The organism is Alteromonas sp. CH_MED4-4, from assembly GCF_037029575.1.
GTDB classification, from domain to species: domain Bacteria; phylum Pseudomonadota; class Gammaproteobacteria; order Enterobacterales; family Alteromonadaceae; genus Alteromonas; species Alteromonas macleodii.
The window spans coordinates 1-57,671 of the sequence record NZ_JAYMEU010000008.1 but is presented as its reverse complement, the minus strand read 5'-3'; the positions used below and the strand labels follow the sequence as shown (position 1 = coordinate 57,671).

The window sequence follows — 57,671 nt, the reverse complement described above, 5'->3', positions numbered from 1 at the left end:
AGCGTACAGATGGAGAAAATTGAAATTGCGCTAATAGTCCGTCGTTCTCATATTCTGTCGCAAAAATTAGTTTGTCTTCTATAACCCAGCTGTCATGGAATTGTGAGAAGCCATAAGCATTTTCGTTTATGTTGTCGTATGCATCATAGAAAAGCTGGTTGCGAATTTCCCAATTATCCGTGTAGTAAATGGTGTCGAAGTAGAGCGTTATGGCTTCGTTACCAAGTTGGTCATCAGGTGCTACCAAAGTTTGGCTACCACTTAAGGTCGTGGTACCTGGGTTTTGTAATGCCATTAAAGGATCGAAAAAGTCGCCTGTAACCGAATCTAATGGGACAGCTGGCGTGAAAATAAACGGTGAAATCAAGTCGGCGACTTCAGCATATTCTTCGTGACTGATTTGACCGTCGCCGTCCGTATCTAATGGTTGAGCCGTACCTGTAATATAGGTTCCGTCGTCAATTAACTCCTGAGTTAATCGGTTCCAGCCGGCCACTTGGTTACCATCGTAGTCGTGGTACATACCACCAAATTCAAAGCGAAGGTTATCGGTAATATCGATATTAAATGATGCTTGAAGTACGGTTTGATCAGTCTGGGTATTGTCGTAGTAACTGTCAGAGTTTTCTAGCTCACCGTATATGTAATAGCCCATTTCTTTACCGGCAACACTAGTCGGTCCGCCAACTTCTGCGGTTAAAATGCTCTTGTTCCACGACCCCGTTGTGTAAGACAACGCGCCTGTTGGTGCATCTAAATACTGCCCCGATGACGCACGGGCAGACTTGGGATTAAAGTTCAGATAACCACCAATTTTTGATGGGCCGTAAATAGGTGATGCCGGACCACGAACGATGTCGATTCGGCTGGACGCGCCAATAGGCGTAGGGTAGTTACCTGGGTTGTCTAAGCGCTTAACACCGCGGAAGTAAGTTTCCCCGGGCGTGCCCCGCACATCCAGAGAGCCTGCAACACCGAAGAACGACTGTGTGAATGTACCTGGTGCGAACGCGACGAGTTCATCAATGTCTGAAACGTTGAAGCGCTCCATTTGCTCTTGAGAAATCGTGGACGCTGAGCGAGGCGTTTCGAGAATAGATTTGCCAAAGCCAAAAACTGACTCAACGTCTTGGCCAGGAAGGCTCCCAAGGGATCCTGTTACCTGAATTTTTTCAACGTCTTTTTCTTTAACCTCTGTCTCTTCTTGAGCAAAAGCTTGCGACGATAGCGCGACCGCGGTAGTCATTGCAAAAGCTTTTGCTAGAGGAGATAAATTGAATGTAGTGTTTTTCATGGTTTCCTCGTTATTTTTAGTTGCCCCTTTTTAGGGTTCTTTTCACGCATTTTTATATGCGTTTTGTTATTGGCAAGAGAGTTAGCAGGATGAGTGCCAACTACTTGTCCAGTTGGTCAACTTTTAACCTTCTCTTAAGTTGCTGAATTATAGGGATAAAAATATATAATGTTGTTCTTATATTGTTATTTTTATGTAAATAAACTCAATCGCATAAATGCATGCACTTATAAGGTGATTTTTAGCGAGCTTTTGCACTAAAAAGAGCAGAGGTTACGCCCGGTTGTCCGTCTATACTTAAAATGTGTGTCGAGTGAGCTGAGTGCTTGACAACCTCATGGTTTACAACGGCTTTTTCATTGAGTGCTTTCGGCGCCCTACGGTTACCTTCTGGCTTTGGGTTGTGAATAGGCTCGTAAGCAGGGTTGTCCTGAGCAACGCCAGTGCTGCTTTCAATTTTTTGTGCACTAGCGTGTGGGGAAGCAAGGGGCTTTTTTCCAGGTAAGGTTAAATCAAGGATGACGGCGGTAAGGCCGGCCGAGGTTACTGGGGAAAGTAAGATATTTTCAAGCCATGAAGGCAATTCAGAAAGGGCTTCTGGTACCATCATTACACCAATCGCCATACCTAGCGCACACGCTGTCACCAAACTACTGCGCCTATCAAGTGCGTAGCTGGCTAATAGCTTTAAGCCACCCACGGCCACCATGGCAAACATAACCAGAGTAGCACCGCCAAGAACTGGCTTGGGAATAGCCTGCAGCACACCACCTACAATGGGGAAGAACCCAATAACAACGAATAGCGCTGCAACAAAAAAGCCGACCTTACGGCTGGCGATGCCGGTTAATTGGATAACCCCGTTATTCTGGCCAAATGTAGTATTTGGAAAGGTGTTGAACATGCCAGCAAGTAACGAATTAACGCCGTCGCCCAAAATCCCGCCTTTCACTCTTGCAAGATAAATCGGACCGCTCACAGGCTGCTTACAGAAAAGGCTATTTGCGGTTAAGTCGCCGGCCGTTTCTATTGCACTAAACAAATAGATAAGCGCGATAGGTAAAAAGAGAGTGATATCAAATGCAATGCCAAAGGCAAAAGGGGTGGGGATCGCTACGACAGAAAGCGAAGCAAGGCCGCTGAAATCTAATCCTTTTGTAATGCCAACATAGGTTGCACCAATTGCCATACCAATAAAGATGGCGCTTAAACGCAGCCAGTGGTTTGTTGAGGCGTTCAAGAAAACAATAATGAGCAACACGCCAAGGCCGACGGCTAAGTTTTCTGTGCTGGCGAAGTCAGCCGCGTGAAAGCCGCCCGCAAGATCAGTCATGCCTACGTTTATCAAGCTTAGCCCAATAGCGGTTATTACAATTCCTGTAGTTAATGGTGTAATGATACGTTTGAGTTTATGTACAAATAGACTGAACACCACTTCGACCATGGCACCCGCCATAGTTAATCCAAACAACAAAGACAGAACATCTTCGGGTGTTCCTCCATCCGCCTTGACCTGATTTCCTGCCAGTATCAACGCGCTAATAAACGCAAAACTGGTACCTTGGATGGCTACCAATCCACTGCCTACCGGGCCTATACGCTTTGTTTGAATTGCCGTGCCTAAGCCGCTTACAAACAAGGCCATACTGATAAGATAAGGCGTGTATTCAGTAAGGCCCAGTGTTGATGTAACAATAAGAGTCGGGGTAATAACACCGACAAAGCTTGCAAGTAAATGCTGAATTGCCGCGGTAAGTGAAGGAAGAAATGCCGGACTATCATTTAAATCGTAAAGTAGTTCGCTGTGATTTGAAGACATGGTTATTTCCTTGTTATTTCCTTGTTATTTCCTTCATTGGCGCAGACCGAGGCGGCAAACTCGCAGATGAAATCACTGTAGCGTTCCACGTTGCTGTTAAGAGGTTGTACTTTGCTGTTTGCAGAAGGTATTTGGTTAGCGCTTTCCGCTATTAAGGCTAAAAACTGTGTTAGATCTCGGTTTAGCTCAGTAAGTAGTTGCTCTTTTTTCTCGTCTTGTAAAAAGCTGTACTTGATACTGTTTTGACTTAATGTAACTAGCTCACTCCAGCTTAGATTGAACTGGGTAAATGCCAGGTAATATTCATCTGTGAGTGTGGCATCCCACATCCCTCGGTCGTCGGTTGAAAGTGCAGTGGGTACACCGGTTCTTAGAAGTTGAGGAAAGGGATGAGCGCTCAAATCATCGATGTATTCTAACTTTAGGTTTGAAATTAAATTGGTTTCAATCAAATAGCGGTTATGGCGCATGAGCAAATACGTTGAAGGATCTTTTAGCAGATTAATGCCATGGCCTATTCGCTCTGCGCCTAACAATAAGGTGTTGCGAATATTGGTATCTGCATGCTCAGATTCACCTGCATGAAAGGAGAGGCGAATGGTTGGATATTGAGCTCTTAGTTTCGTTATAGGCTCTAAAAAGCGCGTGGGTTGACCTCGGGGATCATCCTCCCTGCCAACCAAATTTATCCCTACATACCATTTTCTATTGGCGTCTACGAATTTGAAGATCCAGTCTAATTGGGCTTCAATGTTGTCAGTAAAACGAACCAAGGCATATTGAAAACGAACGGTGACACCAGTAGCTTTAGCTGCTTCGCTATCGAGCATGTCTGTAATAACTTTAAGTGTTTCAGCAGGAGGAAAGCGGCTACCATCTGCGCGATTCATAAACCTAACGTTCATTTGCGTTTCTAAATAGCGCACATTTTCTTGTTGATACAGCTGCATGTTTCTAAGCAGAACCTGCGCTGTAATATAGGGGTTTTGAGTAAGCTCGCTTAAGCGCTGCCAGTGAAATTCAAAAAACTCCTCTCGACCTTCTTCTGGCTTAACAAGTTCAACACTATGGATAAACGCGTCTTGCTCTTTGTTACTTAGGGCATTCAATGCTTTATATTGCTTTTGTTTACATTTCGTTAGTTTTGAGTGGGTAGTGTTAGAAATAGTATGAAACAACGGCGCCGAGTCACACTCGCTATGATTCACCTTCGTGAAGTACTGATAGCCGCCGTTTAGCGCTTGATTAGTTGCTAGCTCATACCACCATTTGCCGTACGCCGAACCTGATAAGTGATGGTGCAAGTCACCGCCTTTTGGAAACTGTTTAAGTAGTTGATAGGTCTGTGAGTCGGTCAATGACTGTGTATATTGCTTAAACCAATTGTTTGCGTCTTCTTCAGTAGGAAAGGGGTTTGCGGCGGAATAAAGACCAACAAGGGATAAAGACAAAATGAACAGGGTTCGTACAACAAATGACATGAGCAATTTTTCTTAGCAATAGTTGCTCTATGGTTGCAAGATATTGACCAATTGGTCTGCTTAGTAATGTGTTTTTAAGTTGTTGTTTTAAAGTGTTTTTTATGTGGGTTTGGGTCAGGAGCAAATAATTAGGCAATTCGTAAGCCCCATTTTGGTGCCTAAACAAAAAAATGCGCTAAATTAGCGCATTTTTTCAGAGCAGTGCGAACGGTCGTTTTATAGGACTACGCCTTCATCTAACGTCACAAAAATTGAGTGGCGCACTTCATTGTACATTGCGCGGGAACAATGGCCTTCGCCTTCTGTGTCTTCTAGCAATAGTACGTCACCTGCTCCAAACACGTGGCGTTCACCGTTAGACACCGTAAATTCAGCACGCCCTTTAATAATGAAAAGGAGTTGTCGCGCCGGCGCTGGATGCCACTTAAAATCATAATCTGCGGGCGTTTCGCGAAAAATGATCTTATCGGCTCCAAATTTTTCTGAAAGCATGCCGATAGGACCGCCGTCTTTTAGCGCAATCTCCACTTCGCCAAAGTGACTTTTGCCTGCTTCATCGTTGTAAATCCTTGTTATTTTCATTATTAACCCTTCATTAAAACTTTACTGATTTGACCACTACGTATGCTTGAGCTTGCTAATGGTTTTATAAAGTACTGACAAACTGGCGGCCACGTCATCAATGGTAATAGATTCTGCAGGGTGGTGACTTATTCCGCCCTTACAACGTGTGAACAACATGGCCACAGGGCAAATATCAGCAATAGCCATAGCGTCATGACCTGCTCCCGAGGCAAGGACTCTTGGCTTAATCCCGCTTTCTTCTACCCCCCGAACGAGTGCTTCTTTTAGCTGGCTATCGCAATGTACCGCGGGCGCGCTGTGGGTTTGCTCCCGTGTTAGCGTTATTTGTCTTGCATGCGCAATGGCATCAAACTTTTGCAATATTTCTGCCAATACAGAATCTCGCAATTCATCATCTTCGCTTCTGATATCGAGAGAAAAACGTGTGCGACCAGAAATGACGTTAACGCCGTTTGGCGCATTTTCAATTTTACCTACCGTGGCTACAACGCCCGGACGCTGCAAGCTAATGCTCTCTACAGCCAATAGCATCTCTGCACTTGCGCACAGCGCATCTCGTCGCATAGACATTGGCACAGTGCCAGCGTGACCCGCCATGCCTTCTACTGAAAAATTTAAACGTTTTGCACCTGCAATAGCACTGACAACGCCAACAGGCAGATTTTCTTGTTCTAAAACAGGGCCTTGTTCAATGTGAAGCTCTATGTAGCCCAAAATATCGGTACGGGAAATAGCGGCACTGTTTACTGCGTCGAAATTAAGACCGAAGTTCGCCATGGCTTGCTCTAAGTTCACGCCATTTTCATCTTTTAAATGACGCCATTGCTCTTGCCACTTACCGGTGAGCGCGCGGCTTCCTAAAAGGGTGGTGCCAAATCGCGTACCTTCTTCATCACAAAAACCCACAATATCGATATGAAAAGGGAACTTGGTTTGCGTGCCGTCAAACATAGCGACCAGCGAAATAGCGGCGACTACACCTAGCATTCCGTCGTACTTTCCGCCGTTAGGCACAGTATCGAGGTGGCTACCTAGAATTAATCGCGGTGCGTTGGGCACGCTTGATGTATAGCGCCCCCATATATTGCCAACGGCGTCTTGCCAGGTTGTCATTCCTGCTTCAATCATCCACCCTGAGGCGAGTTGATTTGCAAGTTTGTGTTGTTCGGTCAAATAGCGCCTGTCTAAACAGGCTGGGTCCTGGCTTAAGGTGCCTAATGTTTCGCACCTTGCCATAACTTGCGTAGCTAATTCAGCAAATTCTGCGAATTCACCCATTGGTGACTCCCGCCGCTTTAGCCTTAGCATAAACGCTAAGCGCAGCATCTACCCCTTTACCAGCAGGTAGCGCAAACCCTTGCATACGAAGCACAGTTTCAAGGGACTGGAGGGTATGTAACACGGCATCTTCTCTGGCGTTATAGCCCATAGTGCCAATGCGCCAAATTTTTCCTTTTAGCGGACCAAAACTAGTGCCTATTTCAATGTTAAAACGCAGAAGTAAGGTTTCGCGTACCTCTTCGCCATGAACATCCTCGGGAATATGAACACCTACAACATTGTACATTTTGTGTTTCAGGTCGCCGAAGGGCTCAAGTCCCATGGCCTGAATACCGGCTAGCATGGCGTCGCCCGCTACTTTGTGACGAGCAATCACGTTCTCCTGGCCTTCTTCTAAATGCAGGCGCGCGCATTCACGGGCGCAATAGAGCATACTGGCCGCTTCGGTGTGGTGATTTAGTCGCTCCTCGCCCCAATAATCCATGATCATGGGCAAGTCGAAGTAGTTAGAACGAATTTTAGGGCCACGCGCAGCTTCATGGTGAGCATCGCGAATGCCGGCTTCAACGTGGTGACGGGTACGCACGGTTTTAACAAACTTGTCGCTTAGTGTAATAGGAGCACTGCCTGATGGGCCTCCTAAGCACTTTTGCAGGCCAACTGACACCGCATCTAATTTCCAAGCATCAACGTCTAGCGGATTCCCACCTATTGACGCTGTTGCATCGCAGTAAAACAACACATCGTTTGCTTCACAAATTGCGCCAATTTCTGCGAGCGGTTGCAGCATGGTAGTGGACGTATCCCCTTGAACAATGGCAAGCAGTTTTGGTCTTACGTCTTTTATCGCTTTTTCAATTTGTTCAGGCGTAAACACTTCGCCCCATGGCACTTCAATGGTGTGAACTTCAGCGTCGGCGCGCTCTGCAATTTCAGCAAGCAAATGCCCAAAACGCCCGAAGATAGGCACAAGGACTTTATCGCCTGGCTCAATTGCCGATACCAATACAGCTTCAATTCCAGCGCGCGACGTACCGTCAACCAAAAAGGTTTGCTGGTTTTTCGTATTGAAAACATCGCGGTAAAGTTGCATGACCTCGTTCATGTAGCCAGTCATTACAGGGTCATATTGACCTACTAACTGGGTAGACATGGCGCTTAGCACACGGGGGTAGCAGTTAATTGGGCCCGGGCCCATTAGCAAGCGAGGCGGCGGGGATAGTGGAGCAAACGTTCTGTTAGAGGCTTCTTTAGACATGTGGGCACTCCTAGATAAGGACTTGCGCTAGCATGCGCAAGCCAGTGATGATGAGAACAACGGCGAAGATTTTCTTAAGTAAGCCAGCGTCTAGCTTATTGGCTATGCTTGCACCGACAGGCGCAAATAACACGGTGAGCGGAACGATGCAGACAAACCCCAGCAAGTTTACATAGCCGTACGTAGCGAAGGGCGCATCAACAGGAGTGGTACCAACAAATAGCAGCGTAAGCGCCGCTGGAAGCGAAATAATTAAACCGACTGCAGCAGCGGTGCCCACCGCTTTGTGTGCTGGGTAGTTACAAAATGTGAGAGTCGGCACGGTTAACGTCCCGCCACCAATGCCTACCATAGAACTGAATAGCCCAATGCAGGTTGCCATAATCGACTGACCCGCGCGGCCCGGTAGCCCTTTAAATAGCGCGTCTTTCTTGCCAATGAGCATATTAATGGCAGACAAGGTTGCAATAATGCCAAACAGTAAGGTAAGGAACGTCGGGTTAACCGCCGTCACCGCATAGCTTCCGGCAAGCACGCCAATTAGAATGAATACTGCCCACGCTTTTAGCAATGCAAAGTCTACATTGCCTTTACTGTGATGAGCACGAATAGAGCTTACTGAAGTAGGAACGATGGTTGCCAGAGACGTTGCCGTGGCTATAACCATAGCACTCTCGGGTGACACTCCAAGGGCTTGGAACAAGAAAAACAGTACCGGCACGATGACAATACCGCCACCTACGCCAAGCATACCTGCTAATATGCCTGCGAAAACGCCTGTTCCCGCAAGCGATAATATAACCGTTAGGTTATCCATTAAAAACTGCATGTGATTTCTTTCTCTTTAACGTTTGTTGGTTTAACTATTTGTCAGTGATGCGTCTTAGCCACTAAGAATAAACTAGCGATGTCCAAAGTAGGCTTTGCCGTCACTTCTTGGGTCGCTTGCGCCGCTAACCGTACCTTCTGTGTCGCGAATAATTGCACCAGCATGACCCATGAGTTCGTTGCAAGGATCTACCGTCACCATATCGTGGCCCCGTGCCAGTAAGCTCTCACCCACATACTCAACTAAATCTCGCTCTGCTTTTAAGTTGTGACTTTGATCGCCCCATGTTCTACCAAGTAGCCAACGGCCTAGGGAAATAGCCTTGGCGATAGGTTGGCCGTGGTAGACATGACGAGCAAACAACGCCGCTTGGGTTTGAGGCTGACCTTCACCACCCATGGTGCCGTAGCTCATGCGTCGACCGTCAACAAGCTCAGCGAAAGCGGGGTTAAGTGTGTGAAATGGTTTCAAGCCTGGGGCCAAATATTGGTTACTGTTTGGATCGAGTGAAAACGAAGTGCCACGGTTGTTCCAAACAATGCCTGTTTGCGGGCTCACTACGCCCGAGCCGAATTCCCAGTAAAGTGACTGTATGTAGCTCACCATTCGGCCTTCAGAATCGCAGCAACCCATCCAAATAGTATCGCCGTGCTTGGCTTCGTGCGGCCAAGGAAGTGCTTTATCTAATGAGATGTGCTTCACCATTTCATCAAGAACATCATCACTTAACAGGCTTTGTAAGTTAACGGGCGTACGAGACGGGTCGGTAACGTTCGCGTTGCGCGCAATAAAAGCTTGTTTTGTGCATTCAATAAGTAAATGCACCATGTCAGCATCGGTGCTGCCTAAATGCTGAACTTTGTCGTACAGGGCTAAAATAATGAGCGACGCCACACCTTGTGTGGGCGCCGGCAAGTTATAAAGCTTGCCTTTGCTGGTAGATACTGACAATGGCTCAACAATTGTCGCTTTGTAATTATTGAAATCGTCAAGGCGAATAGGAGAGCCAGCGGCTTCTAAGTCTTCAGCCAGCTGTGAAGCTAACTCACCGTGATAAAAATCATCTAACCCTTTTTCTGCTAAATGCTTCAAAGTTTCAGAGAGCTTTGTTAGCTTTAAAATTTTACCTTTTTTAAGGGCTTTCCCCTTAATCAAAAACTGAGCGAAATTTTCATCCGCACTTAGTTCGTCAAAGGTTTTGTTGCTGGCATCCACTAAGCTCTGGGTAACTTCAATTCCCCAGTTAGCTTGACTAATCGCCGTATCGAACAATGTGCTTAACGGTAAACCGCTTTGCCATTTGTGACTTATTTCAAGCGCGGCTTGCCAACCAGCAACTGCGCCTGCCATGGTTAATGCTGACTTTCCGCCTCGACTAGGAATGGCATCGCTACCCTCGTAGAAAGAAGGTGTCGCGCCCTTTGCTGCTACGCCAGATGCATCAATGCCAATCGGCTTTTTACCAGGTTCACTGATTAGCCAAAATCCATCACCGCCCATGCCATTCATGTGCGGGTATTCAACCGCGATAGAGGCTGCAGCAGCTACCATAGCTTCAATAGCGGTGCCGCCTTTTTCTAATATGTTTAAGCCCACTTGCGATGCCGCAAAGTGAGGGGCAGTAAACGCTATATTTGGTTTTTCACTCATTTTTAATTCCTTCAAAAACTCGGCAACCGCGCAGTCAGGTTAAGCCCAAATCAGGCAAAATGACGGGCGCTTAGGTCTTACTTCCGCTTTCTAGTTTCAACTTGAATGCGATAGGGCGCTAATGCTTTTTTTAAGTGCAACTTAAAAAAACAGGCGCGCTTTACACGTTTAGCGAGTGGTTAGCTTTTTTGCTAACGCGAGAAGTGCAAGATCGTTGCCTTTTTTGCCCACTAGCGACAATCCGCATGGGGCGTTGTGTAGGGTAAACAACGGCAAATGAAGTTGGGGTAATCCCGCAAGCCCAGCTATCGCCGTGAGTGCGAGCAGAGCGTTTCTATCATTTGCCAGCGTTGTTTCATCGGCATCACATCGAGGTGCTACACCGGGTGTCGTGGGAATAATCAACACATCTATTTCTTCAAACAGCGTGTTTAAATGATTGATTACCACAGATTGTTGCGCTTTAGCTTGCTCTACTTCTTGCGTTGTTATGGTTTTACACCAATTGAAGCGCAACGTTATATCTTTGGCGATATCGGGTTGAGTGTATTCAATCCATTCGCCGTGTTGCTGCCATATTTCATTGCCCTGTAAGGTACGAAAGGTAGCGGCAGTTTGTAAGGTTTTTAAATCTAGCTGTGTCTCTGACAATACAATACAGTCGTTGTTATCAGCCAGCGCTGCAAGCCATGTTTTGCACAGCGATTTGTGAGCGGCCTCCTCAAATAAATGCGCTGCTATGCCAAATCGAGGCGAACCTGATATTTCACTTTGTGTTGCGCTATCTATGCAGACATTGGCAACCTTAGTCAGCGTGTTTAAGTCGCGTGTCATCCAGCCCACGGTATCAAACGACGGGGCAAGTGCCACCATATTGTCGCAGGCCACAACGCCGTGCGTGGTGCGAAGCCCCCATAACCCTTGATAGCTAGACGGTACGCGAATAGAGCCGCCGGTGTCGGTGCCTAGCCCTATGTCGGCAAGGTGCGCGCTAACGGCCACCGCTGAACCTGACGAAGAACCACCAGGTATATGAGCTGGTGCCACTGGATTTACCAGTGTTTCGTAGTGCTTATTCTGCCCGTGTAAACTGTAGGCAAGTTCATCAGTGATGGTTTTGCCTTTGAACGTGGCACCCGCTTGAAGCATCTTTGCTACGCAACGATTGGTATTTTTCGGAATCGAATGTGTGGCTAACCAATCAGGATTTCCTGCTGCAGTTGGCAATCCTTCAATGTGAAACAAATCTTTTACTGCCAGACCTAGTCCGCTAAGCGGCAATTTACTTTGATTTTTTGCCTGATTCAGCGCTTTTCCTGACGCCGAAAATGCGTCATCTTTAACACTACCGTCAAGACTGAATGCGATTTCTAGGTTTTTAATTGCCTGTGTGAACTTGGCATCACAGGGCTTCAGTACAAAAGGAGAGCTCACAGCGCGTTACTTATTCGTTATTGTTTCTTTATTCGTCTTTAGATTAATGAAACAACTGTTTCATTGAAAAGTCAAGAGAAACGAACGTTACTTCATTGGGCGCTTTAGTACGTACATTATTTTCTGTGAGTTACATAATTGGTAAAGCGCTGAGTAAATCGTTAAAAAACTAGATAAGTTGCTAGAAACCTTGGGGGTTTTGCTTCAGGTATTCAACTTCTTCTGGTGTCGACTCGCGCCCTAAAATTCGGTTGCGGTGAGGGTAGCGGCCAAACATTTCAATTATCTGTTGATGGCGCTTTTCAAAGGTGAATTCTCTTTCAAGGCCTTCTTGTGAAAATAGTTCCAATGCGACGTCGTGGATTGCGAGTGATTCACTATGCATAAACGGCATATACAGAAACGCGCGCTGCTGCGGTGTTAGTACCTTATCGGCTTCAACACTTACCGCTTCTTGCGCAAGAACCAAAGCCATGCTGTCTGCACTGAATGCATCTTTGTCATTGCGATGAATATTTCGTGAGAATTGATCGAGAAGAATTATTTCGGCAAGACGACCGGTAGCCGTCGCTCGCCAAGGCCACAACTCGCCCTTTATGGCTGCTGCACGCAACTTTGAAAATCGCGAAGTGATCGTTTTATCTAGTGCAGCATCTTCCTTAAACCATTGCTCTGGGGAGAGTTCTCCAAACCAAAAGTCTAGCACACCGTTAGCTTCTTCCATGACTACTTGCGTTTTATCCATATCAACTCCAACTACACGCTTTTAGCAGTGAAATTAAATTAACAGGTACGTTTTTATGCATTAAAACCCAAAATAAGCGTTGTGAATTAATACTTATACCCATTTTTAAGCGCTTTAGTTCCCTTTACGCTTGCAAAATAACAAATCTCTGCTATCTGCTCTCTTTATATTATTGCTTAAAAAGTGTTCTGTGGGAAGGGTTAACGCTTTGGACTTTCTAGCTCATCCATTTGAATGTAGATGTCAGTAATCGCGTCGACGCGGTCTGCGGCCTGGCTTCCTAATAATTCGTAGGTAAGGTTACACAGTGATGCAACCAGGCTCATTGGAGCCGCGTAACTATCAAAAGGCGAGTCACTGCCAATGTGGGTAACCAGCAGGTGGTCGACATCGTGACGATATCCTTGGCCCGTTGGATCGGTAATTAATACGGTTTTACAGTGTTTAATGCTATTTAAAACAAACTTGAATTGACGGGTTCTACGACGAAAACCAAAAAGTACGACAAGATCATTTTCGGTTAGGTCAATAATATCTTCACTAAGTGTTTGACCGGGCTGAGGAAGCACACGGACCGACGCACGAATTTGTTTGAGCTGCTGCCTAAAATGAAGTGCAATGGGGTAGGCGTTTCTAAAACCAATCAAGGTGACCTGGCCAGCTGATGCCAGCAATTTAGCAATATCTGTCAACGCCTCTGAGGAAGTGCTATCAAATGTATTGGCCAAATTCTTACAATCATTCTCATGCTGAAGTACACCACTTGAAGGGCTTACAACAGGCACGCCTTGCTCACGTAGCTGAACAAGCGCCTCTTTAGCTTGCTGATGCGAGTCAAAACCCAGCTGGCGAAAGAAGCGACTGACTGTGGCCTTTGACGTCCCCGTTTTTTCTGCAATTAAAGACGTAGATTGACTTAAAACTGCGATAGGATTCTGCTGAATATAATGCGCAATAGCCTTGCCCGAAGGGGACAAAGAGGCATAGTGGTTTTCAATTTGCTGTAAAACGTCGCTAGGGCTATTTTTTGTCATTGGTATCGCCTTATACATCTTATGCAATTATTTCACGACTTTTGTGCGATATACAAACACTACCTGAATTCAACGCGTTCACGTACTTCAAAATAGGTTTTTTGAAGCTGACTATTGAAGTAGAACACTATAATAAGCGTGGTTGCTCATTACTAAAAAACGCTCACAAATTTCCACTGCTCTTAAAAAAATCTTATCTACATAAAGAGTTACGAATGCGCCGTAAAGCATAGGGCTAAAGTAGCACTTAATTAATCACTCATGCTTTGCAAATTGGCACTACACTTTCATAGACATAAACCGTAAAAATTCACAAAAGTGTCATCGGTTGGTAAATATCTTGTTGGTTTAGCATCGATTCTGGTTAGTAAAAACGTTTGGGGAATCGATCAGCGAACCTAGCATGATCGAGAGAAAGAGGTGAGTTGTGGCAAAGCTGTGGTCTGAATTGATCTTGCTCTTTGTGGTGATTCCCTTTGCCGTTCTCTACTGGATAAAGCATTTTGCAAATTATCTCATGCCTATTTTAGGTGTTATGGGACTTTGTTGTTTAGCTATCTTGTTAGCAGATAAGCAATTTAAGCGCATTAAATTGTGGCATTGGGAAGACTATCGAACGCATTTAAAAAGTACGCTAAGGTTATTTTTGCCTTGGGCGAGCTTACTGGCGCTGGTAGTTTACTTTTTTAAACCGGAATTGTTCCTACATTGGCCGATGAACCAGCCATGGATGTGGGTAGCTACATTATTGATTTATCCGTTAGTGTCGGTCATCCCGCAAGAGATCATTTTTCGAACGTACTTTTTTCACCGTTACAAGCGAATACTGCCTTCGAAATATGCAAGGTGGGCCTTAAGTACTTTTTTATTTGGTTTAGCCCACTTAGTGTACGGTAACTGGATTGCTGTAGTCATTTCTTGGATTGGCGGTGGCATTTTCGGTTATAGGTATATGCAAACTAACTCGACGCCCGTGGTGGTTATAGAACACGCTATATGGGGCAGTTTTTTATTTACCATCGGGCTGGGATCTTATTTAGTTATCGCGTCGTAGTTATTTATATTAAAAATCGAAACACATGAACGCCAAGGAGTGAGGTGATGTTCAGTGCGCAACAAATATTACAACCCTCTATTTTAAATAAGCGAGCGGGGCTTTCTTTCCCGCAAACCGACAGCGAACTTTTTATACAAACTTTGCTTCAACAAAGTGACGAAGGTGGCGCAATAAGCAGTTTATCAAGTGCACAGTCGCTACTCTCTCAGCTTTGGGAGAACTTTGTTTATCGATTACCGGGGTTGGCGCTAGGTTTAGTTATCATGGCGGCGTTTATCCTTTTAGCGCCATATATTGCAAAGGTTTTAGTTAAACCGTTAACCCGTACGACCACATCTCCACTGCTGCGCTCAGTCATTCAAAGAAGCGTCAGTTTAGTCTTAATTTTACTCGGTATTTATCTATTTTTGTTCTTAGCTGGGCTCACCGGATTTGCAATCGCGGTGGTGAGTGGTACAGGTGTGGTAGGGCTTATTCTTGGTTTTGCCTTTCGCGACATTGCCGAGAACTTTATTTCAAGCCTACTGCTTACTATCCAACGCCCCTTTAGAATAGGGGATATCGTACAAATCAACGATTTCACCGGCATCATTCAGAAAGTTACGGCACGTGCGACTACACTGGTGGATTTTGACGGCAACCATATTCAAATACCTAACGCGACTATTTACAAAGGGGTAATCAAAAACCTTACGGCCAACCCGCTAATGCGAGGGCAGTTTGTTATTGGCGTGGGTTACGATGCTGATATACAACACGCACAGCAGATGGCGCAAGAAATTACGTCAGCACAAGACAACGTGTTAATCGACCCTGAACCGCAAATTCTTATCGACGAATTAGGCCCCTCGACCTACAACATCAAGGTTTATTTTTGGGTGGATGTAGAGAAAACGAGTGTACTAAAAATGGCATCGGTGCTGATGCGTAAAATCACTCAAGCCTTCTTAGAGGCGAATATCAGTATGCCTGATGATGCGAGAGAGCGCATTTTCCCTGAGGGTATGCATATTTACCACGCTTCCGAGAAAGACGCTTCATGCGCTCGTCCTTCTGAAAATGAAGCAAATGAGTTAAGTGAAATAACTACAGGCCAAAAGAACGTAAAAAGCTTGGATAGCGAAAAGAATAGTGGAGCCACAGAAAATCGAAACGAAAGGTCAAGTGCTAAAGGGGCTGGAATTACGCGCCCACAAGAATCGAAAATCAATGATGATGTGTCTTCCGAAGCCCATGAGATACGAGAGCAGGCCCGGAATTCGAGAGATCCGGAAGCAGGAGAAAATATTCTTTAAAATTTGTTATGTGAAGGATTACTGGAATCTGTAATTTGCCCTCTTTTCAAATCTAGAAGGGAATCGAACATATTGAACGTGCTGCAGCACAGCTAGCCAGAGGTGGGGAGATGTTAAGCAAAAGCTGGGCTGGTGGATTTGCTCGTCGCGCTATTAAACAGGTGCGACGGGCGATAGATTACATCTACCAAGGAACCCTTGCCATAAGTTGACATGCGCTTTCATGGCGCTGCTGTATTGATTGAATCCGTCTTGTGACTGTTGCCTGATGTAGCGTTTGAACTCCTCGTGCAGCGACGGCTGCGCAAGCCAGTCTTTCCATAATGGCGTTAGTTTGTAATGGTATTGATTTACCAAACTTCCTACAGGTTGAATTTCCTCAATAAAGAAAAGATAGAATACATTACGCAATATTTTTGCTTTGTCACTGGCGCGGCCTTCTGGGCAGCTTACTGCATCAAGCTCGGTTTCAAGCATATTCGTAAGCAATGAGAGGTTTTGCGTTAAGGTTTGTTGTGTATGCCAAAGTGTAGCGGGTAACCTGGCTGAACGTATAATTTTTAACTGTTGTTCAAGTTCGCTGCTCCCAATAATACTCTCACTATTATTTTCATTCGTAGCCTCTGTTTCTGTATCGCTCGATGCTGTATTGGAGGAATACATATCGCTCAAGAGCAATTCTTTGTTACTTAAGCTGTTGATGTAATAAAGCGCGTTTACGCTAGAAAGTACGTCTTTATTATTTTCAACTGAGAAAAGACGTTCAGGTGTGTTAAGCGCCAGACGCAACTCTTGGCTCCCTTGGACTAGGTTTGCCCACGTTTTACTGTAGTCTTGTGTCTTTTGTTCACGCCACGATGCGATGGTTGCTGCCAGTGCCGCGTTTCTCTGGTTAGACTCGTTTTCTTTCGTGAGCGCTGCTTCACAGCTTTTGAGTACATTAAGCAGCTTGCTCTCATAAACAAGCCGCTGTGATGGCAGCTGACTTTTTCCTAGCGACGTATTGCGTTCGGCAACCACGGTGCCTAACTCACAATCTTGCAACGCATAAAACTCACGCAAGTTTATACTCACGCCCTCAATAGTGTGTTTAAGCGTGGCGGAGTCAGCAAGTTTGGGAAGCGGGGTGGTAATCTTATCGTTAAACGAATCGGGGAGGGGCGTATCGAGTACACGCGAGAGTCGTGCGGCGTAATCGTCAATGCTTTGCTTTACGGTACTTCCGCCAAAACAGCCTAGCAAAGCAAACATGGCAACGCTGATGACACCAGCGCGGCAAACGTTTCTTAGTTGCGAAACTTTTGGGTGCCATGGTTTTACTAGGGAAATATTCACGCGGAGGCACCAGTATGAAGTCCGCGCCCTCCATCGACATAAATGATTTGTCCGGTGATGTAAGGGGCTGATGCCAAGAACGACAATGTTTTAGCAATGTCATTTGGTGTACCCAATTCACCCAGTGGAATACTCGATATCAGTTTGTCTTTTTCGTCCTCGTCCATTTCCCGTTCTGGCCACAAAATTGCCCCTGGCGCAATACCATTTACGCGAACGTTGGGGGCTAAGTCTATCGCTAACGATTGAGTTAGTGAGGCAAGACCGGATTTAGCAATGAGGTAAACACTGTGTTTGGGGAGTGGACGGTCGATATGCATGTCGACCATATTGATAATGCAGCCTTTACTTACCGCTAATGCTGGTGCCAATGCTTGTGACAAAAACAATGGCCCCTTCACGTTACTGCCTATCAGAGATACCCAGTCGTCTTCTGAAATTTCGCCCACCGGAGTAGGGTAAAAACTAGAAGCATTATTTACTACAACGTCCATCTGACCCCAAATGCCTAATGCTCGCTGCCCAAGTGCACTTACTTCGTCTGAATTACAAAGGTTGGCTTGAAGACAGGTAGCAGAGTCCTCCCGCTGACTATTTAGCTTTTCCGCCAGTGCAAGTGCCTCGTCTTTAGAATGCCCATAATGGATAATAACGCGATAGCCTTCGCTATGAAGCTGACACGCCATGGTGGCGCCAATTCGCTTTGCTGCCCCGGTAATGAGTGCTACAGGGCCTGAGTTTGTCATAATAAAAGCTACTCTCTATTTTAAATCGACTTATATCTATTTACAGTTTGCGGTGCTTTCTTTCTTAATCCGCAGGTAAAACGGCTGATGGGCAACAAATGCAAGCGAATTTGTTTGTCACATCAATGCGTGTAAATGTCATCTATTATTTGTTTGGCTTGCGTAATGTAATGCGCGCCGAATAATAACCCGTGATTTAAAATATGGTAAAGCTGGTAAATTGGTTTTCTTAATCGGTAATTTTTTTCAATTGGGGTGTGTTGATGGTAACCCTCAAAGAATGATTGGGGAAAGCCACCAAACAATTCGGCCATGGCAAGGTCGGCTTCCGCATCGCCAACATACACAGCGGGGTCAAATAACACTGGTCCTTTTTTATTAAAGCCTGCATTGCCCGCCCACAAATCGCCATGAAGTAGTGAAGGGTGGGGTTGATGTAAGCTCAAGAGATGTCTTACTCGAGTAACAATATCGTCTATATTGCCATCTCCGCTTTTCCATGTACCAATTGATGCCAAGCGTTCTAGCATGCTACCAATCCGTTTTTCTGCAAAAAAGTCAGCCCAAGACGCCATTCTTCCATTGGTTTGTACACTAGCACCAATGTAATTGTCATGCGGCCATCCATAGCTGGTGTAGGCGTTAACCGCATGAAGTGCAGCGAGTTGCTGCCCTAAAATGAAATAGTCATTTTCAGTAGGTTCAATAAATCGAACGTGAGAAAGTACCAAATATTCCATATTGGGCGTTTCATTGGCTGTAATTCCATGGCAAATGACTCGCGGGGTAGCAATGGTTTGCGTGTTAGCGATGGCCGCAAGTCCTTCGGCTTCATGAGATAATTGCTGAGTATCATCATAACGGCGGGTTTTAACAAAGTAGCGATGGGTCGTATCTTTTATGATGTAACTTTCGTGCGTATCTCCGCCGCTTACTCGTTCGGCTTTTTGGCAGCTAAAAAACTGCTGGGTTTCATCTGAAATATGCTCGCTGATAAAATGCCACATATTGCACGCTCTGCTTGTTTTAATGCTTTTTTCAAGGCGATTGGAGTGTTGAGTGACTACTTTCCTATGGCACACTAGAACACCAGCGAAGAGTCAGTCCAGCAACCTTTATCGCCTTACACTAAAGTATGGGATAAAAACGGTGAAATGCATAAATTCCTACTCAAAATCTTCCTAAACGAAATCAAACCTTCACAAATTAGCCAATAAGGGCTTTTCGATATTGAAGTTGCCCCTACACTGGTTATAATCCACAACTTGCTTTAATACTGAGAAAACTCAGTAAGTTTGACGCGTATGCAGTTTTGCAGTACCAATGCGCTGTATTTTTATGCTGTACTTTAGTCGCTTCAAATAAAGCAAGTTTCGAGTGCTATAAAGCACGATTAAATTTTCAAAAATATGCATGTGGCGCAGAGTAGGCGTCACCACTGTAAAGGAATTAAAATGCCTGTAATTACCCTTCCTGATGGAAGCCAACGCGCTTTCGATAACGCTGTTTCTGTACTAGATGTTGCAAATGATATTGGCCCTGGTTTAGCCAAAGCAACCATTGCAGGAAAAGTAAACGGTGAGTTAGTTGACGCCGTTGATATGATTGACGCGGACGCACAACTTCAAATTATTACTGCAAAAGACGATGAAGGTTTAGAAATTCTTCGTCACAGTTGCGCGCACTTGTTAGGTCACGCTATCAAACAACTTTGGCCTAACACCAAAATGGCTATCGGCCCAGTTATCGACAACGGTTTCTACTACGATGTTGATATGGAAGAAAGCCTAACCCAGGAAGATTTAGCCAAACTAGAAAAGCGTATGCTTGAACTGGCTAAAACTAATTACGACGTGGTTAAGAACAAAGTTAGCTGGCAAGAAGCACGCGATGCATTTGAAGCGCGCGGTGAAAGCTACAAAATGGAAATTCTTGATGAGAACATCAGCAAGGACGACCGCCCAGCACTGTATCACCACGAAGAATACACAGATATGTGTCGAGGCCCTCACGTGCCAAACATGAAGTTCTGCCATCACTTCAAACTGATGAAAGTGGCAGGTGCTTACTGGCGTGGCGATAGCGACAACAAAATGCTTCAGCGTATTTACGGTACTGCGTGGGCAGATAAGAAGCAGCTTAAATCTTACCTACAGCGCTTAGAAGAAGCTGAAAAGCGCGACCACCGTAAAATTGGTAAAGCACTTAACCTTTTCCATTGGCAAGAAGAAGCGCCGGGTATGGTGTTTTGGCACAACGACGGTTGGTCAATTTACACCGAGCTAGAAAGCTACGTGCGTAAGAAGCTTCGTGAATACGGTTATGACGAAGTTAAAGGCCCATTAATGATGGACCGCTCGCTTTGGGAAAAATCAGGTCACTGGGACAAGTACGCTGAAAACATGTTTACGACTGAATCTGAAAAACGTGAATATGCCGTTAAGCCAATGAACTGCCCAGGCCACGTACAGATATTCAACCAAGGTTTGAAATCATACCGCGACCTGCCTCTTCGTATGGCTGAGTTTGGCTGCTGTCACCGTAACGAACCATCGGGCGCACTACACGGTCTAATGCGTGTTCGTGGCTTTACGCAAGACGATGCTCACATTTTCTGTACTGAAGAACAGATCCTAAAAGAGGTAAGTGGCTGTATTAAGATGGTGTACGAGACATACGCTGCGTTTGGTTTCGAAAACATCAAAGTTAAGTTGTCTACTCGCCCAGAAAAGCGCGTAGGTGCTGACGAGATTTGGGACAAATCAGAAGCTGCGCTTGCAGATGCACTTAAAGCTAATGACATCGAGTTCGATTATCAGCCTGGAGAAGGTGCGTTCTACGGGCCGAAAATTGAGTTTACACTGCACGATTGCTTAGACCGTGCATGGCAGTGCGGAACCGTACAGCTAGATTTCTCAATGCCAGGTCGCTTGGGCTCTACTTATGTAGCAGAAGATGGCGAACGCAAAGTGCCGGTTATGATTCACCGCGCTATTTTGGGTTCACTAGAACGCTTCATTGGTATTTTGACCGAAGAATTTGCAGGTTTCTTCCCGCTTTGGTTGGCACCTCAGCAGGTTGTGGTAATGAATATTACCGACAAACAAGCTGAATATGCTTCAGATTGTGTAAAAAAACTGCAAGATTTAGGGTTTAGAGCAAAGTCTGACTTGCGAAATGAGAAGATCGGCTTTAAAATCCGCGAGCACACGTTAAAGCGTATTCCGTATATGCTAGTTGTGGGCGATAAAGAAATGGAAGCAGGCGAAGTAGCAGTGCGCTCTCGTCGCGGCGACGACCTAGGCAAAATGCGCCTGGAAGACTTTATTGCCATGGCTCAACAAGAAGTTGTAGAAAAGACAATTAAATAGTTGAGCAATTTGTGTATAATGCACAACTAAGGTGTCTGCTTTTGGTTTTACTTTAGGTCAATCGACCTCCCAAAAGCAGACAAAAGAATTAAATGTTTGGAGGAATAGCACATTAAAGGCGCTAACAACAAGGCTCAGGGCGACAAAGCCCGCATTAACGATGAGATTAAAGCCAGAGAAGTAAGATTAATTGGCAAAGACGGTGAACAGGTTGGTGTGGTTTCTCTAGCAGAAGCTACTCGTAACGCAGAAGAAGCGGGCCTAGATCTAGTAGAAATCAGTCCGAATGCCGAGCCGCCAGTCTGTAAAGTTATGGACTATGGCAAATTCCTCTTCGAAAAAAGTAAAGCTCAAAAAGAGCAGAAGAAAAAACAGAAGCAAATTCAGGTCAAGGAGATTAAATTTCGCCCTGGCACTGATGAAGGCGATTACCAGGTCAAACTGCGCAACCTGCGTCGCTTTCTTGAAGGTGGTGATAAAGCCAAAGTTACGATCCGCTTCCGCGGTCGTGAAATGGCGCACCAAGACATCGGTATCGATCTACTAAACCGCGTTAAAACCGATTTAGAAGATATCGCTACATGCGAGTCTTTCCCACGTCGTGTGGAAGGTCGTCAGATGATCATGGTGCTAGCCCCAAATAAGAAGTAGTAACGGTCTAAAGTTTTAAGGAATCTGCACCCTTAAACACCTTGCTGCTAAACATTAACCGGTATGAAGTGACTGCAACACGAAAAATACCGATATTAAACAATGCGGAGTTTTAGCAATGCCTAAAATGAAAACTGTAAGCGGTGCCGCCAAACGTTTTAAGAAAACGGGTTCTGGCCGCTTTAAAAGCAAACAGTCTCACTTACGTCACATTCTGACTAAGAAGAGCTCTAAGCGTAAACGTCACCTTCGTGGCAAAAAACTGGTTCATGACTCTGATACCAAATTGGTTCAGCGCATGTTGCCTTACGTATAAGACTTAGGAGACTGATTAATGGCTAGAGTAAAACGCGGCACTATCGCACGTGCTCGTCACAAAAAAGTCCTCAAGCAGGCAAAAGGTTATTACGGCGCACGTTCACGTGTATATCGCGTAGCGGTACAAGCTGTAACTAAAGCTGGTCAATATGCTTACCGTGACCGTCGTCAGCGCAAGCGTCAATTCCGTCAACTATGGATTGCACGTATTAACGCTGCTGCTCGTCAAAATGGTATGTCATACAGCCGTTTCATTAACGGTTTGAAGAAAGCGTCTGTTGAAATCGATCGTAAGATCCTTGCCGACATCGCAGTACATGACAAAGCAGCTTTCAGCGCACTAGTCGAAGCGGCTAAAGGCGCATTAGCTTAATTATTAACTAATTATGTTTAAGTTCTTTCGGAAAAAGGCGAGCAGGATGCTCGCCTTTTTTCGTTTTTGGGGTTCAGACTTTGTTTTAGACTTTCTTAGTCCATTGTTTGACACACCCTTCTTATATCCATTTATTGAATATCTGTAGAAAAGCGCGCCTTCTCTAGCTTTACTCTAGGTTTTCATGCGCAAAGAACAAAAGAGTAGGGGGCTTTTACATGTGGAATTTTAAACACAAAAAAGCAGAGCCAAAGCTCTGCCTATATTCGCAACTTAGCACTTAGTGCCATTATTTTTTCTCTACACGCCCGTAGCGGTCTGAAAACCTAACTATATCATCTTCACCAAGGTATGCGCCCGATTGCACCTCTATAAGCTCTAGAGGGATTTTTCCGGGGTTTTCTAGTGCGTGTACTGCACCGATTGGGATATAGACAGATTCGTTCTCTGTTACTAATTGAGTATTGTCATCAATAGTCACATTGGCACTGCCCGATACTACAATCCAATGCTCAGCGCGGTGGTGGTGCATTTGCACAGATAGTTTTTCACCAGGTTTTACCGTAATACGTTTAACTTGAAAGCGTGCACCGCTGTCAATTGAATCGTAGCTACCCCACGGACGGAAAACTTCGCGATGGAATTCGAACTCAGGGCGTTTTTCAGCTTTTAGTCTGCTGACTACGGTCTTAATACTTTGAGCGTCATCTTTATGTGCGACCATAACGGCATCTTTGGTTTCGACAACAATAACGTCTTCTAAGCCAATGACAGATACTAATCGCTGTTCTGCGTTCACGTAACTATTTCTAGTATTTTCTAAAATCGTATCGCCTACACAAACGTTGCCGTTGTCATCTTTATCGGCAGTTTCCCAAAGCGATGTCCAACTGCCTACATCGCTCCACCCTGCATCTAATGGCACCATTGCAGCGCTGTCAGTTTTTTCCATCACTGCATAGTCAATAGAGTCGTCAGGACACGTAGCAAAAATTTCAGAGTCAACACGAATAAAGTCTAAATCAGGTGCTTCAGTTTCAATTGCGCGACGGCAAATCTCTAGCATCTCAGGGTGATACTTACCTAATTCTTCAATATAACGGCTGGCTTTAAACATAAACATGCCGCTATTCCAGAAAAAATCACCTGACTCAACGTACTGTTTTGCTGTTTCAAGTTCTGGCTTTTCGACAAACTCAGCTACCTCAAATCCAACATTCAGTACATTTCCAGCCTTGATGTAGCCATAGCCGGTGTGGGGCTGGTCTGGAACTATACCAAAAGTTACAAGCTTTCCTTCGTTTGCTAATGCTTCTGCTTTAGTAATGGCGCTACGAAATGCGCTTTGGTCTTTAATTAAATGATCCGCAGCGAGGACAAGAAGAACAGGGTCATTCTCATTTTTTGTGGCATGTAATGCCGCAAGCGCTATTGCTGGTGCAGTGTTTCGCCCAACGGGCTCTAATAAAATACCATCATGTTCTATATTTTTTTTATGAAGCTGCTCAGCAACTAAAAATCGATGCGCATCGTTACATATAAATACAGGAGGCTCGGCATTGGTTCCTGTAAGTCGAGTGATTGTATCTTGAAGCATCGTGCTGTTGGATGTAAGCGACAAAAACTGTTTCGGAAGAGCGGCGCGAGACTTTGGCCAAAGGCGGCTACCAGTGCCGCCAGCCAATACAACAGGTTTCATATGATGATGTCCTTTTCTTGATTTGGTGTACTTCTAATATGCGTTTTTGTTAATGAATCCATTAAATACAGTCATGAATACAATTTTAATATCGAACCAAATAGACCAGCGGTGTATATAGTCTAAATCGTACTCTACACGCTGTACCATCTTGTTCGTGGTTTCCGTTTCACCGCGCAAACCATTCACTTGTGCCCAACCTGTAATACCAGGCTTAACTTTATGCCGCAGCATGTAACCTGTGATGATCTTACGATATTCCTCATTGTGAGCAACCGCGTGCGGGCGAGGGCCTACAATCGACATGCGACCCTGCAGAACATTGATAAACTGAGGTAGTTCATCTAACGATGTGCGCCTTAAGAAACCACCTATTTTGGTTAAACGCGCGTCGTTTTTCGTTGCTTGCTTAACAACTGCTCCGTTGTCTTGCGTAGTCATAGACCGGAATTTATAAACCGTAATTTGTTTACCATCTAATCCGTAACGCTTTTGTTTGAAAATGACTGGCCCTTTAGATGTGAGCTTAACTGCGGCCGCAATTGCTAACATGGGAACGGATATCAACATTAAAATCAGACTGCTTAATACAACATCTTCAAACCGCTTCAATACGTCACTGGCGCCTTGGAATGGGGTGTCATATACACTTAGTGCCTGTACATTACCCACGGTTTGCCAGCGAGCGTTTAGCAAGTTGTACATAAAGAAGTTCGGAATTACATAAACGTTAGCAGTGGTATCGCTGCACTGTTCAAGAATTGCACGAATGCGATTTTCTGCACTCATTGGCAATGCTATGTAGATGTAATCAACTTCGTTGCGCTTGGCCATTTCAATGGCTTCTTCAATATTGCCGAGCACAGCCCCCTGCATCTCATGAGGGAGACGTTCTGCTTCACGGTCATCATAAATACCGTTAAAGCGAATACCTAAATGTTCGTTCTGTTGTATCTGAAGAGCAACATTCGCGCCTAAATGAGTAGCACCAATGATAATAGAACGGCGTGTGTTCAAGCCGCTTTTGCGAATGCGGAAGAGAAACTTGCGCATAACAAAGCGCCACAGAATCAAAACGACAAACGAAGATGCAAACCAAAGCAATATTGCAGGTGGTGGCGTTTTTATTTCTTGAACGAAAAAGTACCCCATCGACATGGTACCGAGAACGCTCAATGTCCAAGTGATTGCAGCCGCTCTTAGCATTTCAGGCGTTCTGTGCCCACGCCACGACCGATATAACTCAACGCCTTCGGCAGAAATTTGAAAGCAAATAACGTTTACAAAAAGAAGAATTAAGCTGGTGGTATCTATCTAGGTACCGTAATACGCTGCTGCCGAATAATACAAAATCGTTACCAGCGAAAGATCGATGAGTCTGTAAATGGTTGAAAAACCACTTTGGTTCCTGACTACCAAACCACCATTAGTATTAGACTCAACCGGGTGAGCTTTAAGTGCTTTGTTAGATTCTACTCTATTGTCCATTTAAGTAATCTCTAAGTGAAAAAGTGAAGCCTGTAGCCAAAGCTAACGACAACAAAAACAAGCTAAGCCATGAATTAAGAAGAATAGCGAAGACAACTTATGGAAGTTACGCAAATACTGTGCCCACTTTTAAGCGCGTAAGATGAATAATCACAACGTGCTGATTATATTCGCGTTGAAATTTTTCACGTCTAACGCTGAAGTGCTCTTGCAACAGCGTATTATATGGATATTGTAATTTTATTACAAAAACAAAGTTCATTCCGTACTAATTTGGTGCAAAATGAGTAGAATACGGCGCTAGCGCTTTTCATGAACAATATAAATAAGCTAGCATATACCGCAATTGCAGCCTTGGACATATAGATGCAACAATACCTAGGTATAAGTTGCAGTGCTTTGTTAATTGACTGTTGAGTCAAACAATACAGAGCAAATTGACTTTCGCTCTAATGTGTTTGCTAGTAACGTTCACAGCCTAGTAAAGCAAAAGCGGCACGCCTATTGCTCGACATTAATTATCCATGAACTATTAAGGCATTCACCTTGTTTAGTTTGTAAGAATTACACATATTCCGGCTGTTTCGCGGTTTATAGCGCTTACGTAACGATGTATTTGAAAGCGCTATATCGAAATAATGCACCGTTTTAATACACCCAAGCCATCGTAGGAAGGAAATAACATGTTAAAAAGGACCAAAAGCATAATAGCTCTGTCGGTAATTTGCGCCACACCGACTCTATTTGCCCAAGAGGCTGGTCGAATTCAAGCTGGGCAATTTGATTTGATCCCTTCATTTACGTCTTCGATGGCGTATGTTGACAACGTGGCGAATGCACGAGATAACCAAAGTAAAATATACAGCTGGCGTACCACTTTATCCCCCGAACTTATTGCCGCTACACAAGTCAACGGCAACCCCGTTCAGATCGGTTATAGACTGGAGCGTGGTGTATATTTTTCCAGTAGCAATGATGATTATACTGACCATTTTGTAGAAGCTTCGGGTGACTTTGAATTGAATAGTCGTCATCGTTTGAGTGCGCTCGCTCAATATGAAGATGGTCATGAAGATCGCGGTACCGGCTTCTCAATTGGTACTGGGTTGGATATTTCAACACCAGATACTTATAAAAGCTCGAACCTTTCTGCTGAATACATGTATGGTGCCGTGACTTCTGATGGTCTTATTACATTAAAAACACGTCGACAATCACTAGACTATGACAGATCTGAAGACGCCTATTTGATTCGCGATAGGGTAAAAACCATGGTAGGCGGTGAGTTTGGCTACCAAATTGGAGCTGCAACTAGTGCTGTTATTGATATTACGCAAACCTACGTTAGATATGATGAGCAGTTAGACTTTGTCACTCGCGACAGTGATGAGACACGCGTTTTAGTTGGTGTTGTATGGGAAAGCACTGCTGCGACAACAGGTTTTGCAAAAGTAGGTTATAAAGAGAAAGAGTTTGAGGATCAATCACGAGGGACATTCTACGGTACAGACTGGGAGGTTGGAATAGATTGGCAACCAGTGAGCTATTCTACGTTTAGAATCTCGACAAGTGCAGATACCTTTGAAACGAATGGTGAAGGCGATTTCATCCGTGGACAAAACTATAGTGTTCGCTGGAATCATGATTGGCTTGAGCGTTTAAGTACCTCGTTTAGTGTCACTCAACAAGATGACGAATATGTATTTAACGAAATTGATATCGATAATAGAGACGACGAACTCATGAATTACTCCGCATCTTTGAGTTATCAAGCTCGCAGATGGTTAAAATTCAGCACTTATTATCAGTATACAGATCGCGATAGTAACCGAGAGACCATTGGCTATGATAAGAGCGAAATTGGGGTGACTGCTGAGGTAACACTGTGAAACGACAGGTAATTAGTTTAGCTTCGCTACTATTCATATTTCTTTACTCGGCGTTCTCCTTCGCTCAGGAAGGAAACTTGAGCATGAGTCAGTATCAACTTGGCTCTGGGGACAGAGTCAAAATTAGTGTTTTTGGCCAAGATGATCTTTCTATGGAAGTACGTCTACCTGACGTCGGTACAATCAATTATCCATTCCTAGGAGAAATTAAATTGGTTGGCTTAACAGCCGATGAAGTCGAAAAGAAAATTTATGATGGCTTGCTTGGGGATTATTTGGTTAACCCTTCAGTTTCAGTAGCTATCGTTGAATATAGGCCATTCTTTATAGATGGTGAAGTGAAAAGGCCGGGCGGCTATCCATATCAACCTGGTCTTTCTGTTAATAAAGCCGCTGCGCTAGCCGGCGGCTACACAGAGCGAGCAGCCCGCGATAAAATTACCATTATTCGTGAAAAGGACGGCAGAACAAACGAATTCACCGTAACCGTGAGCGATATGATTCAGCCTGGTGATATTATCACCATCAATCAGCGTTTCTTCTAAATTACGTAGCGTGCAGGAAATAAAATGGCAGTAAATGGCAGGGAAGAGTTCAATGCTGGTGTGTTTGAAAATGAGACCATCGACATTGCTCATTATTTGGGAATTATTAAGCGTTACGCATTTCGAATTGTATCATTAGCAATTGCATTTACGATCTTAGTTGCATTGCTAGTTATGCGTATGACGCCCATGTTCACTTCTACTACAACTATTTTAGTAGAGGCAGAAAAGGCGAATGTTGTTTCAATAGAAGAAGTATATGGTCTTGATACAAAGCGTAAGGACTATATGCAAACGCAATTTGAAATACTGCAGTCCCGTCAAATTGCAGAACGCACGGTTGAAAGCTTATCGCTTTATAACAACGAAGAGTTTATGCCAGTTGATGAGGGCCCTAGTCTATTCGACGAACTAAAAGCTAGGGTAGTCGAAGCTTTACCGTTTCTTCCCCAGGAAGAGCCTAAAGATTTAACTGAAGAGCAAATTTTAGCGGCTAAAAAGCGCAAAGCTACCTCACTTTTAATGAGCGCACTTACCGTTGAAATGGTCGATAATACGCAAGTAATGAGAATAACCATTACTACTGAATCACCTACACTTTCAGCGGAACTGGCTAACGCAGTTGCAGACGTTTACATTGAAAACTATCTGCAGGCTAAGCTTGATATGACTGCGAAAGCAACGTCTTTTCTTACAGATAGCTTAGAAGGCCTCAAGCAAAAGCTTACTGTGGCTGAACGCAATCTTGCTAAGTTTTACGAAGAAAATCAGGTCGTTAACATAGATGGTGTGGTGGGCTTAGCGGCCGATGAACTAGAGCAGCTGAGCAAGCAGTTACTCGATGCGCAAACCGCACTTAAGCTGAATGCTGTTATTTATAGACAAACGCGCAACGATGTTTCGTTAGAAGACATAGCGCGTCTTCCTGAAGTACTGAATCACCCTACCATCAGAGATGTTCGACGTGACGAAGCAAAAGCGATGACGCGCGTGAGCGAACTGAGTAAAGTTTATGGCCCTAAACACCCTAGAATGATTGCTGCGAATGCAGAGCTCTCTTCTATTCGGGAAACACTGAGTAGTCAGATTAGAGATTTGATAACGAGTATTACAACGCAATACGAAGTGTCGGAAGACCGCGTTGTACAGCTAGAACAAGAAGTCGCGCAAGCGAAAGCTGAGTTCCGTTCACTGTCAGCGTTAGACAACCAACGGCGAGCTCTGCAACGTGAAGTTGATATTAATCAGCAGCTTTACAACTCTTTCTTTACTCGTTTGAAGGAAACCGATGAGCTGGGCGGCTTTGAGTCAGCAAATGCCCGAGTACTCGACGCGGCGTTACCCAAATATACGCCTTCCGAGCCCAACAAAAAGCTGTTAATAGGTGCTGCTTTTGTCTTTAGTATGGGCTTTGGCGTTTTCTTGGCCATTGCCATGGAAACCCTCAACAGCGGTATTCGTTCGGTTGAAGATGTTGAGCGTAAACTTGGACAGCGTATGTTGGGTCTTATCCCATGGCTTCCACACAAGAAGAAGACTGACTTACCAATTCGTTCTTTCTTTGATGGTAAAAAGCATCAATTTGCAGAGTCGGTTCGTACCCTGCGAACTAGCCTATCATTATTGAATTTAGATAAAGAGCAGCAGGCCATAATGATTACATCGAGCGTGCCTAAAGAAGGTAAAACTACCGTTTCGATTAATTTAGCGTTTGCCTTGGGGCAGCTGGATAAGACCATACTGATTGATGCCGACTTACGTCGTCCTAGCGTTGGCAAGCAATTTGGCATTCCAAATTACCAGCCCGGTGTTGCGAACTTAATCTTAAAATCACATACTTTTGATGAATGCTTAGTGCAGGATGAAGAATCTAAGATAGATATATTATCCGCAGGAACTATCCCATCAAATCCACAAGAATTGCTAGCTGACAAAGGCTTCGGCGAACTTATCGCCCAGCTTAAGACCCAGTACAAATATGTTGTTGTTGATACTGCACCAACTCAAGCTGTTAGTGACTCTATGGTTATTGCAAACTCATGTGATTCTGTAATCTACGTAGTTCGTGCAGACAGTACCAGTGAGAAGTTAATAAATAATGGTTTGTCTCGATTCCTTCAAGTTGGTCATCGTCTTGATGGGGTAGTGCTAAATCAAGTAGACTTACGTAAATCTGGTGCAGCACAAAGGTATGCTGGATTCTACGACCAATACGGTTATACGAGTCATAAAGACAGCTAACAGTAATTATTGATAGATATACATAGTCATATATTGCCTGGCATCGACGACGGTGCCAGGTCTTTAGATATCGCCTTAGAAATGGCACAGCAAGCTGTTGACTGTGGCGTAAGTCACATGGTTTGCACGCCTCATATCCATAAAGGCTACTTTGACAATTCTCCCAGCACAATAAAGCCTGTATTTGATGAGTTTGTGAAAGCTGTCAAAGCAGCGGCGATTCCCTTAACACTTTCTTATGCAGCTGAAGTGAGAGTGAATGAGCTTATTCCCGTTTGGTTTAAACAAGGGGAGCTACCATTCATCGGTGAACTAAGCGATAAAAAAATACTTCTGCTTGAAATGCCTCATAGCCATGTTCCCCAGGGGCTTGAGACCCTAGTTAAATGGTTATTAAGAAATAACGTTCAACCTCTTATAGCGCACCCAGAACGAAATCGGGAGTTGTTAGCAGAGCCAACTAAGTTTAGCTGGCTTCAACGACAAGGGTGTTTGTTTCAAGTTACCGCTGGCGCTTTGACGGGGCGATTTGGAGACAACGTTGCACAATTTGCATTAAGTTTAATGCAGCGAAAAGCATTTCATGTCGTTGCCTCTGATACCCATGATTTAGTACGACGGCCTAATGACATGAGAGATGCGTTTGACGTCGTCGCCGCCTTCGATAGGGTCTTCGCTCAAGACGTTTTCATTAACAAGCCTGGTGAAATAATAGGTAAAGCACTTAGGCAAGGTGTTTAATGAAGGCGTTTAATCTCGCTAGCTTTCACAACCAACAAATTTTTAGCACAGTGCTTAAATGGATCGTAGCGCTTATGGCGTTATGGAGTTTAGTGTGGAGTGTGCAGCTTTTTATTGCGGGTAATGCGTACTATAGCGTAAAGAATAACATTGATATGTGGCAGCAAAGGCCTGAGCGTGCGACTACAGAGAAGATAGAGCGAGCTCTAAATAAAATAGAAACAGCGCTTAGTTATTTCCCGAAAAACGCACTCTACTATCAAGTACAAGGGCAATTATATGAATGGAAAGCATATAGTGTGGGTGAAGCTGGCGTGTCGAGCGACACTCAAACAGCAGCTTTTTATTCGACGAGAAATTTGTACCAAGCCTTTACCGCCTACGAAAAGAGTCTAGAGCTAAGACCGAATTGGAGCGGCAGTTGGATAGGGCTAGCGTCAGTTAAGTGGAAACAGAGAGAATTAGATAGTGCATTCTATGATTATGTAACGCGTGCCGTTGATGTGGGAGCACAAGATGCCATAGTGCACAAATTTATCGTAGAATATGGCTTAGACATGTTTGCCGCACGCTCAGTGCATTACGTAAAAGTGAAAGATCTATTAAAGCGCCATTTAGATTTAGGAATTCAAAATCCACTTAGCAGAAATTTTGTTTTAGAAGCTATCCAAAAGCATAGCGCAGAGGAAGTAGTGTGTCGTTGGTTGAATACTTCAAGTTACCCTGTCAAAAAGCGTATACCTAATTGCGTGACATACGACTAAAGACGACCGAAATTAATTTTTTCCTTTCAACCAGTCCCAAAGCCCCAGTGAAAATCCTTCGAAAAGGTTTATTCCTAACCAACTTTTGAGGATATAAAGAAGTACCAAACCAAGTATTAACGATACGCAGAAAAAAAGCGCAACAGTTGCTGCCATAGCAATTCTGCCAATTCTACTTTCAGTTCTGGATAAATCTCGTTTATCTGTTCCAGCTAACAGAACGAAATAATAGCGGCTACGTAGGAGGCTAATGGTGCCCCGAACATCCACTTTATGATTACCCCAACGTCTTCCCGCAAGCGCAGTATTTAAATGAGATAATTGTTCATCAGAGAATGAGTCAGCTACTTTTTTCGGCATACGCTCAAGCATGTGTTGAACGTTGGGCTCTTCTCTAACGGGGCGTTTAATTTTTAAAACCACACTGCGTCCTTTTACGATAAAACGATCGAGAAAAAATTGAGTTAAGCAGTTTATCTATGTGATTGCCTTCCCATACAAATATCTCTGCTTAGCGCTCCTAATGCTAGAAGAACAATAAATATAGCCGTATTTGCTGGTGCTTGTAGAGGGAAATCCACACTGCTGTGCAAAGCCATGCCGATAGTTGCCATAATACTTGCAAAAGCGGTGCCCCTGGGTAAAGGGTGGCGTCTATTTCGAACCGCGCTAAGTGCATTTTTAGTACACAGCAGCACTAGCAGAGCAAGAACAAAGGCACCTACGACACCAAACTCAATGCTAAATTGAAGATATTCGTTGTGCGCGTGATCGTAAAAGTGCTGAATACTTTCACTCTGAAATTGAGGGTAAACGGTGTAAAAAGTTCCACCTCCGGTACCTATTAGTCCGTATTCACCTAATAGGGGGAGTGCGTCTGTTATTACTTCATCTCTACTCTCTTGTGCGAAGTTTGTTTGTTCTAAGCGCTGTTGCACTTGCTTGAGGCCAAAAAGACTACTGACTAACAAAATATCGATAATCAACATGCTGATAAACAAAGTGATATAGCTTTTTTGACGGGGCTTAAAGTAAATCAAGCCGAGCGTGGCTGTAATTGTCATGGCTATAAAAAAAGCGCTATTACCCATTCGAGAACGGGACATGACTAACGCAATCACCATTATAATTATGCCTATTCTAAATAGTACTTTGTTACTTAACCAAAACTTCACCAGCCTTCGCAGCCTTTCTCGTTTACTGGTGGTGTTGTCTTGATGCAAACTCGCTATCAAATACCCGATTGCGGCACTCAAACAGAGCATTAGAAAATTTGCGTAATGATTCTTGTAAATATAGCTGCCAGTCGCGATGTGCGAAACCGGCTGTTTGAACACCAGGCTGTACTTAATACCTGAAAGTACTTCTAGTGCGCCGTAGATAGCTTGAAATATGCCAGCTGCGCTAATGACTATAAGGGTGTATCGTAAACGCTTAGCTGAATTGATAAGGGTTAATGCGATGAAAAATAGAAAACAATAGGCAAGAGATTTGAAGAAAATTACGTCGCTCTGACCTACATCAAAACTCAAAGATAGCCACTTTGAAGTGACGTTCTCTTGATTATCCCATTGCTCACTTAAGAGGTAGCTTACACGCTCAGGTCGTATTGCCTCGACCAGCGCAAAGGGTAGAGGAACAATATTGATAAGCTGCCAAGCAAGAAAAATAACCCAAAGAATAATGAATGTTCGATATTTTGTGTAGAGTTGATGAAGTAGAGAAGTGTTTAGCAGAACCAAGGTGCCGCCAATTGAAAACAGCGACATTTGCATCAGCGCCCACGCCCACGGGCGGTTTGCGCCCAACGACAGAGGAAGCCAGAACAAAGTGAACAAAAGAAAACCGAAAAGAAACTTTTCGGTTTTCAGAACATTAACCATAAACAACTACAACAAAAATAGTTAAAGTTTAAGCAGTTACGTTTTGGTTAGTTGGCAGAAATTGTTGTATCACCACCACCTGCACCAGCTGCCCCAGTACCGACACCAAGCGGAGAAAACGTATTGCCCGTTCCACCTGCTGCAGTAGCTGTTAATGTGCTTGGATCCACACCAGCATTAATAACTGCTAGCAGTGCATCGTCTTCACTAATTACCTGCATTTGAAGAGCGATATTGTAGATCTCGCTGGCACTCTCAGGAAACATTAAAACAGTAATCGTTATGATTTGAGATGCTTTATCTGGAAACTGTGTAAATCCAGCGATGGCTAATTCGAACCCTGTGGCATTTTCGTTAAGTAAACCTACTACAGATTCAAATGAATCTTGGTTGTCAGATAAATACGCAGTGCCTGCAGCATTGAAGTAAAGACCTTCATTGATTACAGTCTGACTAACTTGATTTGCGGCGTCTTGTATATTCGCTCCGTTATCAAGTTCATTAACAAGTAACGTTCTTACTTGAGTGCCCGGTGCGCTATTTTCTTGCGCTGAAGAAACAGGTGTTAGCACAATCAATGCAATCAAAAGTAGAGATAAAATAACGTTGCTACGCATAGCTTATCCTTTTAAATAAAACGTCGGGTCAGCGTCTTGCTAACACCATTAGTAATCATTGTATAACAAATAAGCGTGCTAGGTCTTCACTTTGTTATACGACTTTTCGGCTAAGTAACTTAATTTTGCCAAAGCGTAGGCTTTGCGAAATAAAAACCTTGCTGATAAGCAACGTCGAGTTGAGTTAATGCCACTGACTCTGCTTCATTCTCAACAAGCTCAGCAATTACGTTGATATTTAATCCTCGAGCTATGCTCAATAAGCTACTTACAAACAACTGATTATCTTTATCTGTGTGAATATCTTTCGTAAGCTTGCCGGAAATTTTTACAAAATGAGGCTGAATAGCCCTCAATCCTGCAAGTGATGCAAGATTTTCTCCAAAGTGCTCAATTGTTACGCGGCAGCCTAATGTCATTAATGTCTTGCAAAAAGATATGGTGTCATCTTTATGGTGAATGAGTGCTGAGTCTTCGAATTCGAACACCAACTTAGTGCAAAGTGCCGTGTTTTGGTTCAATTGTGCAACTAGCCAGGTTCTGAAATGGGAATTAGCTAGAGATGCATTTGCAATATTAATGGCCACATCACATTTTGCTTGAGAAAGCTTTTTAAAAACGAGGGTTGCTACCAACTTATCGACCTCTGGAATAAGGTTCAATCGCTCTGAAGCGGGGATTAACTGCGACATTGGTATAACACTGCCGCTTTCTTTGTCTTTGAAGCGTGCGAAAGCCTCAAAATATGAGGGAGTGTTTTCTGCAATACTCATGACAGGTTGTATAAGCATGTCAGCGTACTGTTGCTCCAATATCACATTAAGCCTCTCTCTCCATGCAGTATTACTGTGTATATGAGAGAGTTCTGAAGCAAATTGCCATCCATTAGCTTGTTTAGTTGCAGCCATAAGAGCGCTGTCAGCATTTTCCATAATTTCGGAAAAAGACTGCTTATCGCTAAATTGCGCCACGCCCATCCACACCGAACGAATTCCGTCTTTGAGAGGATTGCAATGTACGAGAGTTTCACTTAAATCTTCGATTTTATTTGAACATTCTCTCTTTGATATGGCTTCAGTGACTAGTGCAAAGTCGGCGCCTGATAGCCTGAATAAGTGTGTAGTCTCAGCCGACTCTTTGGAGAACTGCTTAAGAATGTTGGCAACTGAAGTAACGTAATTGTCGCCCTCTTGGGCTCCGAGAGAAGTATTGATAGCGTTGAGGTGCGCTAATCGTATTATAACTAAATAACCTTCATCTGAATGGGCTGTCGAACTTAATAAAGCGTTCATGTGACGAGTGAAGGCACTTCTGTTTTGAACACCTGTAAGGCTGTCTTCGTACGCTTGCGCCTTGAAGTGCTCTGCTTTTTGGGAAAGTTCTTTAAACATCCCTTCTACAGATGAAGACAGCTTATTCACCGCTTGGGTAATAAATGTAAGCTCTTGGGTAAATGGCTTATAGTTTATTTGAGAAAACTTTTGGTTTTGAATGTCATTAATCTTGTGAACCACGATTCTAAGCGGTTTTGTAATAGCAGTAATTATGAAAAGCAACGCGATGTAGGCTACAACGAACGCGGCAAAAAACATAAAGGCACTTTGTTTGACACTTTCATAAAGCGTTTCATTTGCAAGCCCTGGGTGGCTTTGAACGGTTAGCTCTCCGGCCAGGGTCCAGCCATCGTTTAATTCAGTTCGTTGAACGGGGGGGGTGACTTCTACTAAATTAGTGAACCACGCAGGCACTGAATCTTGAGTATTTGGGTTTTTACGCTCAATCAGTAAATTACCTTCCATGTCAGAGACCGTAATATACTGATAGAAGCCCCTGTCAAAAATGGCATTTACCATAGTCTCCGCAACGATTATTCCGTTGGGTTCGCCAATATAAGGCGTGATGGAAAGGCCTAAAGACGTTGCTGTATCTTGAGCGTGAGTCGCTAGTTGCTCGTTAACATATTCTCGAGTTAGCTTTACATTTATAATGAAAGAGCCAGCAAATACTAAAACCAAAAAAATGGCTAAGCTCGTACTTAATTGGGTAGATAGTCTCATTATTTTTCTTTATCTCCGTACATTACGCGGTCTAGTCGCTCTACCATGTCGTCCCACATTTTCATTGGGCCACTACCTCTCAACTTGCGGCCTGTTCCCATCGCTTTCGCAGCCCACAATCCATTACCATTAAAACTGTAGATAGGGGATAAGTCTCTGCGCTTATTCGCCGGTAAAATTCGCCGATTAATATTATCTAAAACTAAAGGTACTGAGGTAGGCGTTTCATAATAAGCTAGCACCATGTGAGGTTGACGTAATTCTAATGCCGTTACATACATAAGCCTTAATTGACTTTCTGGTACACCTAGCTCAATGAGTGAGAAATATTTCGCAATGGTGTAGTCTTCGCAGTCGCCTGCGCCAGTGGCAATAAACTCTATAGGGGTTGCCCAGTAGTCCTTTTCGTTCCAGTGAACAAGATCGTCAACAAAATCGAAACGGTTAAAGAAGCGGTTGATAGAATAGAGTTTTTCATCAATCGCCTCTTGTTGTAATTCATCGATCAGTTGTCGCCAATCAGCAACATCTTCGGCAGCGTTACTGCCATATACGTCATTAATCCGCTTATAAACCTGCTCTGTAAAGACCGTTTTTTGTTGGGCAATACCAGACGCGACGACAAATACGCAAGACATCATGATAACGCCAGCGCGAAAAGCAGTAATTAAACTGCGGAGTTTGACTGGGTTCTGTGTTCGCGTGACGTAGCTTTCTTTTTGGTGCAAGCCGTGGATACTTTATGCAATAGATTAAGGCGAATGTAAAAAATGTTTCACTACAACGTTGTACGCTGTCTCACCTGTGATTGCGTTATGATGGCAAACTTGGTGATAACTTGAAAGGTTTTTGCTTAACTGAATTATCTTTTACTCAAAAGTGATCATAATTGGCATAATTCGTGTTTCTTATAAGCTAGGTAAATCATGTACCGCCCTCGAAAGCTTCGATAAGCACTTGCCATCAATTAGCATTGAAGGGCGGAAACCATGTACGAATATCAATAACACCTGATATCATTAGAACTGCTTGTAGTTTTATTACAACGAAAAGGAACTTTCATGAAGTACTCAGCGCGTCCAGCGGTGTTTATCATAAATTCACTTGAAGGCGGCGGCGCTGAACGAGTCATGGTTAAACTATTAACCATAATGGAATCTTATTTCGAGGAAAAAACGATTCCCGTCCATCTTATTCTTTTGGATGACCTTCCTGAATCTCATCAATGCCCGGCGTTCGTCGATAAAACTGTACTGAACTCTCAGGGGAGCTTAGTCGAGGGTTATCGACAGCTAAAGCCTGTTTTGGAAAAGATTGGTCCTGAGTATGTATTCAGTTTCTTAACGCGAAGTAATTTTCTAAACGTCGCGCTTTCTAAGCGTTTAGGGTTCAAATCAATTATTAGTGAAAGGGTTAATACTACCAGCCATCTGTCTGGTGGCTTAAAGGATAAGGTAAGCCGGTTACTTGTTAAGTTGCTATATAATAAAGCCGATAGCGTAGTGGCTGTTTCTGAAGGTGTAAAAGCCGATTTAATCCAAAATTATGCAGTGCCGAAAGACAAAGTAGCTGTATTATATAACCCCTACGATATTGAACAATTGAAGGAACAGGCCGCGGAGAGTGTATTAGACCTCCCTGCTAAACCTTACATTATTGGTGTAGGGCGATTAGTAAAGAACAAGAATTTTTCACTTTTAATCAACGCTTACGCTAAAGCAAACATCTCAGAAAACCTTGTTATTCTGGGAGTAGGTGATGAAGAGCTTAAATTGAAAAACCTCGCAATAGAGCAGGGGATAGGTGACAAAGTTCATTTCTTGGGGTTTAAATCTAACCCATACCCTTATGTAAGCAGCGCCGAATTTTTTGTTAGCACATCAAATGCAGAGGGTTTTCCCAATGCCATCGTTGAAGCAATGTGCTTAGGGAAAGCCGTAGTCGCTACTAACTGTGAATCAGGTCCCGCTGAAATTCTTGCTGAGAAATATCCTTATCACGTGTCTGGTGCTAGCGAAGAGAAAAACGGTATTCTATGTGAACTCAATAACGTTCAGGGTGTTTGCGACGCTTTAAAACTGTTCGAAAACGACAGCGTTCGCTCTTCCTATGCAGCCAAGAGTAGAAGCTGTGCACAGCAATTCTCTTACCAAGCCTTCCAGGAGAAGGTGGTTGCAATAATAGATAAGGTTTGTAAATAAGCATGTTCGAAGGGTTAAAAGTTGTCGTTGGCCTGATCAGTTTCATTCTGGTGTATCGTACTGTCACTGGCAATTGTAACAAATACCTAGCGTTTGCGATTTGCGCAATATGGCTAAGGTTTTTCTTGGCAGCATTTCATACGATTACTTATCCTTCTCTTATCGCAGGTTTTTCTATTAATGCACTTTCCAGTATTTCTGTTGCTGGGTTAGGGCTTTTCTTCCTGCCGTTTGCTGTTTTTACTTTAAGGAAGTTACTCCCCTTTTATTTTCTGTTTTTGGCCATTGCTGTAAGTGGTTTTGTGAATATGCAAATTCCAGGAACCATCAATGTCTTAGTAAAATGGTGTTATTTCCTCGTTCTAACTGGAGCCATTTTTTTATCAGTTAGAGCTCAAGGTCACAGTGTCACATTTAAAAAATTATTAGTGTGTTTTTTTATGCCCGTTGTGATGCAAGTGTTGTCTATTGCATTAGGCGAGGTGAAAGCAACAGAAAATGATGGTTCAGCGAGCTATATCGGTGGATACAATCATGAAGCCGCATTCTCAATGATAATCGTGAGTTTTATTTTTGTTCTAGGACTAACTGAGAGAAACGCTATTAAGTTTCGAACCTCACTATTCACCGTTGCAGTTTTTCTCCTTATATTGGTGAATTATAGAACAGCAATCCTTACAATCTTGCCCATTGCGGCCGTGTTCTACTATTCATTGGTTGAACAAAGATTAAAACCTTCACAAAAGGCGCCAGTTTTGACTGTGGTGTCTATGTTTCTCATTTTTGTATTTGTTGCGCTTTCGTTTACGTTAAGAGAACGATTTGCCGACGTTGGGACATTGGCATCAAATTTAGACTTAATATTCAAAGCTCCTGCGTATTTCAGTGAGGCTGAGAAAGATATTATGTCTTCTAGAGTTTACTTGTGGAGCCAATACATTAATGCGCTTACAAACTCAGACTTACTTAGACAATTAATAGGTTATGGGCCTGAATCGTGGAATGGTGTTTTTAAACACTATGCTCATAACACATACGTGTCTTATTTTTACGAATACGGATACATAGGATTGTTATCGTTTTTGTTTCTTTGCTCGTATTCCTTGATTGTCACAGCTGGTGTGAAAGACAAGAGATTATCAAAAATATTACCGTTATCTTTAATTGGTTTTCTGACAATGAACCTAGCTACGATGCCCTTATGGAATATAGAAGGGCTTATATTCTTCGCAATTTTGATAGGGGTATCTCTCGGAAATACGGCTCCTGCAAAAGCACGGTACAGTTTTAGAACCCAACTAGCACTATTAACAACTACGGATTAGTTTATGAAGATTTGCGCAATTGGCTTAAGAGGTATTCCTGATGTTATGGGGGGGATAGAGTCTCATTGTCAACAGCTTTACCCTAAAATGGTAAAGCAAGGAGCTAAAGTGACTGTGCTTGCTCGGTCGCCTTATGTGAAAGAAAAGCGATTTAACTTTGAAGGTGTTGAAGTTATTAGCGTTTGGGCATTAAGACACAAATTACTAGAAACATTTCTTCATACGTTTATCGCAATTATTTACGCAAGACTATTTGTGAGGCCCGATATCGTGCATTTGCACGCTGTAGGCCCCGCTATTTTTACGCCTCTAGCTCGCCTGCTTGGCATGAAAGTCATGGTTACTCACCATGGTGCAGATTACGACAGGCAGAAATGGAGCCCGTTTGCGAAAAAGGTGCTTCGGTTTGGTGAAAAAATGGGGATTGTGTATGGAAATAAAATTTTAGTTGTTGGGCGAAGCTTAAGTGAGGCTCTTAAGGTTTCATTCCCAGAACACGCTGAAAAAATTAGTTTTGTGCCCAACGGAATGTTACCAACCTTAACCGGAAAACTTAGCAGTAGTTACTTACCTAAAGATTTGGATATAGAGTCACAGAATTACGTTTTAGCTGTAGGACGGCTAGTACCTGAAAAAGGGTTTCACGACTTAGTTGAGGCTTTTAAAGAATCTAGTACGTCTACCAAGCTTTTTATAGTCGGAGATGCCGACCATCAAGATGACTATTCTAAAAAACTGAGAATGTCGGCCAGTTCAAACGTTGTGTTCGCAGGAAGACGATCAGGAGATGAGTTAAAAGCACTATATCAGCATGCTTCGGTATTTGTTTTGCCGTCTTATCATGAAGGATTACCTATTGTAGCGCTAGAAGCAATAAGTGCTGGCTGTGACGTTTTATTAAGTGATATTGCTCCGAATGTGGACATTGAAGCTCCAAGCGACTGTTACTTCGGTGTCGGAAATGTCAATGAGTTGGCTAAAAAGCTGTCTACCTTTTCAAATTTAAACTTAAGTCTTGATAGAGAAGTGTTCCTGCAAAAATACAATTGGGAGAGTATTTCGGAAATTACTTTGGGACACGCTAAAAATTTGATATTTTAGCGCCAAATTAAAAGCCTATATCCATGCAGTTAGAAGGGAATCTAGTTGGACATCTCAGTTGTAATTACCACATGTAACAGACCAGCATTTTTAGTAGAAGCGCTGGCAGGTATAGTTTCGCAAGAATTTCAACCAAAAGAAATTTTAATCATAGACGATTGTTCAGAGGTCTCTTACCAAGAGGCTTATAACGCTATAAAAGATGTAAATGCGCAATTCTTACGTTTAGAAAATAAGAGTGGTGCTAACCGGGCGAGAAATATTGGAATTAAACAAAGTTCTGGGACGGTAATTGCTTTCTTAGATGATGACGATGTTTGGTTGCCTGATTACCTCAGTGAAATTTCAAAGCAATATGAGCTCGGAGCAGACGCGGTGGTTACAGGCTTCAAGCAATTAGGGAAGGAAAGTGTCTTGGTGGTTAATAAAGATGTGAGGGTAACTGAAGCTTCATTATTACGTGGCAACACTTATTGCGGGATGTCTGGCTTTAGCTGCAAAAAAGAAGTGATCGAAAATCTGCATTTTGACGAAACCCTGAGCAATGGACAAGATTGGGACATGTTTGTCAGGCTGTTTTTGGGAGGTGTAGATTTCAGAAATATTTCGAAAGGGCTGTTTTTATATCGTTTTCAAAATGCTGATGGAATTGGAGCAAAGCTCAGAAATATTGCGCCTAGAGATATCATTCCACGGCTTGCGTCTGCAAATAAACATAAGAGTTTTCTTGGTGATTATTGGTTTAAAAAGCGTGTAAGTGAGCAAGTGTTATTTTCGCTAAAGTACAAAAAAGGCAAAGTAAGGTGGCTATTGTTATCGGTCAAGCTTTCGGGCATTCGTGCAACTTCTAGCTTTTTTTATCGAGCGATGAGAAGAAAAATCTTAAAGAAACCTATGTCAATTTAGATTCAATATATGGAACAAAAAAGCTTAATGATGGAACAAAACTGGAAAAACGTGAAATGACCCAACAAGATGTAAAAAAAGCTTTTATGTATCCACCAAGGAGTCAAAATGAATTCTTGGAGCTAAATAAAAATGCGTTAAATAAGATTGGCTATGATGTGCAGCCAACAGATTTAGCTTTTGTAAAATATATGCTTGCTTCGCCTAGAAAAGCCGTGGTGATTCTCAATTGGGTTGAGGATAGAGTTTATGGCAGGTCATATAAAACGGCGATACAGTATTTTTTTAAAATGATTGCTCTAGTCGTTTTTTCAAAATTCTTTGCCAAAAAAGTTGTTTGGATAAAGCATAACTTTAAGCCTCACAACAGTTCGGGCAGTACCAAGCGCTTTACATTTCTTTGTCGTTTGTTTGGTCTATTGGGAATTCCCCCAGTTTCACTTGAAAGCTACTTTAAGTCTCCGTCACTAGTTCATCCCTTATACAAGTCTGATGAAAAGCTGGTAAAACATATGCAATGTGGTGAGTCACAAGCTACGAACGATGTTTTGTTTTTCGGTGGAATAAAACCTTACAAGAATTTGCACCTTGTTTTAAATGAGTGGCCCGTTTCTCTCCCACTCAAGATCGCAGGTAAATGTTCAGATCCCGTCTACAAAGAGGAACTCGAATCTATCATTAGCAAACGAGGACTCAAAGTTGCATGGGATAATAGATTTCTTTCTGGAGAAGAGCTTAATGAGTTGTTGGAAGCTTCTAAGTTTGTCCTATTGCCCCATTCTGATGGCACCATGATTAGCTCCGGCTCTTTCTATCATGCTATTGGAGAGGGGTGTAACATTCTGACTAATGAAAGTGAGTTCGGAAGGGAGAAAAGCAAACATCACTCATTCGTACATCTTATAGATATTAAAGGCATCTCTGAGAGAACATTAGAAGAGATATATGTGCCCAAATACAAAGTTCTGAAAGAGGTGCTCTCTCACTACGGAGAAGACAAAGTCGTCGATGCTTGGAAAGTAATTCTCGCTGGTGCTTAGACTTAAAGAGAAAAATGGAATGAATTCAAATAACAATGTTTCAATAATCGCTCCGAAAATAAGTGTTCTTGTTCCCGTTTACAATGATGTTGGCAGGGTAGGTCAGTGTATTGACCGACTAAGAAGTATCAATTACCCACGAGAAAGTTATGAAGTCATTATTATTGACAATGGTTCAACGGATGGGACTTACGAATTTTTACAAGAGCGTGTAAAAGAAATTGAAACAGAAACGTTTTGTTTACTTCAATGTTTGACACCGGGTTCTTACGCCGCAAGAAACGAGGGCTTACGAGTCGCGTCTGGCGATTATGTTGCTTTTACGGATTCTGATTGTTTGGTTTCGAGCGATTGGTTAACAAGTTTGCTGGAGTGTTGGAATGAACAGCAAAACCACATCATCGTTGCGGGTAAAGTGTCGTTTTTTTCTGACTCTTCGAAACACACCGAGCAAAATGCACTAGATTTTGAAAATATGTTCTCTATGAAGCAAGAACAGAATGCGAAAAAAGGTGAATGTATAACAGCGAACTTATTTTGCTCGATGTCCCTGATTAAGAAGCACGGTGGGTTCAATGAAAAGCTTAAGTCAGGCGGCGACGTTGAATTCAGTCGACGTGTCGTTAGTTCTGGTGGAAAAGTTGTCTATTCAGAAAAAGCAGAAGTTCTTCACCCATCCAGGAATAAATCAGAGTTAATTGTTAAGCGCAAGCGAGTGGTAGGCGGGACTTGGGACGCAGAGCTCTCTAAGGCGGGATTTAAGCGAAAGCTTAGATTTTGCATAGGTTTATTAAAAATGTTCTTAGGTCGCACAAAAAAAACGTGCTTGCACTCAGGGTTTTCAGCAAAACGCAAAGCGGGTTTAATCTGGCTGCTATTACTAATTTTTTTCACAAGCTTGAGTGAGTTTATGTTGCTTCAACTAGGAAAAGAAGCAAATAGATCTTAGTTACGTTACCTAAAAGTTCCCTTCCGTATTCACAATTGAGAAATTAAATGTCGCTTAAGAAAAAAGCTACTAAAGGTAGTATTTGGACATCACTTACAAGAACAGGAATCAATGTAGTTGATTTTTTGGTTTACGCATATCTTGCTCGCGTTCTAACTTTAGAGGAATTTGGTTTAGCAGGATTCTGTTTTCTATTCATCGAATTTGCAAACACGCTTGTGAATGCGGGCGTGAATCAAAACCTTGTGCAGCGAGATAAATGGGAAGATAGATACGCAGCAAGCACTATGACATTCGTAGCAGGAATGGGTGTAGTAGTCGTTCTTGGTATATTGGGTATTGGTGCTCCAATAGCTTACTTCTCCTACTCAGAATTAGCCGCATGGGTCGTCGCGAGCTTGGCTCCTATTACCTTGGTTACCAGTTTGCAGGTAGTTGTGAGTGGCAAATTATTGAGAGAATTCAAGAATAAACAAATGGGTGTGGCTAAATTTTGTGCAACACTTATATCCGCGACCACTATAGTCATTTTAGCAGAAATTGGTTATGGGCTTTGGGCGTTAATTATCGGAAAATTAGTAAATGCGGTTATTCAATATTTACTTCTAATTTATGTGGCAAAATTTAAGCCTTACTTCCATTTCAATAGAGATGACAATAAAGAGCTGATTCGATTTTGCCTTCCCTTGTTTGGAATGACCGTCATGAACTTTCTTCACAGAAAGGCGAGTAACTTGTTTACGGGTATTGTTTTAGGGCCTGCTAGCTTTGCTCTGTTGGCTGCTGCACATAAGGGCGCGACAGTTATAAACCAAGTTACCATGAGTTCGATAAATGCGATGGTCGTACCGAGTTTTTCAAGAGTTAAAGAGCGTGAAAAGCTAGGGGCGCTTTATATTAAAATGGTGACCATAACTGCTGTTATGGTATGCCCTATATTTATGGGACTAGCAGCAGTAGCAGACCCGTTTGTTGTGGTTGCTTTCGGTGATAAATTTGCGCCTAGTGCTACCTTCATGACAATATCAGCATTTTCCATTTTCCCGAGTGTGGTTGCTTGGTTTCTACCTAATCTACTCATTTCGAATGCAAAAACAGGCGATGCGTTTCGACTCACACTTTTAAACCTTTTTACAAATATAGGGGTCGCGGGGACTACAATATGGTTTGGCATCGAAGTTATGTTGACATGCATGGTAATTGGCGCATTTTTGTCTCTTCCTGTAAGGCTTTGGATTGTAAACAAACACGTGCAGATTGACTTTAAGTCGCTAACAAAGTCATTGTTACCGCCTTCAATATCGGCGCTACTTATGTTTTTCTTTTTGATGATGTTAAAAACACATCTTGAGGGGCAATTTCAAAGTGATGTGCTTATCTTGTTGATACTTGTGTTCCTTGGTGCGCTTCTTTATCCATTATTTCTATTTGGTCTATTTTTTAGATCGGCAAAACTACATACTTTAGAGTTAAAAGCCATGTTTTTAAAAGGCGAAGCCAAAAGGTAGGGTTTAACTTGAATGTTAGACAAATGATACTGTCAATATTTTTTACAAGTATTGCGATGAAGCATAAAAAGTTTTTTTAATTTACATTATCTCTATGATAAATAGGTGAAAAATTTTATTGGTCTATTTTTTGCTTCGGTGCTTATTCAAATTATAGGAGTTGTTGTATGAAATTTTTCACTGGTTTAGCATTTTTGGTGCTGTCATTAAATGCTAACGCGGCATTTATCACCTTTAATCAGTCAAATTTAAGCGGCCATGGTGCTCAGGCGACTAGCGGTGGTTTTAACGTTACTAACGGCGGTCTAAATCTTGAGGTTTTTGGTAACTATTGGGCGAGCTTGGCGCCAATTGATATCGCAATGCTTAAGGATAGTGTTTTATCATTCGATTTTATGACAACTAATGTTGGTGAAATTAATGGCATTGGGTTTGATAATGACGGCGAAATTAGAACAGGCGGCCTAGTTTTCAATTTTGGTGGTACGCAGAATTATGGTAATCAAGACTTTGCTCGCCCCCTATCTGCTAATGTCTGGTATAACATCACCATAGATTTTTCAGATTATGATTTAACTGGTTTCGATAGAATGCTTTTCATTGCGGACCAAGACCAAGCTGGCAGAAGCACGACGTCGAATTTCAGAAATCTATTAGTAACAACACCTTCGAACGTTGTTGATGTTCCCGCACCGGGAGCTGCGTTAATGCTTGCTCTCGCACTAGTGGGTATTGGCTTCACCGCTCGACGAAAGCTTTAATCATTGCAACAGCTAAATTCTAAAACCACGCGAAAGCGTGGTTTTTTGTTTTTGTATTGTTGATATCTTCAACACAATCAAAATCCGCGGCTTTACATTAATATTCCAGCACTGGTAAATAAGGTGATTCTGAGCCAGTTATTCCACCGCTGGCTTTGTGTATTTCACTACGGAACAAACGTTTTATCAAAGCTACAAGATGTTTGTTATTGATTTTCGACTGTTAACTAAATAATATTTCTTTGAGTTGCTTTTTCTTACTTTTCAGTCCCAAAGCCAAGTCTATATCTAATAAAATTTCACTGTGCTTACTTTGCAAAAACTTTTCCTTCCACTCTTCATTAATGCCGTTTGACTGTTTCTTCGTAACAGGCGATAAGGTCACGTTCTCTAACGGAAGGTCAACTTCCATGAAATCTGCTATTGCGCAAACTGTGTGAGGCAGTTTAGCTCTTGCTTCTTCGAACGTTATCTCTATGTATTTCAAACCAGTTGAGGCTAGCAGGTATTTCCATGAGGCATTGTGCAAGACAGTGCGCTTCAAACAAAAACAGATATCCTTCTCGTCGTATTTTACGTTTTCAGACATAGCCTGTTGACCTGCGATCCACACGCCAGTTTGGCGTGCTATCGATAAAGAGATAGCCTGATTTAAAATATCTCGGCGCGTCAGCATAACGAAGTGGGGATTATCCAATGATTGAGCAAACTCTCTCAAACCTCCAAATTGCTGTAAGTGAGAGAAATGCGCTTTTATAGAAAATATGCCGTTAGAAGAGGTACGTTTAGTTTTAAGTGTATCCAGCACGTTTTTTACGCCTTTCACATTTAACACTTCCTCCCATCTCGCTAAATTTGTGGGGTTCGCATATTCTAACGGAAAGCCAAAGTGGTTGGTTTGGTGCAGTGCATGACCTAGAAAGTGACTACCTGAACGAGGTGTAGATGCAATCACTAGTGTTTTTTTTACTGAAGTACATTCTTCAAAATTATGAATTTCGTTGAACTGGTCTTCATACAGGTGTTGTTCCATAACTATTGCCCCAGGTCTTGCTCAATTAGTCTGTTGGTACTTATCGAAAGGAAAGCTGCTGAGCAACTCAGTCTGTTTTTCCATCAGATTTGGGATAGGTGATGTTTCTAATTCCATACACTCTTCAATTGATGTGCCAACAGCAAATTCTGTTCTTCCGGTTCCCTCGTAGTAATCGTGGTATTTAAAAATGTTTTCACCACTACCTGAACTGTAATAAACCGCAGGGATTCCATACGCTTCAGCCAGAATTAAGCCGTGTAAACTACTTGCTATCACTTTTTTAGCCTTCGTCAATCTACCTAAAAAATTCCCAGGAAGCTGCCTAGGTGACACCAGCTGGTTTTTGTACTCGGAATATATCGATAAATCATCATTAAGCTGCGGAACAATTAGAACGTCTTGAGTGTCGCCCGCGTAGACAGTGTTTAACTGAGCTTTTGGGTAAATAAGAGGCGCTAAAATTCCTGGATCACCGAATATTTCAGGCACTGTGATTCCCTTTTTCTCAAGGTAATCCTTCGTGCGAGGCCCGCGTACTGAGCGGACGTCAAGGGATGAAAACACGTGCTTTTCCGGCGATATTTTGCCATTTCGTCCAGTTCCCCAAACGGTGTCACCATCGTTTGCGAAGTGTAATACGGAGCCAATAGAGAGAATTTTACCGGAAGAGATATCGAGCGGGTGTAGGTCTTTCAAATTGAGTACAAAGTTTACCGTTTCAAACGCGAGGTAATCGCCGATATTGGGAAGTCCGCTCTTGGGATTCCAAAAATAGTTTTTGGTTTGCTGGTGTAATGCCTGTTTAACTTTAGATGGCGTTTCTTGAGAAATTTCTTGTTTAGACTTGAAAAGTTTGTTGAACACGAATTGTACTCTTTTAGTAATAGTGATATATCAAATAAGTAAACTGCCCAGGTAAATTAAACGCATTAAAAATTGACAGTTACTTTTCAATGCGTTGTTTCACTGAACTAAAGCAAGTTCTATGCTAGAAAACCTGCGTAACGATAAATAGAAGAACTTAATTAACATTATTAGTAATTTGAACGAGATGTCAGAGTAACGTTAGAAAATGTAACTTTTATGTCGTTATTTTTCTGGCTTACGTCATCATAGTCCAAAACAAAGACAAGATAGTTTATGTCGCCCTTTACAAAATTTCCAAGTGGGAATGTTATCTGGCTGCTTGATTGAGAAAAGTACTTTAAAGCATTTATTCCCCAGTTTTGTGTACCAAAAAAGCGAATAACTCTTTTGCTGCTAATATCGTTATCTGTTTCAAAGCCAAGTCCAATAATTTCTGGGGCACCTCCGCCTTCAATCAGTAAAGTAGCTGTCAATTCGGTACTTTTAACGACATTAAAATCAATGGGGATCTTAACCCAACTGTTACCTGCTATTGCTATGCTCTCGCTATCAACAATAGTCGTTTCACCATAATCATGCTGTTTTGCAAATGGCGTAATTGAAACATTGTCAGTGTTTAACTTCCAATAATTAGGATCAACAGCATTCGCCTGCTCTAAATCTAATGGTTCAAAAGACTCGTCACTTGAGTGCTTTGAAAAATTAGGAATTGGCGTAACCATTTCTCTATCCATTGCGGATTGGCCAGCCTGAATAAGTGACTCTACATACGCTAGATTATGAGATTTAGGGTGCTCAATTAGTTGAGCTAAATTAAATTCATATCTTGCGCCCGTGACTTCATGGTTGAAACAGATGTCGTTAGTACTGGTGTTCTTAAAGTACTTTTCAGTATCAAAAATGCAGTAACCTACAGAGTATCCAGTGTTATCTGTCAAGATGATGTTGTTTTGTGATTCTATCCAAAACGTTGTATCACTATTAACTTTTGAGGCTGCGATACCGTTACGATCAACATCAATTACATTTTCAAAAATATACGTTTTACCAGCAGGACGAGCGATTAGCCCGCCAGCTTTAATTGCGGTCCACTCTTTGCCCGTTTCATCGCCTAGGTTGTAAATGTGGTTATGAAAAATATAACTTGGGCCTAGCATATTTGGGGCAATGCTGATTCCAGCATATCCTTGCTCCATTTCGTTTCCATACACCAAGACATTTTGTTGACCGCCATCTATTTCTATCAGGTCATCATTAGCATAGGCCAAATAATTATTATAAATAGCCGAGTTTCTTACGAATCCTCCGCGTCTTTCAAAATTCTTTCGACCTTCTATAACATCATTAAATCTATGGTTTGGGGCACCATAGAAGCGATTGTTTCTAACAATAAACTCGCCTCTGTAAGCATCGCTATCATGATATGCCCATACTTGAAGTGCGTTTGCACCTTTTGGGTGCCCAACTTGCCAGCTATTGGCACCTAAGTTTGGGCTGTGCACTTCGCATTCTTCAATCACAGCAATACCGCTTCGCTCTAAATAGATGCCAGAGTCGTAGTTGATAGGAGAGTTCGTTGTTGGGCTTGCATAGGCTAATCCATCGCGAATATCTACTGCTTCACGACCGAATTCTGATACATTGCAGCCTCTAATCCATATATGGTGCGCTTTTTTCGCAAAAATGCCGTAGCGCTGGCCGCCCTTTATCTTCAAGTTCTCAAGCATTACATATGATTGAGCACCAATATTCACAGCGGCCAGATCATCACCAGAAGCCTCTATAACTTGACCGTCTCCAATGATTTTTGCATACCCATCAGCACTACCGCTTATATTAAGTGCCTCTAGATCAAGTTGACCTCCTGAATAAATATCAGATAAGTAGTAAACTTTTTCTGGATCAATTGGCGGTGAATTTGGTTTAGTTTTGGTCTGAAAAACATGCTCTTGTTGTTCACCATTTTGGTCGGTAATTTGAACTTCAATATGGTAGGTCGTGTCTGCATTTAGGTACACAATGCTGCCAGCGAAAGAACCGTAAACTGGTTCCCATGATAAGTTCAAGCCTTTCTGCCAGCGCATTTCATCGGCTGCTCTGAAACGAACAGTAGCGGTGCTAGTTTCGTCTTGCCCGTAGATAACTATTCCGATGGAGTTAATTAAGGGAGTAACGGAGTCCTCGAAACCCGCTGCTGAGGCTTTGAAAACAATAGAAGGATCTAATCCTGCGGCAATTGCTGATTCGTAAACTTCATTTTCAGCTAATTCTGAATGTATGGAAATGAGTTTCATCCATTTTGCTGTATCGATAGGGTAGAGTGAAAATAGCGCGGTAGACTCTTCTGTAGTAATCGATTGCAAACGCGACTTTATCTCGTCGCTATTAGTTGAAGGAGTAATATCCAAAACTTTTTTGGTAAATAACTCGGCAATCTCGTTGCGATATAGCTTTATGTGACGTTTAGCTTTTTTTGAACCGTCATATTTAAGTAGAAGATCATTGATATTGTCTGGTTGAGCGTTGTTAGCCAGCAAATAAGTGTTCAGCTTTTCGCCTGGTTGAACGGCATATGTTGTGGCTTCGCGTTTATAAGAACTGCTCGTGCATGAAACGATAAAGAATGCGCTCGCGAATATTAGCCAAATGGAACCCGCAGAAATTCGAAAATTCATGTTACGTCCTTAAAAAATGGTAGAGAAATGATAAGTGAAAAGAAGGACTACAAGTAAAAGGGTAGTGATATCTGGTATACGTCGCAAGTATTGTGTAAAGGTCTTTAGCGAAATGAGGTTCATAAAAACACAATCAACAAAAAGGATACTGAGGTTTATGAAAAAGCGGAACTTAAATTGCTTAAGTTAAACTTAAAAGGTATACGCTTTGTGTATTTTTTATCTTGAAGTGAGCCTAGCAGCATTTATAAAAGTAATACTATGCGCCGCAATGATAAAAGGCATAATTAAATGGACATTGTATGAAGAAAAAAGTAGCAGTCATCCACCCTGAAGCAGGATTTTCGTCGAGCGGTGGATCGCAATTGAGTGCTTATGAGATGGCAGAGCACCTCGCAAAGTTTTTTGATGTTAAGTTGTTAAGCTCATCCAAGTGCAGTGAGGTCAGCGTTGTAATCCCTTGTATTCCAAGGGGAAAAGTGAAAAAAGCACAGCGAAATAAAGTAATAGATTGGTTTTTAACTAGATTTGTGTCCAACCCTTCTTTACTCATCGAATCTATTACAAGTTTTTTGACTTATACCCCTTACTTAATTTTTAAGCGGTGTGACGTTATCTATCCCAACAATGATTATGGTGGGCTTGCAGTAGCTGCAGTTATAAGAAAGCTGTTCAAAACACCTATCCTCTACACCGAAAGGGCTGGAATGGTTTCGAATGGTAAGGTCTTACGTCGGAACTTGAAATTTAAACCTGACTGCTTAGTTGTATTTAATGAAGAAACGAAAGCTTATGTCCATTCAATTGCTCCTAAACAAAGGGTTGAGATAATCCCGAACGGTGTGAATTTAGGTAAATTTAGCCCTGAAGGCGAGAAATTTGACCACGGTTTAAATGGAAAAGTCGCTCTTACTGTAGGTGCTTTGAACAAACAAAATCACAAACGTATCGACTTGGCTATTGAGGCTGTAAGTCAATTAAACGATGTTTCTTTATTAATTTGTGGTGACGGTCCTGACGTTCAATTTTTTGCAGACCTTTGTGAGGAGAAGTTAGGAAAGGGGCGCTTTAAAATAGTAAAGGTTGATTTTGCAGATATTCCCAAGGTGTATAGGTCTGCTGATGTATTTACACTACCTTCGGTCGATGAGCCTTTTGGTAGAGTTTACTTAGAAGCAATGGCGAGCGGGCTTCCAGTTGTTGCTACCGATGACGCTATGAGAAGAGTTTTAATAGGACACGCTGGACTGGTTTGTGATGTTACTAACCCGAATGAATACGCCACAGCCCTAGTCGCTGCACTAGAAAAGGAATGGAATAACGCGCCAATTGAACAATCTTTGGATTTTAGCTGGGAAACAGTAGCGCAACGTTACTCGGAAGTAATTGAGAGCCTTATCCCAAAATAACTGTAATAAATAAAACACACTACATATTCTCACCTAAATAGGATTCAGCTTAGAGAGATAACAGGATTGATTTAATACGTGGTTTTGCAATGGTGACCATTTGCGTAAATCACATAACTTGGATGTTGGGTAAAGTAGAAAGTGTCAGTCAAAAAATACCGACTCTGACTCATTATGGTTACTCTTCAGCGGCGGAAATATTCTTTTTTATGTCGGGTTACATGGTTGGAATGGTTTATTTAAACAAATTTGATACTCGAGCTAAGCTATTGAGCCGGGCGTTCCATCTTTACAAAGTAAATATCACTCTATTCATATCATTAGTTATTATTAGTTTAGCAACTCCTAATGAACATTTTTTAGCGTTGACAGACTTAGATTATTGGGTTGATAACATGCCAATTGCGTTAGTCCAATACATGAGCCTCTTTTATGGGCCAATGTTTACAAATTTACTTTTCACTTATGTTCTACTCTTAATAATTGCTATTCCTTTCACCAAGCTCCTTCAAAAGAGTGCGATGACATTTATTCTGGCAATTACAGGGCTTTACATCTTCTCGCAATATTTTCCCATGATGAAACTAACTAACGTAGCTACATCTAATGGAAAGTGGAGCTTTAATCTTTTCTCTTATCAATTTTTATTTATGCTAGGGCTCTTTGCCGGAAACCGAAAAATAATTAATCGAGTGTTTGAGAGAATCGATAGAAACACAGTGCTGTGGAGTGCGCTGTCTGTGGTGACTCTAGTCGGGTTCTACGCTATTAAACGCTATGACCTGCTTGGCTTAAAAGGGCAGTGGTGGATCGCGAAGGAGACTTTAGGGCCAGTTAGAATTTTACATTTCTTTGTCGTGATAACGGTACTGATGAGCTTGTTGTCTGTATTTAAAAAGGTGCTAAATATCTGGCCAATTACAGTTATTGCCCTAATAGGAAGGCAGTCGTTAACTGCATTCTGCGTTAGTGTTGTGAGCTGCTACATCGCACTTGCTATATGGATCTCAAACTCTGGCTCTCAAGTACTTTATTTCACACTCGCTTTACTGGCTGTTGTTGCAATGGCTTTGTGCTCGTATTTGGTTGAGTTCAAGAAGAAAAGTGGGAGAGCGTGGCATTCTTTGTTCATTAGAGCAAAAGAAGCTTGATGCAAGAGGGCGGATGAATGTCCGCCCAATAAATTATTTATTCAATAAGAGTTTTCTTTTAATCCTATCTTTGCCCAAAACTATCTTCGCAGTAGCGAAAACTCCAGCTTCTCGAACCGATAGAGCAATCCAACTAAGCTTATTACGTTTTTTGCCTATTTGGCTCAGTATCTGATTGGCTACTCTATCGTTATAGGCCTCTTTTCCTAAAAGTGCTTTATGCTTTTTAAACGCTTTTAACCTAGGAAACACTTTTTCAAGCGGCATATTTGCTACTTCAGTGGAAATACTTACATGGCCTCGGCGATAAAAGTAAATATCTTTTGGAATGTTTTTGAACACTGCATTTTCTAGCGTTATGCGAACAAAGAAGTCCCAGTCTTGACTATTTTTTAACTCTTCATCAAACATTAATTTTTTAGCAAGCGATGTTTTGCAAGTAACGCCGCTCATTCCACAAAACTTGTTACCTTTTTTAATAACTTCAGTAGTGATCGTTTCTATAGGATTGATATGAATTTTGTCTGGCGTTTCTAAGAAACGATAGCCAGATGTAACGGCATCCGCATTCTCATGCATTGCAATATGTTGTTCTAGGTAATCCGTATCCCAAATGTCGTCATCATCGAGAAATGCAATGATGTTCGATGTAGATTTATTAATTCCTAAATTTCTAGCGGCATTTGCGCCAGAAGCTACTGGAACTTTTACGTAAGTAAACTGCTTTTGTGGAAATTGTGACAATACCTCTTCGTAGCTGACAGAGGAACCATCGTCAATTACGTATACTTCAGAAGGCATGACAGTTTGATTGAGAACAGCCGCGAGTGACTCTTTTAAATAATCAGGGCGATTGTGTGTCGTAATAACGACTGAAACTGTTTTTTGCATCGATTGGTCCATAAGTAATTAAAGGCTGAGTTCCATGTTAATTGAGAATAGTGTCATATTTTGTATGTAGCTGGCTACTGAACAGAAATGCCACTATTTTTGTTTTGAATAATATCTTCCGCTATTAATGATGCTCCATAGTTTGAAACATGGTTATCGTCGAAGTATAGAGAATGCCCACCTTTGGTTGAGAAGCAAGCTTCGCTTCCGCAGAAGTAATTGGCCGGATTAATTAGTACTACATTGTCAGGGTAATTGGCACTTTTGAAGTGATTTATTATTACTGAGTTACGCTCTTCGTACCAGCTGCGTTCGGTTCCTTCAATGCTTCCAAGCTCTCCATTTACCGACAATTCTCTGTCGATAAGCTTTGTAATGTGGGTAGGCAATTCTGGTATTGGATATAAAACATAAACACGCTGTTTTGAGCTAGCTAATTTGTGTATTGCCCTATCTATATTTTGCAACAGTTCAACAGATTCATTATCAAACCTTAAATTACGTAAGTCAGGATAAGTTTTGTTGCTACCACCAACAAGCTGATAGGAATACCTGTGAACAAAAACGACATTCTGTATCTTTCGTTCATCTGCAATGAATTCTAATGATGAGTTATACCATTTAGCGCATTTAGAAAAATCTTCGTTCTTCCCATAAGAGGGTCTACACCCTGAAAAACTGAAGTGTTTCAGGCCTTCATTAGTAGCTTTCAATTCTTGACCTAACGCGTAAGCAAGTTCAACAGAATGGCTATCCCCGATAGTTGCCCATGTTGTATTTCCCTTTACGAAATATTCGCAGGCTTCTTCGGGAGCTACGTATTCATTTGTATGGCATCTATTTCTCAACGGGCTTGCTTCGACATCTTCTATCAGATTTTGATATGTCGTTGGAGCGCGGTGAATAAGTCCGTTAGTGAAAAATGAGAAACTGCCCGCTAGCGCTAAAAAAGTCGCAAATATAAGTGGCTTATTTGCAACGAAAGTTCGAATAGAGCTGTTTCTATCGTCAAACTTAATTGTTTCTATGAATCTATAACTTAAGTAACCCAAAGCAATGGACAGAATGAACCCTGCGATAGCGAACGCTTCGTTTAGTTCATTCTTGTATATAAATACAACTAGGGGCCAATGCCATAAATAGATAGAGTATGACCACGTTCCCAGTGCCTGAAATAATCTATTATTAAGCAATATGTTTTCATTTCGATTAGCAATAATAATTAAGTATGCTCCAGCCACAGGTAGCAATGCTGAAATACCTGGCCAACTCGTTTTTTCGGAAAAAGCAAAGCAGGAAATTAATATTAATATCACCCCTATTACAGCCAGAGGTTTACGCAGGGACTCGTATATTTTTATGGGATACAAAAATGCCAACCCACCAATTAACATTTCCCATGCTCGTGTAGGGAGAGCATAGTAAGACAAACTTGGGTTCTTCGGGGTTAACCAGGCGCTTAGCACTAGGCTTAGAAATGTTGCACAAACAATAGCGACCTTGAGTTTATCACGAGGCAGAAGCCTATTTAGAGCTAGTAGCGCAACTGGGTACAGTAGATAAAACTGCCACTCAACAGAAAGCGACCATGTGTGAAGAAGCCAGTTCTCTAACGAACTTTCCGCAAAATAGCCAGAGTCGCGGTAGTAAATGATATTTGATAGAAACAAGACGGATGAGGCAGCTTGCTTACCTAACTTCGAATACTCAACAGGGGATAAAGTGAGAAGACCTATCAATAACAGAGTAGCACATAGAAAAGCGAGAGCTGGAATAATTCGATTTACTCTGGCTAGGTAAAAGTCCATTAAATTAAAGCGACGCTTATCGAATTTGCTGATGATGATACTTGTCATCAGATAACCAGATATGACGAAGAAAACATCTACGCCGACAAAACCTCCAGGGAGTTTTTCTTCAGCGAAATGGAAAATAACGACCGAAAGAACCGCTATCGCTCTCAATCCATTAATATCATATCTAAACTGCACTGATTTGCCTCACATGCTTCGCTCTGAAAGTTTAATTTAAAGCATGATTTGTACCGTTTAGGCTGGCTTCACGTTTCCTTTTGAGTAAAACTATTTAAGGTGTTACTGATATACAAGTTAAAGTTCCGTCCGAGGTTTCTTTAAAATATCTAACGGTCCCGTATCTGATATAACTTTCGCAGGAATCCCTCCAAGGGTTACATTTCCATCAAATGATTTGTTCACGACTGCGTTTGCGCCAATAGCGGTATTGTCGCCAAGTGTAATATCGCCATAAATTTTTGCACCAGGGCCAATATAACAGTCATTACCAATCATAGGTGCGTTCCCTTTTTTGGACAGACCACCTCCGATATTTACGCAAACATGTATTCGACAGTTAGTACCTATCTTACATTTGTTATTAACTACGATTGTGCCAGCGTGAGCGATAGAGAGCCCTGGCCCGAAGACATTTGCAGGGATTGAAAAACCTAGCTTTCTGCCTAATTTACGTACTCTTAACTGTAACCAAGCTGCGTAGATTTTTGAAAATACCGACTTTCCTGTGTTTTTACGGTACTCCAGCTTACGTAACGCTATTTGAAAGTGCCAAATATCGTGAGTTAGCTTATTTTTAAGTGTTGGTTTTATGCCTAGAGCTAGCCTGTCTTGTTCCAAGTAGTAATTTAAGTCTTCTTTTGATTTTATCATTTTACTAAAACACACGTTACGGACGGTAAAAATAGTTGAGTCATTTTGCGTATTTTGTACGAGCGAATGTTTCCTAAAAGCGACTCTAATACTGAAAAATAAAAGCGAGGCATTCTTACATGCACATTTTTCGCGCTCCAGTAATATTTAACTTTGTTAAAGCCCATAAGCTCAATTGCTTTAACATCCTTAAATTTCCATTCCTTCAAATGGAAGCACTCAGGGGTATTTGAAAAGTATTGCGAGACATCATGTGGGCCGCAAAATGCGTGCGGTGTTCTAAAAGCGTATGACCCGCCTTCTTTTAAAATTCGTTTAATCGTTATGAAATGATGCTCTACATCTTCGTCGTGTAGGTGTTCGATTAACTGGTCACTAAATACAAAGTCCACACTTTCATCAGTTAGTTTTGACAGGTCATATCCATCATAAACAATCACACTGACATTGTCGGGAAAGTCCTCACCTTCATCTCTTTGGTCAGAGATATCGACGCCAATTGCTTGGTTGCAGTACTCGGCAGCGTCTTTCAGTAGCCTTCCATCTCCTGAAGCAAACTCCACAAAAACCTTGTTGGGGTGTAAAAATCGTTTTATGAAAGCCATTCTATCCGTCATTCCGCACCTAATTAACTGATTTATTTTTCTTGACACCGATCCCCCATTTTGATCTATTACTCATCTTTGG

At 42.4% G+C, this 57,671-nt stretch carries 48 protein-coding genes and 1 pseudogene (1 of these 49 running past the window's edge); 21 read left to right on the top strand and 28 right to left on the bottom strand.

The genetic code is table 11. The features are described from left to right. From WA381_RS07490 to WA381_RS07440, 11 genes are all read right to left on the bottom strand, one after another. Nucleotides 1-1,294, bottom strand: the 5' portion of a protein-coding gene (locus tag WA381_RS07490) for a TonB-dependent siderophore receptor (protein WP_156086225.1). 1,142 nt of this gene lie to the left of the window's left edge; 1,294 of the gene's 2,436 nt are visible here — the first part of the coding sequence; the start codon lies at nucleotides 1,292-1,294; the stop codon falls past the left edge of the window. Between the two features lie 241 nt (nucleotides 1,295-1,535). Beyond that, entirely contained in the window at nucleotides 1,536-3,113 is a 1,578-nt protein-coding gene (locus WA381_RS07485) for a uracil-xanthine permease family protein (protein ID WP_156086226.1), read from the bottom strand. A gap of 2 nt (nucleotides 3,114-3,115) precedes the next feature. Then, nucleotides 3,116-4,594, bottom strand: a complete 1,479-nt coding sequence (locus tag WA381_RS07480) for an adenosine deaminase family protein (protein ID WP_156086227.1) — start codon at nucleotides 4,592-4,594, stop codon at nucleotides 3,116-3,118. Between the two features lie 216 nt (nucleotides 4,595-4,810). Then, nucleotides 4,811-5,176, bottom strand: a complete 366-nt coding sequence (locus tag WA381_RS07475) for an AraC family ligand binding domain-containing protein (protein ID WP_014976207.1) — start codon at nucleotides 5,174-5,176, stop codon at nucleotides 4,811-4,813. Between the two features lie 36 nt (nucleotides 5,177-5,212). Continuing rightward, nucleotides 5,213-6,457: an allantoate amidohydrolase gene (locus tag WA381_RS07470; RefSeq protein WP_156086228.1), complete on the bottom strand. Its 1,245-nt coding sequence runs from the start codon at nucleotides 6,455-6,457 to the stop codon at nucleotides 5,213-5,215. Further along, on the bottom strand, nucleotides 6,450-7,718 hold the full coding sequence (locus WA381_RS07465; RefSeq protein WP_156086229.1) for a pyridoxal-phosphate-dependent aminotransferase family protein: 1,269 nt from the start codon (nucleotides 7,716-7,718) through the stop codon (nucleotides 6,450-6,452). Before WA381_RS07465 ends, WA381_RS07470 begins: the two co-directional genes overlap by 8 nt. A gap of 10 nt (nucleotides 7,719-7,728) precedes the next feature. Next, on the bottom strand, nucleotides 7,729-8,547 hold the full coding sequence (locus tag WA381_RS07460) for a sulfite exporter TauE/SafE family protein (protein WP_014949089.1): 819 nt from the start codon (nucleotides 8,545-8,547) through the stop codon (nucleotides 7,729-7,731). Nucleotides 8,548-8,619: 72 nt separating this feature from the next. Next, nucleotides 8,620-10,197 carry a gamma-glutamyltransferase family protein gene (locus WA381_RS07455; RefSeq protein ID WP_156086230.1) on the bottom strand — a complete coding sequence of 526 codons (1,578 nt, stop codon included), beginning with the start codon at nucleotides 10,195-10,197 and terminating at the stop codon, nucleotides 8,620-8,622. Nucleotides 10,198-10,365: 168 nt separating this feature from the next. Next, on the bottom strand, nucleotides 10,366-11,631 hold the full coding sequence (locus tag WA381_RS07450; RefSeq protein WP_156086231.1) for an amidase: 1,266 nt from the start codon (nucleotides 11,629-11,631) through the stop codon (nucleotides 10,366-10,368). 181 nt (nucleotides 11,632-11,812) lie between these two features. Beyond that, nucleotides 11,813-12,376, bottom strand: coding sequence for a DUF924 family protein (locus WA381_RS07445; RefSeq protein WP_156086232.1), 564 nt, complete (start codon nucleotides 12,374-12,376; stop codon nucleotides 11,813-11,815). 200 nt (nucleotides 12,377-12,576) lie between these two features. After that, nucleotides 12,577-13,410 carry a MurR/RpiR family transcriptional regulator gene (locus WA381_RS07440; protein WP_156086233.1) on the bottom strand — a complete coding sequence of 278 codons (834 nt, stop codon included), beginning with the start codon at nucleotides 13,408-13,410 and terminating at the stop codon, nucleotides 12,577-12,579. Between the two features lie 427 nt (nucleotides 13,411-13,837). On the opposite strand from WA381_RS07440, the gene WA381_RS07435 reads away from it, so the two are divergent. Then, entirely contained in the window at nucleotides 13,838-14,464 is a 627-nt protein-coding gene (locus tag WA381_RS07435; RefSeq protein WP_014976215.1) for a CPBP family intramembrane glutamic endopeptidase, read from the top strand. Nucleotides 14,465-14,511: 47 nt separating this feature from the next. After that, nucleotides 14,512-15,762, top strand: coding sequence for a mechanosensitive ion channel family protein (locus WA381_RS07430; protein WP_156086234.1), 1,251 nt, complete (start codon nucleotides 14,512-14,514; stop codon nucleotides 15,760-15,762). Nucleotides 15,763-15,915: 153 nt separating this feature from the next. Here WA381_RS07430 and WA381_RS07425 read toward each other — a convergent pair whose 3' ends face one another. The 3 genes from WA381_RS07425 to WA381_RS07415 all read right to left on the bottom strand — a co-directional run bounded on the left by WA381_RS07425 (nucleotide 15,916) and on the right by WA381_RS07415 (nucleotide 18,850). Next, complete coding sequence (locus tag WA381_RS07425) at nucleotides 15,916-17,097, bottom strand: DUF3080 family protein (protein WP_156086235.1); 1,182 nt, start codon at nucleotides 17,095-17,097, stop codon at nucleotides 15,916-15,918. Further along, nucleotides 17,094-17,843: a pteridine reductase gene (locus WA381_RS07420; RefSeq protein WP_156086236.1), complete on the bottom strand. Its 750-nt coding sequence runs from the start codon at nucleotides 17,841-17,843 to the stop codon at nucleotides 17,094-17,096. The genes WA381_RS07425 and WA381_RS07420 overlap by 4 nt, the downstream gene beginning before the upstream one ends. Before the next feature lie 122 nt (nucleotides 17,844-17,965). Further along, a complete protein-coding gene (locus WA381_RS07415; RefSeq protein ID WP_156086237.1) occupies nucleotides 17,966-18,850 on the bottom strand; it encodes a fructosamine kinase family protein in 885 nt (294 codons plus the stop codon). Between the two features lie 447 nt (nucleotides 18,851-19,297). Here WA381_RS07415 and thrS point away from each other — a divergent pair, with 447 nt between their 5' ends. The 4 genes from thrS (at nucleotide 19,298) to rplT (ending at nucleotide 22,556) form a co-directional block, all read left to right on the top strand. Then, entirely contained in the window at nucleotides 19,298-21,214 is a 1,917-nt protein-coding gene (gene thrS, locus WA381_RS07410) for a threonine--tRNA ligase (RefSeq protein WP_156086238.1), read from the top strand. 111 nt (nucleotides 21,215-21,325) lie between these two features. Then, entirely contained in the window at nucleotides 21,326-21,865 is a 540-nt protein-coding gene (gene infC, locus WA381_RS07405) for a translation initiation factor IF-3 (protein WP_071814473.1), read from the top strand. A gap of 118 nt (nucleotides 21,866-21,983) precedes the next feature. Further along, the gene (gene rpmI / locus WA381_RS07400; RefSeq protein WP_012518091.1) at nucleotides 21,984-22,181 is read left to right on the top strand and encodes a 50S ribosomal protein L35; all 198 of its coding nucleotides are present in this window, start codon (nucleotides 21,984-21,986) and stop codon (nucleotides 22,179-22,181) included. A gap of 18 nt (nucleotides 22,182-22,199) precedes the next feature. Beyond that, a complete protein-coding gene (rplT, locus tag WA381_RS07395) occupies nucleotides 22,200-22,556 on the top strand; it encodes a 50S ribosomal protein L20 (protein ID WP_012518092.1) in 357 nt (118 codons plus the stop codon). 289 nt (nucleotides 22,557-22,845) lie between these two features. Here the strand turns inward: rplT and WA381_RS07390 are convergent, their stop codons facing one another. Together WA381_RS07390 and WA381_RS07385 are read right to left on the bottom strand one after the other, a co-directional pair. Next, nucleotides 22,846-24,255: a mannose-1-phosphate guanylyltransferase/mannose-6-phosphate isomerase gene (locus tag WA381_RS07390; RefSeq protein ID WP_156086239.1), complete on the bottom strand. Its 1,410-nt coding sequence runs from the start codon at nucleotides 24,253-24,255 to the stop codon at nucleotides 22,846-22,848. Nucleotides 24,256-24,288: 33 nt separating this feature from the next. Next, a pseudogene (locus WA381_RS07385) lies at nucleotides 24,289-25,743 on the bottom strand (undecaprenyl-phosphate glucose phosphotransferase). A gap of 683 nt (nucleotides 25,744-26,426) precedes the next feature. Here WA381_RS07385 and WA381_RS07380 point away from each other — a divergent pair. From WA381_RS07380 to WA381_RS07360, 5 genes are read left to right on the top strand one after another with little or no spacing between them, the layout of a single operon-like run. After that, entirely contained in the window at nucleotides 26,427-27,632 is a 1,206-nt protein-coding gene (locus WA381_RS07380) for an outer membrane beta-barrel protein (RefSeq protein WP_156086240.1), read from the top strand. Between the two features lie 11 nt (nucleotides 27,633-27,643). After that, entirely contained in the window at nucleotides 27,644-28,177 is a 534-nt protein-coding gene (locus WA381_RS07375; protein ID WP_231506603.1) for a polysaccharide biosynthesis/export family protein, read from the top strand. A gap of 24 nt (nucleotides 28,178-28,201) precedes the next feature. Continuing rightward, the gene (locus WA381_RS07370; RefSeq protein WP_156086242.1) at nucleotides 28,202-30,418 is read left to right on the top strand and encodes a GumC family protein; all 2,217 of its coding nucleotides are present in this window, start codon (nucleotides 28,202-28,204) and stop codon (nucleotides 30,416-30,418) included. Between the two features lie 9 nt (nucleotides 30,419-30,427). After that, nucleotides 30,428-31,159 (top strand): tyrosine-protein phosphatase, encoded by a 732-nt coding sequence (locus WA381_RS07365; RefSeq protein ID WP_156086243.1) that lies wholly within the window; start codon nucleotides 30,428-30,430, stop codon nucleotides 31,157-31,159. Next, complete coding sequence (locus tag WA381_RS07360) at nucleotides 31,159-31,923, top strand: VpsP family polysaccharide biosynthesis protein (protein WP_156086244.1); 765 nt, start codon at nucleotides 31,159-31,161, stop codon at nucleotides 31,921-31,923. The genes WA381_RS07365 and WA381_RS07360 overlap by 1 nt, the downstream gene beginning before the upstream one ends. Nucleotides 31,924-31,935: 12 nt before the next feature. Here WA381_RS07360 and WA381_RS07355 read toward each other — a convergent pair whose 3' ends face one another. The 5 genes from WA381_RS07355 to WA381_RS07335 form a co-directional block, all read right to left on the bottom strand. After that, nucleotides 31,936-32,346: a 3-phosphoshikimate 1-carboxyvinyltransferase gene (locus WA381_RS07355; RefSeq protein WP_156086245.1), complete on the bottom strand. Its 411-nt coding sequence runs from the start codon at nucleotides 32,344-32,346 to the stop codon at nucleotides 31,936-31,938. A 50-nt stretch (nucleotides 32,347-32,396) separates the two neighbouring features. Beyond that, nucleotides 32,397-33,806, bottom strand: coding sequence for an O-antigen ligase family protein (locus tag WA381_RS07350; protein WP_156086246.1), 1,410 nt, complete (start codon nucleotides 33,804-33,806; stop codon nucleotides 32,397-32,399). A gap of 47 nt (nucleotides 33,807-33,853) precedes the next feature. Then, nucleotides 33,854-34,423, bottom strand: a complete 570-nt coding sequence (locus WA381_RS07345) for a hypothetical protein (protein ID WP_156086247.1) — start codon at nucleotides 34,421-34,423, stop codon at nucleotides 33,854-33,856. A 119-nt stretch (nucleotides 34,424-34,542) separates the two neighbouring features. Then, complete coding sequence (locus WA381_RS07340; protein ID WP_156086248.1) at nucleotides 34,543-36,480, bottom strand: bifunctional diguanylate cyclase/phosphodiesterase; 1,938 nt, start codon at nucleotides 36,478-36,480, stop codon at nucleotides 34,543-34,545. Beyond that, nucleotides 36,480-37,208, bottom strand: a complete 729-nt coding sequence (locus tag WA381_RS07335; protein WP_156086249.1) for a transglutaminase-like cysteine peptidase — start codon at nucleotides 37,206-37,208, stop codon at nucleotides 36,480-36,482. The genes WA381_RS07340 and WA381_RS07335 overlap by 1 nt, the downstream gene beginning before the upstream one ends. Before the next feature lie 333 nt (nucleotides 37,209-37,541). On the opposite strand from WA381_RS07335, the gene WA381_RS07330 reads away from it, so the two are divergent. The 8 genes from WA381_RS07330 (at nucleotide 37,542) to WA381_RS07295 (ending at nucleotide 46,271) form a co-directional block, all read left to right on the top strand. Continuing rightward, the gene (locus WA381_RS07330; RefSeq protein WP_156086250.1) at nucleotides 37,542-38,681 is read left to right on the top strand and encodes a glycosyltransferase; all 1,140 of its coding nucleotides are present in this window, start codon (nucleotides 37,542-37,544) and stop codon (nucleotides 38,679-38,681) included. Between the two features lie 2 nt (nucleotides 38,682-38,683). After that, entirely contained in the window at nucleotides 38,684-40,006 is a 1,323-nt protein-coding gene (locus WA381_RS07325; RefSeq protein WP_101564153.1) for an O-antigen ligase family protein, read from the top strand. Between the two features lie 3 nt (nucleotides 40,007-40,009). Then, nucleotides 40,010-41,107: a glycosyltransferase family 4 protein gene (locus WA381_RS07320; protein ID WP_156086251.1), complete on the top strand. Its 1,098-nt coding sequence runs from the start codon at nucleotides 40,010-40,012 to the stop codon at nucleotides 41,105-41,107. A 45-nt stretch (nucleotides 41,108-41,152) separates the two neighbouring features. Beyond that, complete coding sequence (locus tag WA381_RS07315) at nucleotides 41,153-42,013, top strand: glycosyltransferase family 2 protein (RefSeq protein WP_156086252.1); 861 nt, start codon at nucleotides 41,153-41,155, stop codon at nucleotides 42,011-42,013. Between the two features lie 56 nt (nucleotides 42,014-42,069). Next, nucleotides 42,070-43,053, top strand: a complete 984-nt coding sequence (locus tag WA381_RS07310) for a hypothetical protein (RefSeq protein ID WP_156086253.1) — start codon at nucleotides 42,070-42,072, stop codon at nucleotides 43,051-43,053. A 19-nt stretch (nucleotides 43,054-43,072) separates the two neighbouring features. Further along, nucleotides 43,073-44,002, top strand: a complete 930-nt coding sequence (locus tag WA381_RS07305; protein ID WP_156086254.1) for a glycosyltransferase — start codon at nucleotides 43,073-43,075, stop codon at nucleotides 44,000-44,002. A 47-nt stretch (nucleotides 44,003-44,049) separates the two neighbouring features. Then, a complete protein-coding gene (locus WA381_RS07300; protein WP_156086255.1) occupies nucleotides 44,050-45,510 on the top strand; it encodes an oligosaccharide flippase family protein in 1,461 nt (486 codons plus the stop codon). A gap of 167 nt (nucleotides 45,511-45,677) precedes the next feature. Beyond that, on the top strand, nucleotides 45,678-46,271 hold the full coding sequence (locus tag WA381_RS07295) for a hypothetical protein (RefSeq protein ID WP_156086256.1): 594 nt from the start codon (nucleotides 45,678-45,680) through the stop codon (nucleotides 46,269-46,271). Nucleotides 46,272-46,494: 223 nt separating this feature from the next. Here the strand turns inward: WA381_RS07295 and WA381_RS07290 are convergent, their stop codons facing one another. The 3 genes from WA381_RS07290 to WA381_RS07280 form a co-directional block, all read right to left on the bottom strand. Next, nucleotides 46,495-47,304 (bottom strand): Stf0 family sulfotransferase, encoded by an 810-nt coding sequence (locus WA381_RS07290; RefSeq protein WP_156086257.1) that lies wholly within the window; start codon nucleotides 47,302-47,304, stop codon nucleotides 46,495-46,497. Nucleotides 47,305-47,325: 21 nt separating this feature from the next. Then, entirely contained in the window at nucleotides 47,326-48,171 is an 846-nt protein-coding gene (locus WA381_RS07285; protein WP_197044401.1) for a polysaccharide pyruvyl transferase family protein, read from the bottom strand. A 170-nt stretch (nucleotides 48,172-48,341) separates the two neighbouring features. Continuing rightward, nucleotides 48,342-50,849, bottom strand: coding sequence for a right-handed parallel beta-helix repeat-containing protein (locus tag WA381_RS07280; protein ID WP_156086258.1), 2,508 nt, complete (start codon nucleotides 50,847-50,849; stop codon nucleotides 48,342-48,344). 302 nt (nucleotides 50,850-51,151) lie between these two features. On the opposite strand from WA381_RS07280, the gene WA381_RS07275 reads away from it, so the two are divergent. Both WA381_RS07275 and opgC read left to right on the top strand, forming a co-directional pair. Continuing rightward, nucleotides 51,152-52,258, top strand: coding sequence for a glycosyltransferase (locus WA381_RS07275; protein WP_156086259.1), 1,107 nt, complete (start codon nucleotides 51,152-51,154; stop codon nucleotides 52,256-52,258). Between the two features lie 65 nt (nucleotides 52,259-52,323). After that, the gene (gene opgC / locus WA381_RS07270; protein ID WP_289617969.1) at nucleotides 52,324-53,409 is read left to right on the top strand and encodes an OpgC domain-containing protein; all 1,086 of its coding nucleotides are present in this window, start codon (nucleotides 52,324-52,326) and stop codon (nucleotides 53,407-53,409) included. A gap of 33 nt (nucleotides 53,410-53,442) precedes the next feature. Here opgC and WA381_RS07265 read toward each other — a convergent pair whose 3' ends face one another. The 4 genes from WA381_RS07265 to WA381_RS07250 form a co-directional block, all read right to left on the bottom strand. Continuing rightward, nucleotides 53,443-54,300 carry a glycosyltransferase family 2 protein gene (locus WA381_RS07265; RefSeq protein ID WP_156086261.1) on the bottom strand — a complete coding sequence of 286 codons (858 nt, stop codon included), beginning with the start codon at nucleotides 54,298-54,300 and terminating at the stop codon, nucleotides 53,443-53,445. 74 nt (nucleotides 54,301-54,374) lie between these two features. Further along, the gene (locus tag WA381_RS07260) at nucleotides 54,375-56,291 is read right to left on the bottom strand and encodes an acyltransferase family protein (protein ID WP_156086262.1); all 1,917 of its coding nucleotides are present in this window, start codon (nucleotides 56,289-56,291) and stop codon (nucleotides 54,375-54,377) included. Nucleotides 56,292-56,408: 117 nt separating this feature from the next. After that, a complete protein-coding gene (locus tag WA381_RS07255) occupies nucleotides 56,409-56,984 on the bottom strand; it encodes a serine O-acetyltransferase (RefSeq protein WP_156086263.1) in 576 nt (191 codons plus the stop codon). Then, nucleotides 56,981-57,601, bottom strand: coding sequence for a class I SAM-dependent methyltransferase (locus WA381_RS07250; RefSeq protein ID WP_156086264.1), 621 nt, complete (start codon nucleotides 57,599-57,601; stop codon nucleotides 56,981-56,983). The genes WA381_RS07255 and WA381_RS07250 overlap by 4 nt, the downstream gene beginning before the upstream one ends. Between the last annotated feature and the right edge of the window lie 70 nt (nucleotides 57,602-57,671).

Bases quoted from the DNA above. Each gene is read 5' to 3' on its own strand.
- WA381_RS07440 (WP_156086233.1), bottom strand. From the start codon at position 13,410: ATGACAAAAAATAGCCCTAGCGACGTTTTACAGCAAATTGAAAACCAC.
- WA381_RS07390 (WP_156086239.1), bottom strand. From the start codon at position 24,255: ATGAAACCTGTTGTATTGGCTGGCGGCACTGGTAGCCGCCTTTGGCCA.
- WA381_RS07455 (WP_156086230.1), bottom strand. From the start codon at position 10,197: ATGAGTGAAAAACCAAATATAGCGTTTACTGCCCCTCACTTTGCGGCA.
- WA381_RS07360 (WP_156086244.1), top strand. From the start codon at position 31,159: ATGAAGGCGTTTAATCTCGCTAGCTTTCACAACCAACAAATTTTTAGC.
- WA381_RS07290 (WP_156086257.1), bottom strand. From the start codon at position 47,304: ATGGAACAACACCTGTATGAAGACCAGTTCAACGAAATTCATAATTTT.
- thrS (WP_156086238.1), top strand. From the start codon at position 19,298: ATGCCTGTAATTACCCTTCCTGATGGAAGCCAACGCGCTTTCGATAAC.
- WA381_RS07415 (WP_156086237.1), bottom strand. From the start codon at position 18,850: ATGTGGCATTTTATCAGCGAGCATATTTCAGATGAAACCCAGCAGTTT.
- WA381_RS07255 (WP_156086263.1), bottom strand. From the start codon at position 56,984: ATGATAAAATCAAAAGAAGACTTAAATTACTACTTGGAACAAGACAGG.
- WA381_RS07280 (WP_156086258.1), bottom strand. From the start codon at position 50,849: ATGAATTTTCGAATTTCTGCGGGTTCCATTTGGCTAATATTCGCGAGC.
- WA381_RS07420 (WP_156086236.1), bottom strand. From the start codon at position 17,843: ATGACAAACTCAGGCCCTGTAGCACTCATTACCGGGGCAGCAAAGCGA.
- rpmI (WP_012518091.1), top strand. From the start codon at position 21,984: ATGCCTAAAATGAAAACTGTAAGCGGTGCCGCCAAACGTTTTAAGAAA.
- WA381_RS07250 (WP_156086264.1), bottom strand. From the start codon at position 57,601: ATGACGGATAGAATGGCTTTCATAAAACGATTTTTACACCCCAACAAG.
- WA381_RS07305 (WP_156086254.1), top strand. From the start codon at position 43,073: ATGAATTCAAATAACAATGTTTCAATAATCGCTCCGAAAATAAGTGTT.
- rplT (WP_012518092.1), top strand. From the start codon at position 22,200: ATGGCTAGAGTAAAACGCGGCACTATCGCACGTGCTCGTCACAAAAAA.
- WA381_RS07295 (WP_156086256.1), top strand. From the start codon at position 45,678: ATGAAATTTTTCACTGGTTTAGCATTTTTGGTGCTGTCATTAAATGCT.
- WA381_RS07275 (WP_156086259.1), top strand. From the start codon at position 51,152: ATGAAGAAAAAAGTAGCAGTCATCCACCCTGAAGCAGGATTTTCGTCG.
- WA381_RS07370 (WP_156086242.1), top strand. From the start codon at position 28,202: ATGGCAGTAAATGGCAGGGAAGAGTTCAATGCTGGTGTGTTTGAAAAT.
- WA381_RS07265 (WP_156086261.1), bottom strand. From the start codon at position 54,300: ATGCAAAAAACAGTTTCAGTCGTTATTACGACACACAATCGCCCTGAT.
- WA381_RS07350 (WP_156086246.1), bottom strand. From the start codon at position 33,806: ATGGTTAATGTTCTGAAAACCGAAAAGTTTCTTTTCGGTTTTCTTTTG.
- WA381_RS07380 (WP_156086240.1), top strand. From the start codon at position 26,427: ATGTTAAAAAGGACCAAAAGCATAATAGCTCTGTCGGTAATTTGCGCC.
- WA381_RS07480 (WP_156086227.1), bottom strand. From the start codon at position 4,594: ATGTCATTTGTTGTACGAACCCTGTTCATTTTGTCTTTATCCCTTGTT.
- WA381_RS07470 (WP_156086228.1), bottom strand. From the start codon at position 6,457: ATGGGTGAATTCGCAGAATTTGCTGAATTAGCTACGCAAGTTATGGCA.
- WA381_RS07325 (WP_101564153.1), top strand. From the start codon at position 38,684: ATGTTCGAAGGGTTAAAAGTTGTCGTTGGCCTGATCAGTTTCATTCTG.
- WA381_RS07445 (WP_156086232.1), bottom strand. From the start codon at position 12,376: ATGGATAAAACGCAAGTAGTCATGGAAGAAGCTAACGGTGTGCTAGAC.
- WA381_RS07465 (WP_156086229.1), bottom strand. From the start codon at position 7,718: ATGTCTAAAGAAGCCTCTAACAGAACGTTTGCTCCACTATCCCCGCCG.
- WA381_RS07345 (WP_156086247.1), bottom strand. From the start codon at position 34,423: ATGCGTAGCAACGTTATTTTATCTCTACTTTTGATTGCATTGATTGTG.
- WA381_RS07485 (WP_156086226.1), bottom strand. From the start codon at position 3,113: ATGTCTTCAAATCACAGCGAACTACTTTACGATTTAAATGATAGTCCG.
- WA381_RS07430 (WP_156086234.1), top strand. From the start codon at position 14,512: ATGTTCAGTGCGCAACAAATATTACAACCCTCTATTTTAAATAAGCGA.
- WA381_RS07330 (WP_156086250.1), top strand. From the start codon at position 37,542: ATGAAGTACTCAGCGCGTCCAGCGGTGTTTATCATAAATTCACTTGAA.
- WA381_RS07320 (WP_156086251.1), top strand. From the start codon at position 40,010: ATGAAGATTTGCGCAATTGGCTTAAGAGGTATTCCTGATGTTATGGGG.
- WA381_RS07475 (WP_014976207.1), bottom strand. From the start codon at position 5,176: ATGAAAATAACAAGGATTTACAACGATGAAGCAGGCAAAAGTCACTTT.
- WA381_RS07340 (WP_156086248.1), bottom strand. From the start codon at position 36,480: ATGAGACTATCTACCCAATTAAGTACGAGCTTAGCCATTTTTTTGGTT.
- WA381_RS07310 (WP_156086253.1), top strand. From the start codon at position 42,070: ATGACCCAACAAGATGTAAAAAAAGCTTTTATGTATCCACCAAGGAGT.
- WA381_RS07460 (WP_014949089.1), bottom strand. From the start codon at position 8,547: ATGCAGTTTTTAATGGATAACCTAACGGTTATATTATCGCTTGCGGGA.
- WA381_RS07300 (WP_156086255.1), top strand. From the start codon at position 44,050: ATGTCGCTTAAGAAAAAAGCTACTAAAGGTAGTATTTGGACATCACTT.